Source organism: Pseudomonas sp. ICMP 460, assembly GCF_002723595.1.
Taxonomy (GTDB): domain Bacteria; phylum Pseudomonadota; class Gammaproteobacteria; order Pseudomonadales; family Pseudomonadaceae; genus Aquipseudomonas; species Aquipseudomonas kitaguniensis.
The window spans coordinates 1-57,509 of sequence record NZ_LKBR01000057.1 but is presented as its reverse complement, the minus strand read 5'-3'; the positions used below and the strand labels follow the sequence as shown (position 1 = coordinate 57,509).

Annotated in this window: 51 protein-coding genes and 2 tRNA genes (1 of these 53 running past the window's edge); 23 read left to right on the top strand and 30 right to left on the bottom strand. The window is 59.9% G+C overall.

What is annotated here, in order from left to right:
- Together AO240_RS24100 and colR are read right to left on the bottom strand one after the other, a co-directional pair.
- Positions 1-141, bottom strand: the beginning of a protein-coding gene (locus tag AO240_RS24100; RefSeq protein WP_099239843.1) for a HAMP domain-containing sensor histidine kinase. 1,140 nt of this gene lie to the left of the window's left edge; only the first 141 of its 1,281 coding nucleotides appear in the window; the start codon lies at positions 139-141; the stop codon falls past the left edge of the window.
- The gene (colR, locus tag AO240_RS24095; protein WP_058414784.1) at positions 131-814 is read right to left on the bottom strand and encodes a two-component system response regulator ColR; all 684 of its coding nucleotides are present in this window, start codon (positions 812-814) and stop codon (positions 131-133) included. The genes AO240_RS24100 and colR overlap by 11 nt, the downstream gene beginning before the upstream one ends.
- A 201-nt stretch (positions 815-1,015) precedes the next feature.
- Between colR and AO240_RS24090 the strand changes: the two genes are divergently transcribed.
- Positions 1,016-2,965, top strand: a complete 1,950-nt coding sequence (locus AO240_RS24090; RefSeq protein ID WP_099239841.1) for an LTA synthase family protein — start codon at positions 1,016-1,018, stop codon at positions 2,963-2,965.
- 78 nt (positions 2,966-3,043) lie between these two features.
- On the opposite strand, the gene groL is transcribed toward AO240_RS24090, so the two are convergent.
- From groL to AO240_RS24065, 5 genes are all read right to left on the bottom strand, one after another.
- Complete coding sequence (gene groL, locus AO240_RS24085) at positions 3,044-4,690, bottom strand: chaperonin GroEL (RefSeq protein WP_058414786.1); 1,647 nt, start codon at positions 4,688-4,690, stop codon at positions 3,044-3,046.
- Positions 4,691-4,740: 50 nt separating this feature from the next.
- A complete protein-coding gene (groES, locus tag AO240_RS24080; RefSeq protein ID WP_058414787.1) occupies positions 4,741-5,037 on the bottom strand; it encodes a co-chaperone GroES in 297 nt (98 codons plus the stop codon).
- Positions 5,038-5,284: 247 nt separating this feature from the next.
- Positions 5,285-5,761, bottom strand: coding sequence for an FxsA family protein (locus tag AO240_RS24075; protein WP_058414788.1), 477 nt, complete (start codon positions 5,759-5,761; stop codon positions 5,285-5,287).
- Positions 5,762-5,827: 66 nt separating this feature from the next.
- Entirely contained in the window at positions 5,828-6,559 is a 732-nt protein-coding gene (locus AO240_RS24070) for a HugZ family protein (RefSeq protein ID WP_099239839.1), read from the bottom strand.
- A gap of 126 nt (positions 6,560-6,685) precedes the next feature.
- On the bottom strand, positions 6,686-7,693 hold the full coding sequence (locus AO240_RS24065; RefSeq protein WP_058414790.1) for a DUF481 domain-containing protein: 1,008 nt from the start codon (positions 7,691-7,693) through the stop codon (positions 6,686-6,688).
- A 142-nt stretch (positions 7,694-7,835) separates the two neighbouring features.
- Here AO240_RS24065 and AO240_RS24060 point away from each other — a divergent pair, with 142 nt between their 5' ends.
- The 4 genes from AO240_RS24060 (at position 7,836) to AO240_RS24045 (ending at position 12,602) form a co-directional block, all read left to right on the top strand.
- Entirely contained in the window at positions 7,836-8,210 is a 375-nt protein-coding gene (locus AO240_RS24060) for an MGMT family protein (RefSeq protein ID WP_371918675.1), read from the top strand.
- Positions 8,211-8,253: 43 nt separating this feature from the next.
- Entirely contained in the window at positions 8,254-9,786 is a 1,533-nt protein-coding gene (locus tag AO240_RS24055) for an AmpG family muropeptide MFS transporter (RefSeq protein WP_099239835.1), read from the top strand.
- Positions 9,787-9,912: 126 nt separating this feature from the next.
- Entirely contained in the window at positions 9,913-11,628 is a 1,716-nt protein-coding gene (locus AO240_RS24050; RefSeq protein ID WP_099239833.1) for a proline--tRNA ligase, read from the top strand.
- A gap of 20 nt (positions 11,629-11,648) precedes the next feature.
- Positions 11,649-12,602 carry a hypothetical protein gene (locus AO240_RS24045; RefSeq protein WP_099239831.1) on the top strand — a complete coding sequence of 318 codons (954 nt, stop codon included), beginning with the start codon at positions 11,649-11,651 and terminating at the stop codon, positions 12,600-12,602.
- Between the two features lie 63 nt (positions 12,603-12,665).
- On the opposite strand, the gene dinB is transcribed toward AO240_RS24045, so the two are convergent.
- Positions 12,666-13,724 (bottom strand): DNA polymerase IV, encoded by a 1,059-nt coding sequence (dinB, locus tag AO240_RS24040; protein WP_099239829.1) that lies wholly within the window; start codon positions 13,722-13,724, stop codon positions 12,666-12,668.
- Positions 13,725-14,004: 280 nt separating this feature from the next.
- Between dinB and AO240_RS24035 the strand changes: the two genes are divergently transcribed.
- The 4 genes from AO240_RS24035 (at position 14,005) to AO240_RS24020 (ending at position 18,573) form a co-directional block, all read left to right on the top strand.
- A tRNA-Met gene (locus AO240_RS24035) sits at positions 14,005-14,081 on the top strand.
- A 207-nt stretch (positions 14,082-14,288) separates the two neighbouring features.
- Positions 14,289-14,365, top strand: a tRNA-Met gene (locus AO240_RS24030).
- Between the two features lie 279 nt (positions 14,366-14,644).
- A complete protein-coding gene (gene mprF, locus AO240_RS24025) occupies positions 14,645-17,287 on the top strand; it encodes a bifunctional lysylphosphatidylglycerol flippase/synthetase MprF (protein ID WP_099239827.1) in 2,643 nt (880 codons plus the stop codon).
- Positions 17,287-18,573: a virulence factor family protein gene (locus AO240_RS24020; RefSeq protein WP_099239825.1), complete on the top strand. Its 1,287-nt coding sequence runs from the start codon at positions 17,287-17,289 to the stop codon at positions 18,571-18,573. Before mprF ends, AO240_RS24020 begins: the two co-directional genes overlap by 1 nt.
- Positions 18,574-18,651: 78 nt before the next feature.
- On the opposite strand, the gene recJ is transcribed toward AO240_RS24020, so the two are convergent.
- On the bottom strand, positions 18,652-20,361 hold the full coding sequence (gene recJ, locus AO240_RS24015) for a single-stranded-DNA-specific exonuclease RecJ (protein ID WP_058414798.1): 1,710 nt from the start codon (positions 20,359-20,361) through the stop codon (positions 18,652-18,654).
- Positions 20,362-20,604: 243 nt separating this feature from the next.
- Complete coding sequence (locus tag AO240_RS24010; protein ID WP_099239823.1) at positions 20,605-21,147, bottom strand: YaeQ family protein; 543 nt, start codon at positions 21,145-21,147, stop codon at positions 20,605-20,607.
- 149 nt (positions 21,148-21,296) lie between these two features.
- On the opposite strand from AO240_RS24010, the gene AO240_RS24005 reads away from it, so the two are divergent.
- Positions 21,297-22,496 (top strand): CaiB/BaiF CoA-transferase family protein, encoded by a 1,200-nt coding sequence (locus AO240_RS24005; RefSeq protein ID WP_099239821.1) that lies wholly within the window; start codon positions 21,297-21,299, stop codon positions 22,494-22,496.
- Positions 22,496-23,380: a TIGR02285 family protein gene (locus tag AO240_RS24000; protein WP_099239819.1), complete on the top strand. Its 885-nt coding sequence runs from the start codon at positions 22,496-22,498 to the stop codon at positions 23,378-23,380. Before AO240_RS24005 ends, AO240_RS24000 begins: the two co-directional genes overlap by 1 nt.
- A 169-nt stretch (positions 23,381-23,549) precedes the next feature.
- On the opposite strand, the gene AO240_RS23995 is transcribed toward AO240_RS24000, so the two are convergent.
- Entirely contained in the window at positions 23,550-23,834 is a 285-nt protein-coding gene (locus AO240_RS23995) for a DUF3509 domain-containing protein (protein ID WP_099239817.1), read from the bottom strand.
- Positions 23,835-24,146: 312 nt separating this feature from the next.
- Here AO240_RS23995 and AO240_RS23990 point away from each other — a divergent pair, with 312 nt between their 5' ends.
- Positions 24,147-24,347 (top strand): hypothetical protein, encoded by a 201-nt coding sequence (locus AO240_RS23990; RefSeq protein ID WP_099239815.1) that lies wholly within the window; start codon positions 24,147-24,149, stop codon positions 24,345-24,347.
- A 98-nt stretch (positions 24,348-24,445) separates the two neighbouring features.
- On the opposite strand, the gene thrC is transcribed toward AO240_RS23990, so the two are convergent.
- The 9 genes from thrC to ffh form a co-directional block, all read right to left on the bottom strand.
- Positions 24,446-25,855 (bottom strand): threonine synthase, encoded by a 1,410-nt coding sequence (thrC, locus tag AO240_RS23985; RefSeq protein WP_058414804.1) that lies wholly within the window; start codon positions 25,853-25,855, stop codon positions 24,446-24,448.
- A gap of 103 nt (positions 25,856-25,958) precedes the next feature.
- Complete coding sequence (locus tag AO240_RS23980; RefSeq protein WP_099239813.1) at positions 25,959-27,263, bottom strand: homoserine dehydrogenase; 1,305 nt, start codon at positions 27,261-27,263, stop codon at positions 25,959-25,961.
- 130 nt (positions 27,264-27,393) lie between these two features.
- The gene (locus AO240_RS23975; protein WP_099239812.1) at positions 27,394-28,125 is read right to left on the bottom strand and encodes a thioredoxin fold domain-containing protein; all 732 of its coding nucleotides are present in this window, start codon (positions 28,123-28,125) and stop codon (positions 27,394-27,396) included.
- 165 nt (positions 28,126-28,290) lie between these two features.
- Positions 28,291-29,187: a site-specific tyrosine recombinase XerD gene (gene xerD, locus AO240_RS23970; protein ID WP_099239811.1), complete on the bottom strand. Its 897-nt coding sequence runs from the start codon at positions 29,185-29,187 to the stop codon at positions 28,291-28,293.
- A 155-nt stretch (positions 29,188-29,342) separates the two neighbouring features.
- Positions 29,343-29,693 (bottom strand): 50S ribosomal protein L19, encoded by a 351-nt coding sequence (rplS, locus tag AO240_RS23965; RefSeq protein WP_003175895.1) that lies wholly within the window; start codon positions 29,691-29,693, stop codon positions 29,343-29,345.
- Between the two features lie 45 nt (positions 29,694-29,738).
- Positions 29,739-30,512, bottom strand: coding sequence for a tRNA (guanosine(37)-N1)-methyltransferase TrmD (gene trmD, locus AO240_RS23960; RefSeq protein WP_152746780.1), 774 nt, complete (start codon positions 30,510-30,512; stop codon positions 29,739-29,741).
- Positions 30,494-31,030, bottom strand: coding sequence for a ribosome maturation factor RimM (gene rimM / locus AO240_RS23955; RefSeq protein WP_058414808.1), 537 nt, complete (start codon positions 31,028-31,030; stop codon positions 30,494-30,496). Before rimM ends, trmD begins: the two co-directional genes overlap by 19 nt.
- A 5-nt stretch (positions 31,031-31,035) precedes the next feature.
- Positions 31,036-31,287, bottom strand: coding sequence for a 30S ribosomal protein S16 (rpsP, locus tag AO240_RS23950; RefSeq protein WP_003175899.1), 252 nt, complete (start codon positions 31,285-31,287; stop codon positions 31,036-31,038).
- 251 nt (positions 31,288-31,538) lie between these two features.
- Positions 31,539-32,915, bottom strand: a complete 1,377-nt coding sequence (ffh, locus tag AO240_RS23945; protein WP_058414809.1) for a signal recognition particle protein — start codon at positions 32,913-32,915, stop codon at positions 31,539-31,541.
- Positions 32,916-33,149: 234 nt separating this feature from the next.
- Here ffh and AO240_RS23940 point away from each other — a divergent pair, with 234 nt between their 5' ends.
- The 3 genes from AO240_RS23940 to AO240_RS23930 all read left to right on the top strand — a co-directional run bounded on the left by AO240_RS23940 (position 33,150) and on the right by AO240_RS23930 (position 36,747).
- Entirely contained in the window at positions 33,150-33,962 is an 813-nt protein-coding gene (locus AO240_RS23940; protein ID WP_099239809.1) for an inner membrane protein YpjD, read from the top strand.
- Between the two features lie 12 nt (positions 33,963-33,974).
- Complete coding sequence (locus AO240_RS23935) at positions 33,975-35,213, top strand: transporter associated domain-containing protein (RefSeq protein ID WP_099239807.1); 1,239 nt, start codon at positions 33,975-33,977, stop codon at positions 35,211-35,213.
- Between the two features lie 223 nt (positions 35,214-35,436).
- Positions 35,437-36,747, top strand: a complete 1,311-nt coding sequence (locus tag AO240_RS23930; RefSeq protein WP_099239805.1) for an MFS transporter — start codon at positions 35,437-35,439, stop codon at positions 36,745-36,747.
- 97 nt (positions 36,748-36,844) lie between these two features.
- Here the strand turns inward: AO240_RS23930 and purT are convergent, their stop codons facing one another.
- The 5 genes from purT to AO240_RS23905 form a co-directional block, all read right to left on the bottom strand.
- The gene (purT, locus tag AO240_RS23925; protein WP_099239803.1) at positions 36,845-38,026 is read right to left on the bottom strand and encodes a formate-dependent phosphoribosylglycinamide formyltransferase; all 1,182 of its coding nucleotides are present in this window, start codon (positions 38,024-38,026) and stop codon (positions 36,845-36,847) included.
- A 69-nt stretch (positions 38,027-38,095) separates the two neighbouring features.
- Entirely contained in the window at positions 38,096-38,563 is a 468-nt protein-coding gene (locus tag AO240_RS23920) for a VUT family protein (RefSeq protein ID WP_099239801.1), read from the bottom strand.
- A 106-nt stretch (positions 38,564-38,669) separates the two neighbouring features.
- Positions 38,670-38,885 (bottom strand): DUF1289 domain-containing protein, encoded by a 216-nt coding sequence (locus AO240_RS23915; protein ID WP_058414815.1) that lies wholly within the window; start codon positions 38,883-38,885, stop codon positions 38,670-38,672.
- Entirely contained in the window at positions 38,882-39,406 is a 525-nt protein-coding gene (locus AO240_RS23910) for a gamma carbonic anhydrase family protein (RefSeq protein ID WP_099239799.1), read from the bottom strand. Before AO240_RS23910 ends, AO240_RS23915 begins: the two co-directional genes overlap by 4 nt.
- 35 nt (positions 39,407-39,441) lie before the next feature.
- A complete protein-coding gene (locus AO240_RS23905; RefSeq protein WP_058414817.1) occupies positions 39,442-40,044 on the bottom strand; it encodes a CoA pyrophosphatase in 603 nt (200 codons plus the stop codon).
- Between the two features lie 147 nt (positions 40,045-40,191).
- On the opposite strand from AO240_RS23905, the gene AO240_RS23900 reads away from it, so the two are divergent.
- From AO240_RS23900 to nagE, 7 genes are all read left to right on the top strand, one after another.
- Positions 40,192-40,740: an NUDIX hydrolase gene (locus tag AO240_RS23900; protein ID WP_099239797.1), complete on the top strand. Its 549-nt coding sequence runs from the start codon at positions 40,192-40,194 to the stop codon at positions 40,738-40,740.
- A gap of 39 nt (positions 40,741-40,779) precedes the next feature.
- The gene (locus AO240_RS23895; protein ID WP_099239795.1) at positions 40,780-41,283 is read left to right on the top strand and encodes a murein L,D-transpeptidase family protein; all 504 of its coding nucleotides are present in this window, start codon (positions 40,780-40,782) and stop codon (positions 41,281-41,283) included.
- A gap of 262 nt (positions 41,284-41,545) precedes the next feature.
- The gene (locus AO240_RS23890; RefSeq protein WP_058414929.1) at positions 41,546-42,277 is read left to right on the top strand and encodes a GntR family transcriptional regulator; all 732 of its coding nucleotides are present in this window, start codon (positions 41,546-41,548) and stop codon (positions 42,275-42,277) included.
- A 54-nt stretch (positions 42,278-42,331) separates the two neighbouring features.
- The gene (nagA, locus tag AO240_RS23885) at positions 42,332-43,438 is read left to right on the top strand and encodes an N-acetylglucosamine-6-phosphate deacetylase (protein ID WP_099239793.1); all 1,107 of its coding nucleotides are present in this window, start codon (positions 42,332-42,334) and stop codon (positions 43,436-43,438) included.
- Positions 43,419-44,441: an SIS domain-containing protein gene (locus tag AO240_RS23880; RefSeq protein WP_099239791.1), complete on the top strand. Its 1,023-nt coding sequence runs from the start codon at positions 43,419-43,421 to the stop codon at positions 44,439-44,441. Before nagA ends, AO240_RS23880 begins: the two co-directional genes overlap by 20 nt.
- Positions 44,442-44,477: 36 nt before the next feature.
- Positions 44,478-46,988: a phosphoenolpyruvate--protein phosphotransferase gene (ptsP, locus tag AO240_RS23875; protein ID WP_099239789.1), complete on the top strand. Its 2,511-nt coding sequence runs from the start codon at positions 44,478-44,480 to the stop codon at positions 46,986-46,988.
- Positions 46,989-47,063: 75 nt separating this feature from the next.
- Positions 47,064-48,707, top strand: coding sequence for an N-acetylglucosamine-specific PTS transporter subunit IIBC (nagE, locus tag AO240_RS23870; RefSeq protein ID WP_371918673.1), 1,644 nt, complete (start codon positions 47,064-47,066; stop codon positions 48,705-48,707).
- Positions 48,708-48,880: 173 nt separating this feature from the next.
- Here the strand turns inward: nagE and AO240_RS23865 are convergent, their stop codons facing one another.
- From AO240_RS23865 to purL, 5 genes are all read right to left on the bottom strand, one after another.
- The gene (locus AO240_RS23865) at positions 48,881-49,819 is read right to left on the bottom strand and encodes a pectate lyase (protein ID WP_099239785.1); all 939 of its coding nucleotides are present in this window, start codon (positions 49,817-49,819) and stop codon (positions 48,881-48,883) included.
- A gap of 263 nt (positions 49,820-50,082) precedes the next feature.
- A complete protein-coding gene (locus AO240_RS23860) occupies positions 50,083-50,349 on the bottom strand; it encodes a DUF6124 family protein (protein WP_099239783.1) in 267 nt (88 codons plus the stop codon).
- Positions 50,350-50,821: 472 nt separating this feature from the next.
- Positions 50,822-51,283 carry a Rid family hydrolase gene (locus AO240_RS23855; RefSeq protein WP_218244400.1) on the bottom strand — a complete coding sequence of 154 codons (462 nt, stop codon included), beginning with the start codon at positions 51,281-51,283 and terminating at the stop codon, positions 50,822-50,824.
- A 197-nt stretch (positions 51,284-51,480) separates the two neighbouring features.
- Positions 51,481-51,792 carry an NGG1p interacting factor NIF3 gene (locus tag AO240_RS23850; RefSeq protein ID WP_099239781.1) on the bottom strand — a complete coding sequence of 104 codons (312 nt, stop codon included), beginning with the start codon at positions 51,790-51,792 and terminating at the stop codon, positions 51,481-51,483.
- A 4-nt stretch (positions 51,793-51,796) separates the two neighbouring features.
- Positions 51,797-55,693 (bottom strand): phosphoribosylformylglycinamidine synthase, encoded by a 3,897-nt coding sequence (purL, locus tag AO240_RS23845; protein WP_099239779.1) that lies wholly within the window; start codon positions 55,691-55,693, stop codon positions 51,797-51,799.
- Between the two features lie 286 nt (positions 55,694-55,979).
- On the opposite strand from purL, the gene mltF reads away from it, so the two are divergent.
- A complete protein-coding gene (gene mltF, locus AO240_RS23840) occupies positions 55,980-57,440 on the top strand; it encodes a membrane-bound lytic murein transglycosylase MltF (RefSeq protein WP_058414827.1) in 1,461 nt (486 codons plus the stop codon).
- Positions 57,441-57,509: the final 69 nt, after the last annotated feature.

Here is a 57,509-nt window from a genome sequence, read left to right as displayed (position 1 = left end):
ACCGAGGCCCGCCGAGATCAGTTTTTCTTCCACCAGGTGCACGGTGGCAACGATGCCCATGGCGAACGCCCCCGCCACCAACGCACTCATCAAGGCAAAGGCGATGATGATCCGCTGGGCAAGGCTTTGCTTAAACTCCATCTCGACCCTCGGCCAGGCGATAACCCACACCGTGCACGGTTTGCAGCAGTGGTTTGGCAAAAGGCTTATCGATGACCTGGCGCAATTGGTGAACATGGCTGCGCAGGCTGTCACTGTCCGGGCAGTCATCGCCCCACAGCGCTTCCTCAAGAATTTCGCGACGCAGCACGTGCGGGCTCTTCTGCATCAACACCGCGAGCAGTTTCAGGCCCACCGGGTTGAGCTTGAGCAGGCGCCCTTCGCGGGTGACTTCGAGCGTATCAAGGTCGTAGGTCAAGTCGCCAACTTGCAGGGCACGGCGCCCGCCGCCTTGGGCACGGCGCAGCACCGCTTCGATGCGGGCGGCCAATTCCGACAAGGCAAACGGTTTCAGCAGGTAGTCATCAGCGCCGGACTTGAAGCCCTGCAGCCGGTCATCCAGTTGGTCGCGGGCGGTGAGCATGATCACCGGCGTGTCGCGGCGCGCGTCTTCACGCAGGCGTTTGCACAAGGTGTAGCCGTCAATGCCAGGCAGCATGATGTCGAGCACGATCAAGTCGTAATGCTCGGTGGCGGCCAGGTGCAGGCCCGACAAACCGTCCTGCGCACAGTCGACGGTGTAGCCTTTTAGCCCCAGGTAATCGGCCAGGTTGGCCAGAATATCGCGGTTGTCTTCAACCAATAAAATTCGCATGGGCAGTGTCTCCGTACGCGGTAGCCGCCGTGTTGGCTCGCGCAGCTTAAGGCCAAGCGGGGCTCAGGGATAGACCTCAAAGGCGCGCCGATACAGGTTTTCAACCAATCGTACAAACCAACAAGTTTTTCACTATAGCTTCACAAACTGACTACAGTGTCAGGCCGAAGATCACCGCCCATCGATATAAGGAACATGGACATGGGGTTTCTCAACACTGCGCCTATGCGCTTTCTACTGCTCGTCACCAGCACCTGGCTGGTTATTTTCCTGCTCACGCGCAGCGTGCTGCTCCTCACGCACCTGAACGAAGTAGACGGCAACCTGCTGCCGGTGTTTGGCGTCGGCTTGCTGTATGACCTGGGTTTTTTGGCCTATGCAGCGTTGCCGCTGGGCCTGTATTTGCTGCTATGCCCGCCCGCGTTGTGGCGCCGCACTGGCCATCGCTGGTTCCTGCAAGCGGTACTCACCGTCAGCCTGTTTGCGATGCTGTTTACCTCGGTGGCCGAATGGCTGTTCTGGGATGAGTTCGGCGTGCGCTTCAACTTTATTGCCGTCGACTACCTGGTGTACTCCAATGAGGTGCTGAACAACCTGCTGGAGTCGTACCCGATCGGCAAACTGCTGAGCCTGCTGGCGATGCTCGCGATTGTCTTGAGCCTGGCCTTGCGCAAGCCTTTTAATGCCGCGATGAGCGCGCCGTTGCCGCCGCTGCGTGGTCGCCTGTTGAGCGCCCTGAGCCTGCTGGTGGTCGCTGGCCTCAGCCTGCAACTGATCAGCCAGGACAGCCCGCGTGCCCAAGGCGGTAACGCCTACAAAAACGAACTGGCAAGCAACGGCCCGTATCAGTTTTTCGCGGCCTTCCGCAACAACGAGCTCGACTACACGCAGTTTTACAAAAGCCTGCCGGACGCGGTGGTCGCCAAGCAAATACGCGCTGAACTCAGCGAACCGAATGCTCGTTTCATCGGCACAGACCCGTTGGACATTCGCCGCGCCATTGATAACCCGGGCACGCTGCGCACACCCAACATCGTGCTGGTGACCATCGAAAGTTTCAGCGCCAAATACATGGGCAGCAATGGCGACGGGCGCAACCTCACGCCCAACCTAGACGCCCTGCGCAAACAGAGCCTGTACTTCAATAACTTCTATGCCACCGGCACCCGCACGGACCGAGGCCTGGAGGCGATTACGCTGGCGATTCCGCCCACGCCTGGCCGCTCAATCGTCAAGCGCATTGGCCGTGAAAGCGGTTTCGCCAGCCTCGGCCAACAACTCGGCGCCATCGGCTACGACAGCGTGTTCGTCTACGGCGGGCGCGGCTACTTCGACAACATGAACGCGTTTTTCAGCGGTAACGGTTACCGGGTCGTAGACCAGAGCAGCGTGCCTGAAGCAGAAATCTCCTTCAAAAACGCGTGGGGCATGGCCGATGAAGACCTTTACCGGCAAACCCTGAAACTGGCCGACGCTGATTACGCCAAGCAACAGCCGTTCTTGTTGCAACTGATGACCACCTCCAACCATCGCCCTTACACCTACCCGGACGGGCGCATCGATATAAAGTCCGGCAATGGCCGTGATGGCGCGGTGAAATACACCGACCACGCGATCGGCGAGTTCCTTGACGCAGCACGCCAGAAGCCGTGGTTCGATAAGACGATTTTCGTGTTTGTCGCCGACCACACCGCCGGCAGCGCGGGCAAGGAAGACCTGCCAATCGAGAACTACCAGATCCCGCTGTTCATCTACGCACCCAAGCTGATCGATGCGCGTGAAAGCGCGCAACTGGCCAGCCAGATCGACCTTGCGCCGACCTTGCTGGGCCTGATCAACCTGAGCTACGAGTCGACCTTCTTTGGCCGCAACCTGTTGCAAGACAACCCGCTGCCACCGCGCGTGGTAGTCGGCAACTACCAGCACCTGGGGTTGTTTGACGGTAACGATCTGGCGATTCTCAGCCCGCGCCAGGGCCTGCGTCGCCACGACCAAGCCTTGGGTGAAAGCCAGGAGCGACGGGTGGACAGCGATGACCCGTTGATCCAACGCGCAATTACCTACTACCAGGCCGCCAGCTATGGCTTCAAGCAACAGTTGCTGAGCTGGAAAGGCACAAAGGCCGCGGTGCCACAACTGAGCGAACGCTAAGGCCGCAGCCAGACGGCGCATAAAAAACCCCGCCTGCATCACTGCAGGCGGGGTTTTTCAGTGCTGGGTAAGGCTGGCTTACATCATGCCGCCCATGCCACCCATGCCGCCCATGTCTGGCATACCGCCGCCAGCCGAGCCTTCGGCCTTAGGCTTGTCGGCAATCGCAGCTTCGGTGGTCAGGATCAGGCCACCGATGGAGGCTGCAGCTTGCAGCGCGGAACGGGTCACCTTGGTAGGGTCCAGGATGCCCATTTCGATCATGTCGCCGTAGACGCCAGTCGCAGCGTTGTAACCGTAGTTACCTTTGCCGTTCTTGACTTCGTTGACCACAACGCTCGGCTCGTCGCCGGAGTTGGCAGCGATCTGACGCAGCGGTGCTTCAACAGCACGGCGCAGCACAGCGATACCAACGTCTTGATCGGCGTTGTCGCCTTTCAGACCGGTCAGGGCTTCCAGAGCACGGATCAGCGCAACGCCGCCGCCAGGTACCACGCCTTCTTCAACGGCTGCACGGGTTGCGTGCAGGGCGTCTTCAACGCGGGCCTTTTTCTCTTTCATTTCAACTTCAGAGCCAGCGCCAACCTTGATCACTGCAACGCCGCCGGACAGCTTGGCCAGACGCTCTTGCAGTTTTTCACGGTCGTAGTCGGACGACGTTTCGGCAACCTGGGCACGGATCTGAGTGATGCGAGCCTGGATGTCCTGCTCTACGCCAGCACCGTCAACGATGATGGTGTTTTCTTTGGAGATGGTCACGCGCTTGGCACTGCCCAGGTTTTCCAGGGTGGCGCTTTCCAGGCTCAGGCCGATCTCTTCGGAGATGACGGTACCGCCGGTCAGAACAGCGATGTCCTGCAGCATGGCCTTGCGACGGTCGCCGAAGCCTGGAGCCTTGACGGCTGCGACTTTAACGATGCCACGCATGTTGTTCACAACCAGCGTCGCCAGGGCTTCGCCTTCAACGTCTTCGGAAACGATCAGCAGTGGGCGGCCGGCTTTGGCAACGGCTTCCAGCACTGGCAGCATTTCGCGGATGTTCGAGATTTTTTTGTCGACCAGCAGGATCAGCGGGCTGTCCAGCTCGGCAACCATGGTCTCTGGCTTGTTGACGAAGTACGGGGACAGGTAGCCACGGTCGAACTGCATGCCTTCTACAACCGACAGTTCGTTTTCCAGGCCAGAGCCTTCTTCAACGGTGATCACGCCTTCTTTACCGACTTTTTCCATGGCTTCGGCAATGATGTCGCCGATGGAGCTGTCGGAGTTGGCAGAGATGGTGCCTACCTGAGCGATGGCCTTGGTGTCAGCGCATGGCTTGGACAGGTTTTTCAGCTCGGCAACAACGGCGATGGTCGCCTTGTCGATGCCGCGTTTCAGGTCCATCGGGTTCATGCCGGCAGCGACGGCTTTGTAGCCTTCGTTGACGATAGCCTGAGCCAGAACGGTAGCGGTGGTGGTGCCGTCGCCTGCGTCATCGTTGGCACGGGAGGCAACGTCTTTGACCAACTGCGCGCCCATGTTCTCGAAACGGTCTTCCAGTTCGATTTCTTTGGCTACCGAAACGCCGTCCTTGGTGATGGTCGGAGCGCCGAAGCTCTTCTCGATGATCACGTTACGGCCTTTTGGGCCCAGGGTCGCTTTTACTGCGTCAGCCAGGACGTTAACACCGGTGAGCATTTTTTTACGGGCGGAGTCGCCGAATTTAACTTCTTTAGCAGCCATGATCGATAATCCTTAAATACTTTGGAGTAACGGGAAAATGAGCGGGAAAATCAGCCTTCCAGAACAGCGAGAATCTCGTTCTCAGCCATTACCAGCAGGTCTTCGCCGTCGATTTTCACCGTGTTGCTGCCGGAGTAAGGGCCAAATACAACCTTGTCACCGACTTTAACGGCCAGTGCACGCACTTCACCGTTTTCCAGAGTCTTGCCTGGGCCTGCAGCGACGATCACACCGTGGTTGGCTTTTTCAGCAGCCGAACCTGGCAGAACGATACCGCCAGCGGTTTTCTTTTCTTCTTCGCTGCGACGGATAACGACGCGGTCGTGCAGAGGACGAAGCTTGCTCATTGTCGATCTCTCCTAATTGTGTTTTTCATCGGCCGGTATCAGTACCGGCGGGTTGTAATCCGGCGGTGCCGGTCGCGCTTCGCCAAGCGAAACGCGGAAGTCTGTCTGGTGTCGCCACCAGAAACCTTGCGGTGACCGTTACATAAGGGCGTATGCGCCTATTACAAGGGGCCGCGGCGTAAATTTTTTATGTTTTGCGGTGGTTAAAAGCAACACGACACCCGAAGGTGCCGTGCCAGTAAGCGGGTTATTTGCTGTCGCGGTGTTCGAACTCGCCTTCGATCACATCACCTTCACGCCCCAGCGGCTGGCGCGGCGCGGGGCCACCGCGCGGTTGCAGGTCGTCGGCAAACGCACGCTGGCGAATCGCAGCCTCTTCGGCGCGTTTACGCATCTTGTTCGCCAGCACTTTGCGCGTGATCGGCAGCAGCATGACCAAACCGACAACGTCGCTGACAAAGCCCGGCAGAATCAACAGGCCGCCCGCCAAAGCCATCATCAGGCCTTCAAGCATGGTCTGGGCGGGCAGTTCGCCGCGGTTCAGGCTTTCACGCGCACGCAGCGCCGTGGCCAGTCCGGCGACACGCAGCACCAGAACGCCGAGCATCGAGCCGAGAATAATCAGCAGCAGCGCCGGGAAGAAGCCGATCGCGCTGCTGACTTTGACGAATACGAACAGCTCCAACACCGGGAACAGCAGAAAGAGCAATAAAAAAGGGCGCATCAAATGGTTCCTCAACGCAAGAATGCCTTGCCAGTCCACCTTAGATGACGTCGCCATTTCGTGAATTCAAGCGTTGGCGGCCTCTTTTTTCGGCCATGCCTCGGCGTGAGCCAATGAAACCAGGGCCTCGCGTACTTGTGTCGGCGTATTGCAAGGCGCGGCAAACGGCAGCCAATGCAAGGATTGATCGATACGCAGGTGCATGCCTTCGCTGTCGATACCGGCCAATTGAGCAGGTTCGCGGGCAGGCAAGCCCGTCAGCGCGACGTAATGCGCGATGGCCTTGGCGTGGTCGCTGTTCATGTGTTCGATCATGCTGCGCTCGGCCTTGCCGGCAAACGGGTTGGCCAACGTTAGCTGGTCGACCCAGTGAATCGCGCCGAAACCGCCGATATAACGATGACGTACCGGTTTGAGCACCCAAAAGTCGAAATCGTGGGCCTTGTGATAGTTGGCCGAATCGGGGAAGTAGCGGTAATAACGCTCGGCAGCCGCTTCAATCGCGCCCGCGTCCTCGAGTTTTTCGGCTTCGGCCAGGTAGGTCAGGCGCCCCACCGCTTGCACATCATCAGCCTCGCGCTCACCCACCAGCAGCGAACATTTGGGGTCTTTTTGCAGGTTGTGGGTGTGTTGTGCGATGCGACTGATCAGGATAATCGGGCGGCCCTGATCGTCGAGGCAATACGGCACCACCGACCCGAAGGGAAACCCCGGCATGGCTTTGGACAGTGTGGAGAGAGCCCCACGGTATTCCCTGAGCAGCAGCTCTCGGGCGTTTTTGGCAACGTGCGCGCTCAACGTATGACTCCTTGGGTATTGCACCGCCCATAGCCTGGGATGTCTATGGGAATCAATCTCAACACAAGGTAATCAATAAGCGCGCAGGTTGCCAGCGGCGGCCCGCGAGGTTTTTGTCGGGTTTTATTACCAAGCCACGCCAAAGCCTGCGGTGTAGCGCGTCTTGCTCAAATTGCTTTGCGAGTCGCCACTGATAATGTCGCGTTCCGCCTTGAGGTTGAGTGACGCCCACTCGGTGACCTTGTAGCGCAGGCCCATTTCCGCATCCAGGGAGTAATCAGCCGGCCCGGCGAGTGGTTTGCCCACTTCACCGTTAGTGAAGAACTCGACCTTCTTGCCGATCAGGTAGCGGTTGTAGTTCCACTTCATGGCCAGCGAGTAGAAGTTGGTCTTGCGGTCATCGCTGTATTGGTAATCGGTGCGGTTGACCAGCGAGCCGAGGGAGAACGCGCCCAGCTCATCATCCCAGAACTGGTAGCCCGGGCCGGTACCGACGGTGCGCTGGCGAGACAGGTCTTCAACCTTGTCGCGCTTGTAGGTCAAGCGGCCTTGCCAGAACCAATGTTCGGTAAGGAAGCGGTCCAGGTCATATTCCAGTGCCCAGTTGTCAGTCGTGGTCACATCATCCTGAAACTCGCGGTTGTACTCGCCCTGGCCGGTATGCCGCCATTGGCCGTGGCGCGCGGTGGTTTTGAAGTCGACATCGTAATCATTGGTGTCTTTATCGGCGCGCTTGTAGTCCAGCGCCATGTCGACATTGCCCTTCCACACCAAATCTTCAATAACCGGCTTGGGCTTGAGGATTTGCTGGATGCTCGCCAACTCCACAGTCTTGGGCGCCTCGCCATTGGCCAGCACTACTTTGCCGTCATCTGCAGGTTTCAGCGATTTAGCCTTTTCGCCGGAATAAGCGTCCTGTCGAACCAGTAACTCCTGGTCGCTTTCGAGGGTTTTGACCTGCTTCCAATCCACCGGAATTGCCCCGGCGTAATCGGTCTGGATCAGCAGTTTGCCACCGTCGAAGACCTTGATCTTGCCGGTCAGGCGGTCACCGTTCTTCAACCAGACGGTGTCAGCCATCAAAGGCGTGGAGGCACTGAAAACAGCAAGGCACAACAGGGTTCTGGACAACATAAGCGTATTCGGGGCTCAAGTTTGACAAAAAGGGCAGCATTATCGTGTTAGATAACGTCTTAGCAACCACTGACTCAGGTATTTGTATTCGGTTCACTGCTCAGGCGCCTATTTACAGACGTTTCTTACAAATACGCAGACAATTTCAACGGACATACCCACAGTGAAGCAACCCGCAGAAACCCCGCAAAGCCCTGCCGACATCCGCCGCACCGCGCTCTACCTGACCCTGGCGCAAGTGCCCGCTGGTTGCGTGGTGAGCTACGGTGAGCTGGCGCATCTTGCGGGGCTCGGCCGCGCCGCTCGCTGGGTCGGACGTACGCTGAGCCAACTGCCCAAGGACACCCGCTTGCCCTGGCATCGGGTGCTGGGTGCCGGTGGTCGGATAAGTTTACCGGTGGGCAGTGCCTCAGGCGACGAGCAACGTGCGCGTTTACGCGGCGAAGGTGTCAGTATCCTGAACAATCGCGTTGATATTCAGCGTCATGGCTGGCGCCCGGTAGAGCACAGCGGTTAGAGTGCGCGCTTTGTTTCCGCAAACCTGAGGCAGACTCCAGCCCATGCCCCGTAAAACCTGGCGCGCCGCGCTCGCCGCCTATGCCAGCCCCTCGACGTTGGTCCTGTTGTTGCTCGGCTTCGCCGCCGGCTTGCCTTACATGTTGGTGTTCTCGACGCTTTCGGTGTGGTTGCGTGAGGCCGGTGTGGCCCGCGAGACCATCGGCTATGCGAGCCTGATCGGTTTGGCCTACGCCTTTAAATGGGTCTGGTCGCCGCTGCTCGACCAATGGCGCCTGCCGCTGCTCGGTAAACTCGGACGCCGTCGTTCCTGGCTGGTACTTGCCCAGACGCTGGTGATCCTCGGGTTGATCGGCATGGGGTTCTGCGACCCGCAAAAACACCTGTCCTGGCTGATCGCCATTGCCGTCATTGTCGCGTTCGCTTCGGCCACGCAAGACATCGCGGTGGACGCCTATCGCCTGGAAATCGCCGACGACAGCCGCCAGGCTGCACTCGCCGCCAGCTATATGTCCGGCTATCGCATTGCCGCACTGCTGGCCACGGCCGGCGCACTGTTTTTTGCCGAAGGCTTCGGCTCGACCGGTTTCAACTATAAACACTCGGCGTGGACCGGCACTTACGTGCTGTTCGGCCTGCTGATGATTCCGGCGCTGTTGACCACCCTGTTCATGCGCGAACCAAATGTGCCACTGCGCACCCAACTGCAGGCCGGTCGCTACACCTTTGTGCATCAACTGGTTTCGGTGTTTGTGCTGATCGTGCTGCTGGTATCGGTCCCGGCGATGTTCACCCAGTTGTACAACACTGATTTCGCCAGCGTGCTGTTCCATGGTGTCAGCCTGTGGGAATTGCTGATGGAAGATCGCGCCTTCCTGCGCGCCATCCTCTATATCATCCTCACCGCGCTATGCCTGTCGGCCATGGGCCGTCGGGGCTTGGCGCCGGTGTTAACGCCGGTCAACGACTTTATACTGCGCTACCGCTGGCAAGCGTTGCTGCTGCTTGGGCTGATTGCCACCTATCGCATGTCCGACACGGTGATGGGCGTGATGGCCAACGTGTTCTATATCGACCAGGGTTTTACCAAGGACCAGATTGCCGGGGTCAGCAAGATCTTCGGCCTGATCATGACCCTGCTCGGCGCCGGTATGGGCGGCCTGCTGATTGTGCGGTTCGGCATTTTGCCGATTCTGTTTATCGGCGGCATCGCCTCGGCCGGCACCAACTTGTTGTTCGTGATGCTCGCCGACATGGGCCCCGATCTGCAGATGCTGATCTTCACTATTTCCCTGGATAACTTCAGCTCGGGCCTGGCCACTTCGGCGTTTGTCGCCTACTTGTCGAGCCTGACCAACCTCAAGTTTTCCGCGACCCAATATGCACTGCTCAGCTCGATCATGCTGCTGCTGCCACGCCTGATAGGTGGGTATTCGGGCGTGATGGTAGAGAAGTTCGGTTACCACAATTTCTTCCTGATCACCTGCTTGCTCGGGCTGCCGACGTTGTTTCTGATTGCCTTGCACTGGTTTCAGGAAAACCGCCGAATTCGACTGAATCCGCCTGAGGAAGACTGACACCCCGCAGTCAATGTGGGGGCCAGCTCCCACACAGCCCTGTGCATTCTGATGCCTGTACTCCGGCAGCCAGCGCCCGTACAATCCCAAGTCATTTCAAGTTCAAGCAACCGACAACGGCCTACCATGCGTACCAGTCAATATTTGCTCGCCACACAGAAAGAAACGCCTTCCGACGCGGTCGTCATCAGCCACCAGCTGATGCTGCGCGCCGGCATGATCCGCAAACTCGCCTCCGGCCTGTACACCTGGCTGCCCATGGGCTTGAAGGTGATGCGCAAGGTCGAAGCGATCGTTCGCGAAGAGATGAACGCCGCCGGCTCTCTGGAAGTGTTGATGCCGAGCACCCAACCGGCTGAGCTGTGGCAGGAATCCGGGCGCTGGGAAGAGTACGGCCCCGAGTTGCTGCGCTTCAAGGATCGTCATGGCCGCGATTTCTGCGCCGGCCCGACCCATGAAGAAGTCATCACCGACCTGATGCGCAACGAGCTGAGCAGCTACAAACAGTTGCCGCTGAACCTGTATCAGATCCAGACCAAATTCCGTGACGAAATCCGCCCACGCTTCGGTTTGATGCGCGGCCGCGAATTCATCATGAAGGACGCCTATTCGTTCCACGCCGACCAGGCGTCCTTGCAGGTCACTTATGACCGCATGCACCAGGCCTACTGCAACGTGTTTACGCGCCTGGGCCTGAAATTCCGCCCGGTTGAAGCGGACAACGGCTCCATCGGCGGTGCCGGCTCCCACGAATTCCACGTGCTGGCAGAATCCGGCGAAGACGACATCGTGTTCAGCAACGGTTCCGACTACGCGGCCAACATCGAGAAAGCCGAAGCGGTGCCACGCGAAACGTCGCGCCCGGCGCCGTCTGAAGAACTGCGCCTGGTAGACACGCCAGAGACCAAGACCATCGCGGCCCTGGTGGAAAAATTCAATCTGCCGATTGAAAAGACCATCAAGACCCTGATCGTTCGCGCCGAGGAAGAAGGCAAGCTGATCGCCCTGGTGATCCGTGGTGACCACGAACTCAACGAAATCAAAGCCGCCCAGCAGCCAGGCGTGGCCAGCCCGCTGGTAATGGCCAGCGATGCCGAACTGCGCGACGCCATCGGCGCCGGTGCCGGTTCGCTCGGCCCGCTGAACCTGCCGTTGCCGATCATCATAGACCGCTCGGTCGAGCTGATGAGCGACTTCGGTATCGGCGCGAACATCGACGACAAGCATTACTTTGGCGTGAACTGGGAGCGCGACCTGCCGGTTCCGACCGTGGCCGACCTGCGTAACGTCGTGGCCGGTGACCCTAGCCCGGACGGCAAAGGCACCCTGGAAATCAAGCGCGGCATTGAAGTCGGGCACATCTTCCAGTTGGGCAACAAGTACAGCCAGGCGATGAATTGCAAAGTGCTGGGCGAGAACGGCAAGCCGGTCATCCTCGAAATGGGCTGCTACGGCATTGGCGTATCGCGCGTGGTTGCCGCTGCCATCGAGCAGAACAACGATGAGAACGGCATCATCTGGAGCGACACCCTGGCGCCGTTCCAAATCGCCCTGGTGCCGCTGCGCTATGAAACCGAGCAAGTGCGCGAAGCCACCGACAAGCTGTATGTCGAACTGACGGCGGCCGGTTTTGAAGTGCTGCTGGATGACCGCGACAAGAAAACCAGCCCGGGCATCAAGTTCGCCGACATGGAACTGATTGGCATCCCGCACCGGATCGTGGTCAGTGACCGTGGCCTGGCCGATGGCAACCTGGAATACAAGAGCCGGACCGAAGCCAGCGCCCAACCGTTGCCGGTGGCTGACGTGCTGTCTTTCCTTCAGGCGCGTATTCGTCGCTGAAAACCAGATCAAGAGAAGTCATGTTCAAGCGAAACACCAGAGCCCTGGGGGGCGCCGCCTTGTGCGGCGCCCTGCTCGTCAGCGGCTGCGCCAACCAGATGTCGCAACGCAGTGAGCACGAGGAGCGGGTCGAGCGTAAATTGCTCGATCACAGCCTGCAGATAGATGTAGGTGAACCCAAAGTGCTGGAGCTGCCGCAACGTCGGGTGCGTATTCACGAACAGAAGACCTTTGAGGTCACCGAATTCGACGTCACCCGCCGTTACGATCGCTACACGCCCTACCAACCGTGGCGCAAAGTCTATGAGATGCCGCTGGGCGCGGTCGCATTGGTGGCGGGCGCAGGAGCCAACGTGGCGAATATCTTCGCCCTCGGCAACCTGCCCACCAGCATGACCCACGACTGGCTGAGCTACGGCGTGGACGGCATCAACCCGTTCATGAACGTGCAATCCCACGGCCGTGCGCAACAGAACCTGGCGGGCATCGATGAAGTCCAGCGCGACAAGCGTGTGGAGTATTCGAGCCTGCCCTGGAGCGAACGCCCGGTACAGGTCACTGCCGGCAAGCAGACCCATGAGCTGACCACCGACCGTAACGGCGTTCTGCGCCTTAACCTGTTGGACAGCCCGTTCGCCGAACAAGACCTGAACCGCGTCAGCACGCTGAAAATAAGCGTGGAAGATGGCCAGGACGATGTGCACACAGACTCAACCCTGGCGATCAGCAACACCCTGCGCGGCAAGTTGCTGGAGGCCCACGGGCTGATCTACGACGACTTGGAAGACGACGAAGTCAACCAGTGGGTCCACAGGGTCAAGCGCCTGGCGGAGTTGGGTCTGGAGGAAGAAGCCAGTGAACTGGAACAAAGCCTGATCGAACTGACCCGCAATGATCCCGAGTTGCAGCAGGAATTCCTGCAAGCACTGACCAAGGATGCAGGGCGATTGGTAGCGGATCCCGGCGCACGCTGAGTTTTCAAGCCGAGTAAAAATCCAACTGTGGGAGTGGGCTCCCACATCTTTGGCTTGCGGTTTTTACCAGGAGAACTCGAGCTGCTCGTTACCGTTGCTGAGGTCCAGCAACCTGACCCCAATCCCCAACAACCGAACCGGTTTCCCGCCGCGATTGAACGCCTGGGTCAACAGCTGTTGATAACTTTCCAAGTCGCGCCCTGCCCCGGCCTGCTCCAGCGTGGTTTGGGTAAAGTCATGAAACTTCACTTTGACGAACGGTTTGCCTGCGCGATAACTGCTGTCGATGCGCGCTATGCGCCCGGCGAGGGTTTCCATCAGTTCGGGCAATTTTGCCAGGCAGCTTGAGAGGTCCGGCAGGTCCACATCGTAGGTATTTTCGACACTGATGGATTGCCGGCGGCTGTCGTTCTGCACCACGCGGTCATCAATCCCACGCGCCAGGCTCCAAAGCCGTTCGCCAAAACTGCCGAACTCGCGCACCAGCGCCAGCTTGTTCCATTCGCGCAGTTGCAGGCAGTCTTCAATGCCCAGGCGCGCAAGCTTATCGGCGGTGACCTTGCCGACGCCATGCAACTTCTTCACCGGCAACTGCGAGACGAAATCTTCGATCTGATCGGGGGTGATCACAAACAGGCCGTTGGGCTTTTTCCAGTCGCTGGCGATTTTGGCCAGAAACTTGTTCGGCGCCACACCCGCAGACACGGTGATATGCAACTGGTTGGAGACCCGACGGCGAATGTCTTGGGCAATACGCGTGGCACTGCCCCCAAAATGCGGGCTGTCAGAGACATCCAGGTACGCTTCGTCCAGCGACAACGGTTCGATCAGGTCGGTGTAGTCGCGAAAGATCGCCTGGATTTCCTTCGACGCTTCTTTATAAGCATCCATGCGCGGCTTGACGATGGTCAGGTCCGGGCACAGCTTCAAAGCGTGGCGTGAAGACATGGCCGAACGCACCCCGTAGGCTCGCGCCTCGTAGTTGCAGGTAGCGATCACGCCTCTGCGATCCGCCGAGCCGCCAACCGCCAATGGTTTTTGCGCCAGGTTGGGGTCGTCGCGCATCTCGATGGCGGCGTAGAAGCAATCACAGTCGACGTGGATGATTTTGCGCTGCGTCATATAAACGGGGGGTGTAATCCTACGGGCAGCCAGTATCGCACTCACCCCTGTATATAGCACCAGTAGTTTGAATCTTCCGTTTCAGCGGTAGGAAAACTCGCCGATGGATTTATTTTTTCAATCGAATTTAGCTTACCGATAGAGCTGAAACCCTCGGCCCGACTGGCCCTGCACCACTTCAAGGGCTACTTTTCGGCGCTAACCGATTGAACCACAAGCGCTTTTCTTCAATTCACAGGTTGACACACCTGCGTTCCTCTGTAGAATGCCGACACACAGACGCGGGATGGAGCAGTCTGGTAGCTCGTCGGGCTCATAACCCGAAGGTCGTCGGTTCAAATCCGGCTCCCGCAACCAAACATCAAAAAAGGCTACTCGAAAGAGTGGCCCTTTTTGTGCGCGTGTATTTTGTACCTGCATGAAAATTGTAAGACAAAAAAATCTTTGCGTGTCCCGCACTTACCGCGCGCAGCCGTCACCAAACGGCTAATTCACACTTATTTGACCTATTCGCCCATTAACGGTTGACACCCTGCCGTTGCGCTGTAGAATGCCGCCCACAGACGCGGGATGGAGCAGTCTGGTAGCTCGTCGGGCTCATAACCCGAAGGTCGTCGGTTCAAATCCGGCTCCCGCAACCAAACATCAAAAAAGGCTACTCGAAAGAGTGGCCTTTTTTGTATCTGATGAAAAAGTTCTTCTGAAACAATGGCATGGCATCTTTCATGAAACCGTATGCGGTTTGTAGAGTCCATGTCATTGCAAGCTATGCTCAATACTCAAGCGCTACCCTCTACGACCAATGGCCGCTGTCGCCCCACCCGGCGATAAGCGTTAATATTTGTAATTATTTTGTCCATAGGGATTGGTAACTTGGCTGGATACCTCCATCCTGTCGCGCACAATCCACGAGGTGATTGATGCGCGCCAACTCGTCTGAACCACAAGACACTGTCACAGCGACACAACCGATCACTCCCACCCGTTTGCGTTGGCTGGATCTGTTGAGCAAGTATCGTCAGCCCATCGGGCTGGGCGTTACCCTGTTGCTGTTCGCAATAGCCCTGATCGCCTGTCGACATTTGCTCCTGGAGCTGGACCTCTACGCCCTCCACGACTCGATACTGGAAGTGCCCAAGCCCGCCCTGCTGGGTGCGTTTGGCGCGGCCGTCGCAGGTTTTATCATTCTGTTGGGTTATGAATTCTCCGGCGCGCGCTACGCCGGGGTAAAACTGCCTGCCAAGACCCTGGCCCTGGGTGGCTTCACCGCCTTTGCCATCGGCAATGCCATCGGCCTGTCGATGCTCTCGGGCGGTTCGGTGCGCTACCGTTTATATGCACGCCATGGCATCGGCGCTTCGGAAGTGGCGCACATGACCGTGTTCGCCAGCCTGGCCCTTGGCACTGCCCTGCCGCCGCTGGCCGCCTTGGCCACGCTGAGCAACCTGCCGGCTGCATCGACTTACCTGCATTTATCGCAAGGTTTGCTCGGTGGCATTGCGGGTGCAGTGCTGCTGTTGTCGGCCGCGCTGTGCATCGGCATCTATCGTCGCCGCTTGCCGGAACAACCCTACCCGGACAACCTGCTGGTCAAGGCTGGGCGTCGCACCCTGCGCCTGCCCGGCCGCCGCCTGACCTTCCTGCAACTGATCATCACCGCGCTGGACGTCGCCGCTGCCGCCACCGTCCTTTATATGCTGCTGCCCGAAGCGCCGCCGTTCGGCCCGTTCCTGCTGGTGTACCTGCTGGCACTGGCCGCAGGCGTACTCAGCCATGTACCGGGCGGCGTGGGTGTGTTTGAAGCGATTCTGCTGGCGGCATTTGCCGACAAGCTCGGTGCTGCGCCGTTGGCTGCCGCCCTGCTGCTGTACCGGATGATCTACGTGGTGCTGCCGCTGCTGATCGCCTGCGTGTTCCTGCTGGTCAACGAAGCTCAGCGCCTGTTCCAGACCCAGCAAAGCCTGCGGGTTGCCTCCGGCCTGGCCGCGCCGGTGCTGGCCGTGCTGGTTTTTTTGTCAGGCGTGGTTCTGCTGTTTTCCGGGGCCACGCCAGAAATCGACTCACGCCTGGAAAACATCGGCTTCCTGATTCCCCACCGCCTGATTGATGCCTCGCACTTTGGTGCCAGCCTGATCGGCGTGTTGTCCCTGCTGCTCGCTCAAGGCCTGCGTCGACGCTTGTCGGCTGCCTGGATGCTGACCATGGTGCTGCTGCTGACCGGCGCCCTGCTGTCGTTGCTCAAAGGCTTCGACTGGGAAGAAGCCAGCTTGATGATCATGACCGCGGTGTTGCTGGCGATCTTCCGTCGCTCGTTCTACCGCGCCAGCCGCCTGACCGAGCTGCCATTTTCGCCGCTGTACCTGGTGGCCAGCGTGTGTGTGCTGGGCGCTTCAATCTGGCTGCTGCTGTTCGCCTATCAAGACGTGCCGTACAGCCACCAACTGTGGTGGCAGTTCACCCTCGACGCCAACGCCCCACGTGGCTTGCGCTCATTGCTGGGTGCGGCGGTGCTGCTGGTGATTGTGTCGCTGACCTGGCTGCTGCGCACCGCACGCCCGATCATCCACTTGCCGACACCGGATGAACTGGCCCGCGCGACTAAAATTCTGATGGCCTCGTCCCAACCCGATGGCGGCCTGGCGCTGACCGGTGACAAGGCGCTGCTGTTTCACCCCAACGACGAAGCCTTCCTGATGTACGCGCGTCGCGGTCGCAGCCTGGTGGCGTTGTACGACCCGATTGGGCCAACGCAACCGCGCGCCGAAATGATCTGGCAGTTCCGCGACCTGTGCGACATCCATCACGCCCGCCCGGTGTTCTACCAGGTGCGCGCCGAGAACCTGCCGTACTACATGGACATCGGCCTCACCGCGATCAAGCTGGGCGAAGAAGCCCGCGTCGACCTGAAACGCTTTGACCTGGAAGCCAAGGGCAAAGAGATGAAGGACCTGCGCTACACCTGGAACCGCGGCACGCGGGACGGTCTGTCGCTGGAGATATTTGAGCCGGGCCATGCGCCGATGGATGAACTCAAAGTGATCTCGGATGCCTGGCTGACCGGCAAGAACGTGCGCGAAAAGGGCTTCTCCCTGGGCCGCTTCAGCGACGACTACCTCAAGCACTTTCGCATCGCTATCATTCGCTTCGAAGGGCGCACGGTGGCCTTCGCCAACCTGCTCGAGACCTACAACCACGACCTGGCCAGCCTCGACTTGATGCGTGCGCATCCTGACGCGCCAAAGCTGACCATGGAATTCATGATGGTCGGCCTGATTCAACATTATAAAAACCACGACTACGCCCGCTTCAGCCTCGGCATGGTGCCGTTGTCGGGCCTGCAACCGCGACGTGGCGCGCCACTGACCCAGCGTTTGGGTTCGATGGTGTTCCGCCGTGGCGAGCAACTGTATAACTTCCAAGGTTTGCGCCGCTTCAAAGACAAGTTCCAGCCTGACTGGGAACCCCGTTATATGGCCGTGCCCGCAGGACTTGATCCGCTGGTGGCACTGGCTGATACCGCCGCCCTGATTGCGGGCGGCTTGACTGGATTGGTGAAACGCTGATGATTCGACGCTCCTGGCGGTATGTCTTGGCCTTTGTGGTGCTGCTTGCGCTGATCTCGGCGGGGGGCTTTTGGTACATGAAGCGCCCTGCCGCGCAACCGGCTCTGGAGCAACTGCCCCAGGCCGACGGTTCTGTGATGACCCGCGTCACCCCGGCTGGCACTGCCAAAGCCCGCGTGGCGGTGGCCGTTATGGCCGATGAAACCCTCACCGACAGCCAACTGATCGCGCTGAGCCAAGGCGGCGCGGCGCAAATTGTTCAAGTGGTCCTGCCCAAAGATGACTGTGCGTTGCAGGAACAAGCCTTGCAAAGCGCGCTGGCCCAGCTCAAAGGCCCGGCGACGCTGGTCAGCGGCATCGGCCCTGGCGCGGCACTCGCCTGGCGCTGGCTGGCCACGCAGAACGACGACAAGGCCAACGCCATCTCTGTTGGCTTCGCGCTGGTGCAGGAAGGGTGCAAAGACCCGCTGCCGAAAACTGCCGCGCATGGCAATTGGCTGGTGGCGTGGAACGATAACCCTGACGATGAAAGCGCCAGTTTCGTACGCGACACACCGCGCGCGACCACCAGCATCAGCGACTACGACATTCACTACCCGCAAGTGCTGAACAACGAACTGCGCAAGCAGTTGGTCGGCTCGGACAATGGCGGCCTGGCGATTCCTGTGGTCGAAGTGCCGGCTGGCCAGGCCAAAGACACCGTCACGCTGTTCCTCTCCGGTGACGGCGGCTGGCGTGACCTGGACCGCGACGTGGCCGGTGAAATGGCCAAGATCGGCTACCCGGTGGTCGGCATCGACACCCTGCGCTATTACTGGCAGCACAAAACCCCGGAACAGAGTGCCAAGGACCTCACCGAACTGATGCAGCATTACCGTCAGAAGTGGGGCACCAAGCGCTTCGTGCTGACCGGTTATTCGTTCGGTGCCGACGTACTGCCGGCGATCTACAACCGCTTGCCGGAAAACGAACAGCAACGCGTCGATGCCATCATTCTGCTCGCGTTCGCACGCACCGGTAGCTTTGAAATCGAAGTCGAAGGCTGGTTGGGCAATGCCGGCAAAGAAGCCGCTACCGGCCCGGAAATGGCCAAGCTGCCGGCTGACAAAGTGGTGTGCATCTACGGTGCCGAAGAAGTCGACGAGAGTGGCTGCACCGACAAGACCGCTGTCGGTGAGGCGATGAAGCTGCCGGGCGGGCATCACTTTGATGAAAACTACCCGGCGCTGGCCAAGCGCTTGGTGGACATCATCGTGAAGCATCAGGCCAAGGATAAAACCGAGTAAGCCTGAGGTTTGCATCAATCAAAAATGTGGGAGGGACCCGGGTCCCTCCCACATTTGTTTTTGGGGTGTGGCCAATAACTAGCGCGGTTCGATGTGCGCAATCATCAGTTGCACGGTTTCCTGCCCACGAAACTCGTTCACGTCCAGCTTGTAGGCCAATTCAACCCAACGCACCGTCGGGTTGGGCCAGACCTCACGGTCCACGCCAAACGCAATGCCATCAAGCTTCACAGACCCGCACTCGCTCTTGAGCACCACTTTGAGGTGCCTCTCGCCTACCACACGCTGCTCCACCAACTGAAACACACCGTGAAACAGCGGCTCGGGGAAATGCTGCCCCCACGGCCCGGCATGTCGCAGTGCGCGCGCCAGCTCCAGATGAAATTCTTCCACCGCCAGCGTGCCATCGGTCAGCAAGCGCCCGGTGAGGTCTTCTTCACGCAGTTGCCGACGCACTTCGGCATCAAAGGCTTCGGCAAACAACGGGAAATTTGCTTCGGGCAACGTCAAACCCGCCGCCATCGCGTGGCCGCCGTATTTGGCGATCAGGTTAGGGTGCTGGCTTGCCACTACCGCCAACGCATCACGGATGTGAAAACCCTGCACGGAGCGCCCAGAGCCCTTGAGCAGGCCATCACCGGCATCCGCAAAGGCGATGGTCGGGCGGAAGTAACGCTCTTTCATGCGCGAGGCCAGAATACCGATCACGCCTTGGTGCCATTCCGGGTCGAACAGGCACAAGCCGTAAGGCATCGACTCCACCGGCAGGTCCTTGAGCTGGGCGAGCGCCTCGCGCTGCATGCCTTGTTCGATGGATTTGCGGTCCTGGTTCATGCCGTCAAGCTGCGCAGCCATCTCGCGTGCGGCCGCAACGTCAGTGGTGAGCAGGCACTCAATGCCCAGGCTCATATCATCCAGGCGCCCGGCGGCGTTGAGCCGTGGCCCCAGAATAAAACCGAGGTCGGTGGAGGTAATGCGCGCGTGGTCGCGCTTGGCCACTTCGAGAATCGCCTTGATGCCGGGCCGGGCGCGACCGGCGCGAATACGCTCAAGGCCTTGATAGACCAGAATGCGGTTGTTGGCGTCCAGCGGCACCACGTCGGCGACGCTGCCCAGCGCCACCAGGTCGAGCAGTTCACCGATGTTCGGCTGGGGCTTGCTGTCATACCAGCCCAGGCTGCGCAAACGCGCGCGCAAGGCCATCAGCACGTAAAAGATCACGCCGACACCGGCCAGCGCCTTGCTGGGGAACTCACAACCGGGCTGGTTCGGGTTGACGATGGCGTCTGCCGCCGGCAATTCATCGCCCGGCAAGTGGTGGTCGGTGACCAACACCTGCAACCCCGCCGCCTTGGCCGCCGCCACACCTTCGACGCTGGAAATGCCGTTGTCCACGGTGATCAGCAACTGCGGCTCACGCTGCAGTGCTACCGCGACAATTTCCGGGGTCAGGCCATAGCCGTACTCAAAGCGGTTCGGCACCAGGTAGTCGACATGCGCCGCGCCGAGCAAACGCAGGCCCAGTGTACCGACGGCGCTGGCAGTGGCACCGTCGGCGTCGAAGTCACCGACGATCAGGATGCGCTGGCGCTGCTCCAGGGCCGTCACCAACAGGTCCACCGCCGCATCGATGCCCTTGAGCTGCTGGTAGGGAATCAACCGCGCCAGGCTCTTGTCCAGCTCGGCTTCCGACTGCACCCCGCGCGCGGCGTAGAGACGGGTCAACAGCGGCGGCAATTCACCGAGAAACGGCAGTACAGCGGGCAACGGGCGAGGATCAATACGCATGGGACGTCGGGGAATTCTCTGTAGGGGAAAGGTAGGGTTTAAGCTGCAAGCTTCAAGCTTCAAGCTTCAAGCTTCAAGCTTCAAGCCTCAAGCCTCAAGCCTCAAGCCTCAAGCCTCAAGCCTCAAGCTGCAAGCTGCAAGCCTCAAGCCTCAAGCCTCAAGCCTCAAGCTGCAAGCTGCAAGCCTCAAGCTCGTAGCTTCAAGCTTGCAGCTTGCAGCTTATTAACTTGCAGCTGCGTCTATTCAGTCTCGCTCGCCGACCAGCCATTCCAGTTGCACTTCGTGCTGGCCACGGTCATCGGTGACGAAGAGTGTGCCTTCGCTGATCATCACGTCCCACTTGATAACGCGAGGCATGTCCTTGGCCAGGGTTTCGAGGATTTCCTGCGGCACAGCGGCGATGTGCACGTTTTTCAGGTTTTTGGCCACGGGCACTACTTTGCCTTCCCACACGCGCAGGCTGCCGTACGCCAGCAAACTGGTGCGTTCGGTACGGCGCGAACACCAGGTCAGGCGATCAGCGTCGGGCTGACCGACTTCGATCCAGTGCAAAACCCGATCATCCAGGCTTTTTTCCCACAAGGCCGGTTCGTCCACATCTGACAGGCCACGACCGAACGCCAACTGCTCGTTGTAAAACAGCGCGTAGGCCAGCAGACGCACTGTCATGCGCTCTTCGGTTTCGGAAGGGTGGCGGGCGATGGTCTGTTTGACGCTCTCGTACACCGAACGGTCGAGGTCGGTGAGGTTCAGTTCGAATTTGTAGGTCGTGGACGGCTGGGCCATGAACGGGCTTCTAGAGACAGGGAAAGGCGGCCAGTCTAACCGATGGCGGGGGCATTCAACGAATACTGCGCTGCATCATCCTTATACCTGTGTCACTCGCCTATGTTAAAAGGCTTCATACCACCGCCGTTCGTTTGATGAGGAACCTCATGTCGATTAATGCCAAACCACTTGCTGGCCTGAAAGTCGTCGAGCTGGGCACCCTGATCGCTGGCCCCTTTGCCTCACGCATCTGCGCCGAATTCGGCGCGCACGTGATCAAGGTCGAATCCCCGGACGGCGGCGACCCGCTGCGTAAATGGCGCAAGTTGTATGAAGGTACGTCGCTGTGGTGGTTTGTACAGGCACGCAACAAAAAGTCGCTGACGCTTAACCTCAAGCATCCGGACGGCCTGGCGATTCTTAAACAGTTGTTGGCAGACACCGACATTCTGATCGAAAACTTTCGCCCCGGCGTGCTGGAAAAGCTCGGTTTGAGCTGGGAAACCTTGCACGCACTCAACCCGAAGCTGGTGATGGTGCGCCTCTCTGGGTTTGGCCAGACCGGGCCGATGAAAGACCAGCCGGGCTTTGGCGCGGTGGGCGAGTCCATGGGCGGCTTGCGTTACATCACAGGATTCGCCGACCGCCCGCCGGTGCGCACGGGAATTTCCATCGGTGATTCGATTGCAGCGTTGTGGGCGGTGATCGGCGCGCTGATGGCGCTGCGTCATCGTGAAGTCAACGGCGGCCTCGGCCAAGTGGTGGATGTGGCGCTGTATGAGGCTATTTTCGCGATGATGGAAAGCATGATCCCGGAGTTTGACGTATTCGGATTTATTCGCGAGCGCACCGGCAACATCATGCCGGGTATTACGCCCTCCTCCATCCACACCAGTGCTGATGGCAAGCACGTACAAATCGGTGCCAACGGTGACGCGATCTTCAAGCGTTTCATGGTTGCGATCGGCCGTGAAGACTTGGCCAACGACGCGCAACTGGCCAGCAATGACGGACGTGACGCCCGCCGCGATGAGCTTTACGGCGTGATTGATCGCTGGGTCAATTCGCTGCCCTTGGACCACGTGGTTGAGCAGCTCAACAAAGCCGAAGTACCCGCCAGCCGCATTTACAGCGCCGAAGACATGCTGGGTGACCCGCAGTTTCTGGCGCGGGAGATGTTTCTTCAGGCCAAGCTACCGGGCGGCAAGGACTTCAAGATGCCCGGGATCGTGCCCAAACTCTCGGACACACCGGGCAGTTGTGAATGGGTTGGGCCGCAACTGGGCGAGCACAACAGCGTGCTGCTCAACGCGCTGGGTTACGACGCCGCAGCCATCAAGCGTCTGCGTGAGGATGGCGCGATCTGATGGCCAGTCCGCGCAGACGACGACTCCTTCATCTGTGCCTCGCCGGCGCGCTAGGCGCAATATTGCCGCTCTCGGCCCAGGCCGAAGACACGTTGATCTGGTTGCTGCGCGACCTGCCGCCCATCACCCTCTTTGAGGGGCCACACAAGGGCCAGGGCGCGCTGGACCAACTGCTATTGATGCTCACCGCGCGCCTGCCGGAATACCGCCACCAGGTAATGCACGTCAACCGTGCCCGCAGCATTCAAATGCTGCGCGACCCCACGCTCACCTGCGATCCGTCAGTGCTGTGGACAGCGGAACGGGCCAAGTACATGGTGTTTTCCGACTTGGCTTACGTCTCGGTGGCCAACGGCGTAACAGTGCGACGCAGCCAGTTAGACAAAATGGCGCCGTTTATTGTCGAGGACCACTTTGACCTGCAGGCCTTTCTCGACTCGCCTCACGCGCGCGTTGGCGCTACCGCCGAACGAAGCTACGGCCCTTTCATCGACGACCAGCTCAAAGGCGCCGCCCCAAACACATTGGCCCTGCATTACGGCAATGATGCGCTGGGCAGCTTGTTGCAAATGCAGCGTCTGGGGCGACTGGAGGTGGTGCTGGGTTACGCGTCGGAAATCCGCTACCACGCTGCACAACAGCACATCGCCAGCCACGACCTGATGTTCTACCCCATCAAAGGCTCAGCGCCTTACCAGCTTACGCATATCGGTTGCTCAGACACGCCTCAAGGTCGCGAGGCCATGCAGCGAATCAACCAGGTGTTAAGCGACATCCCCCAGCAACCGCTGCAGCAATCCTACGCCGCGTGGTTGGACCCGGTCATGCGGGAGCGCTACTTGCTCGACAACCCGAGCTTTTTCCAGAATTCCCCGGAGCCCTGACAAATCGCAGGCAAAAGAAACCCCGAAGCGTGGGGAGACACTTCGGGGTTAAACGTGGCCTACAATGACCAGTACAACAAGCCACAAACACCGGAGCACAATGTTTGCTCTTGCTGTTATGAAATCTGACCGGCCATGCTGTAGGAAGTTTCCTCGATTAAACAATTCTTCATGCCAAGGCGCCGCCGCGGGTTTGCGCGGCATTGCGCAAGGCTGCAATGACGGAAGGCTCCAGGCGGCCTTCGGCGATTTTCAGGTCACGCAGCAAGCAGTCGACCACATCCACCAACACACGTTTATCCATCAATTGCGCCTGGTCGACTTCGCGCTCTACCACAATGGCGCCAGCAGGGCTCTTCACCGTCACCAGGCAATCGCCCTGCGTACCGCAGGTGGTCAGCGTAACCTGATAAGGGCTCAGTGCTTCTTCGAGCAATAGGCTGATACTTTCCATTTCGATCACCACTCAATAGTTCGCAAACATGCGTTTCAACGGGAGCTGCATCTCTCCTAGTGACTGGTTATGACGTAGGAAAGTTCGCTTTTTCGTCTTTGTGCGGCCTTCGGGGAGTGACGAGAACCAGCATGCGCTTGCAACATGACAATCAGAAAACGCATCCACATAACTGCTTACGCAATGGGCGGTTGTTTTGGGGTTTTTCGGGTACTGAGTCTCAAGGCGAACCTTATACTCGGTGAGCACGCGTCATTTTGCCTAGCAGGCAAACGTGCATGTCTAAGGCCCTGATTGCGAAGGATGAGTACGATGCTGGAACACGACGAAAGGCAGGCTGCGCTCGAGAAGATTCACGCGGACATATCGCGAATGTACGCAGAGCAACGGAAGTACAACGCAGAAGTCGGCAAGATAACTCGAGAAACTTTTTGGTACCCCATGGGTGTAGCAATGGCTGTAACAGCGACCATTTCCACCGTCACGGCCTTGGCCATCAAACTGCTCACGTAAGCCTGAGCGAAGCCGGGCCTGCCAACAACGAAAAACGCCGCTGACCCAAGGAAGGGAAAGCGGCGTTCTTGTCTGCGCCAAGGCGCCAGCGGTTTGCCTTACAGCGGCTTACCCCGGTTGCCGTGCTGGCTGACAAACGCCTGCACAGCCTTCAGGTCGTTCGCCAGCACGGTGCAGCGTTCTTCACGCTCGAACAGGTCAACCAAGTGCTCCGGCAATTCCAGCGCCTTGCCAACGCCAGCCTTCAACACCGCTTCCGGGAATTTGACCGGGTGGGCCGTGCCCAGAATCACCATGGGTATGTCCAGGCTACGACGGCATTCGCGTGCGGCCTTCACGCCGATAGCGGTGTGCGGGTCGAGCAGCTCGCCAGTCTGGGCGTAAACCTCGGCGATGGTTTCGCAGGTCTGCGCATCGTCCACGGCCAGTGAATCGAACAGCTTGCGGGTTTCGGTCCAGCGCTCTTGTTCGACGCTGAAACCGCCACCGCGCTTGAAGGTGTCCATCAAACCGGCAATCGCCGCACCGTTGCGACCGTGCATGTCGAACAACAGGCGTTCGAAGTTCGACGAGACCATGATGTCCATCGATGGCGACAGCGTTGCGTGCAGGGTCTCTTTGGCATACTGGTTGCCGCTCATGAAGCGGTGCAGGATGTCGTTGCGGTTGGTGGCAACGATCAACTGGTTGATCGGCAAACCCATGTTGCGCGCCAGGTAACCGGCAAAAATATCGCCGAAGTTGCCGGTCGGCACCGAGAACGACACCGAACGCGCCGGGCCGCCCAACTGCAGGGACGCGTGGAAGTAGTAGACGATCTGGGCCATGATCCGCGCCCAGTTGATCGAGTTCACTGCCACCAAACGTGTGCCTTTGAGGAAGCTCTGGTCGGCGAAGCTGTTCTTGACCATTTCCTGGCAGTCATCGAAGTTGCCTTCGATGGCGATGTTGTGGATGTTCTCACCAAAAATGCTGGTCATCTGGCGACGCTGCACCTCAGACACGCGCTTGTGCGGGTGCAGGATGAAGATGTCGACGTTCTCGCAGTGCTTGCAGCCTTCGATGGCCGCCGAGCCGGTATCACCGGAGGTCGCGCCGATGATCACCACGCGCTCGCCGCGCTTCTCCAGCACGTAATCGAGCAAGCGACCGAGCAGTTGCAGAGCAAAGTCCTTGAACGCCAGGGTCGGGCCGTGGAACAGCTCAAGCACCCATTCGTTGCCGTTCAGTTGACGCAGCGGGGCGATAGCGCTGTGGGAAAATACGCCGTAGGTCTCTTCCAGAATCTTTTTGAAATCCGCATCCGGAATGCTGCCGGTGACGAACGGGCGCATTACCCGGAACGCCAGCTCGTGGTACGGCAAGCCAGCCCAGGAAGCGATTTCTTCCTGGGTGAAGCGTGGCAGGTTTTCCGGCACATACAGGCCGCCATCAGTGGCAAGGCCTGCGAGCAAAACGTCTTCGAAATTCAGGGCCGGTGCCTGGCCGCGGGTGCTGATGTAACGCATAGGAGCAAACCTTTGGTTTGAGCTTCAAGCTTCAAGTGACACGCTTCAAGTTAACGCAGATTTGCTTGTACTTGAGGCTTGCCGCCTGGCGCTTGCAGCTGAATTAATTTAGATGTTCGACGCGAATCCGCACCACCGGGCCAACCACGCCTTGCAGGGCTTCCAGGGCGGCGATGGCGTCGTTCATGTGCTGTTCGAGCACGCGATGGGTCAGCAGGATCATCGGCACCTGGCCGTTTTGCTCCTCGACTTCCTTCTGCATGATCGACTCGATGTTGATACCGCGCTCCGACAGGATGCTGGCAACCTGCGCCAACACACCCGGATGGTCCTGCGCCTGAATGCGCAGGTAGTAAGCACTTTCGCACGCCTCGATCGGCAGGATCGGGTGGGCCGACAGCGAATCCGGCTGGAAGGCCAGGTGCGGCACGCGGTTTTCCGGGTCGCTGGTCATGGCGCGAACCACGTCCACCAGGTCGGCAATCACCGACGATGCGGTCGGCTCCATGCCGGCGCCGGCACCGTAGAACAGCGTCGAACCGGCAGCATCACCGTTGACCATTACCGCGTTCATCACACCGTTGACGTTGGCGATCAGTCGGTCAGCCGGGATCAGCGTCGGGTGTACACGCAGCTCGATACCGGCCGATGTGCTGCGCGCTACGCCCAAGTGTTTGATGCGGTAGCCCAAGGCTTCGGCGTAGTTCACGTCGGCAGTGGTCAGCTTGGTGATGCCTTCGGTGTAGGCCTTGTCGAACTGCAGCGGGATACCAAAGGCAATGGACGCCAGGATGGTCAGCTTGTGCGCCGCGTCGATGCCTTCCACGTCAAACGTCGGGTCGGCTTCGGCGTAACCCAGTGCCTGGGCTTCGGCCAACACGTCTTCGAACGTACGGCCTTTTTCACGCATTTCAGTGAGGATGAAGTTACCGGTGCCATTGATGATGCCGGCCACCCAGTTGATACGGTTGGCCGACAGGCCTTCACGGATCGCCTTGATCACCGGAATACCACCCGCCACAGCGGCCTCGAACGCAACGATCACACCCTTCTCACGCGCCTTGGCGAAGATTTCATTGCCGTGCACGGCGATCAGCGCCTTGTTGGCGGTGACCACATGCTTGCCGTTCTCGATGGCCATGAGCACCAGCTCGCGGGCGACGGTGTAGCCGCCGACCAGCTCGATGACGATGTCGATTTCAGGGTTGGTGGCAATGGCGAAAACATCGTTGGTAATCGCAATACCGGTCGTTTGGAACTGAGGCTTTGGCGAGCGTGTGGCAATTTGCGCCACTTCAATCGCGCGCCCTGCACGGCGGGAAATTTCTTCAGCATTACGCTGAAGTACGTTAAAGGTGCCGCCACCGACGGTCCCTAACCCACAGATGCCAACTTTGACCGGTTTCACTGAAGAACTCCCCATGAAACGACCGACACTGGGTCGGTCGCGGAAAAACAGCCGCATCGCTGCGGCTTTCAATTAATGGCCCGTCGATCTGTCGGCGGGCCATGATCGTCAAAGGTTCGACGATGCTGGTTTATTTAGCGCCCAGTGCCAGTTTGGCAACTTGTGGGGCTGGCTGGTAGCCCGGAATCACCTGACCATCAGCTAAAACGATGGCCGGAGTACCGTTCACACCGATTGACTGGCCCAAGGCAAACTGCTTGGAAACCGGGTTGGCGCATTTCGCCGCCTTGATTTCCTTGCCATCGACCATCTTGTCCATCGCCGCTTTTTTATCGGTCGAGCACCATACCGCCTGCAACTGCTCGTCGCCGGGCGAACCCAGGCCCTGGCGCGGGAAGGCTACGTAGCGCACTTCCACACCCAGCTTGTTCAGCGCAGGCACTTCGGCGTGCAGCTTGTGGCAATACGGGCAGGTGGTGTCGGTGAACACCGTGATGTGGGTTTTGGTTTCGCCGATCGCCGGGTAAACCACGGTTTCAGCCACCGGAATACCGTTGATCAGCTTGGACACGCCCAAGCGCTCGGCTTGCTCGGTGAGGTTGACCGGCTTGCCGTCTTTCAACTGAAACAAGTAGCCCTGGACGATGTACTGGCCATCGGCACTGGCGTACAGCACGCGGCTGCCCTTGAGCTTGACTTCATACAGGCCGGCCATCGGGCTGGTGCTGATGCTTTCGATCGGCGTGTCGAGCTGCAGCGCGGCCAGGCTCTTGCGAATGGTTTGCTCGGCGGCGTCGTCGGCGACGACTAGGGTGGAAACCAACGCAATCGCTGCGGCGGCAATAATCTGGGTCAAGCGCATGGGAACTCCTGAAGGCAGATGCAGGGACGGGTGCGCAACACCGATAAGCAAACCAGGCACTGCAAACACAAGTCAGGCCGTCCCCTTAACTAACCGGCGAAGCCTACCACAGTTGGGCCGGGGGGCAGACGGCGGCAAGCAAATTGGGCCTTTTCCGACAGACTTTTACCCGCGCGGGTGATGTTTGGCGTGCATCTCTTGCAGACGTGCCCGCGCCACATGGGTGTAAATCTGCGTGGTGGATAAGTCGCTGTGCCCGAGCAGCATTTGCACCACCCGCAGATCAGCACCGTGGTTGAGCAAATGCGTGGCGAACGCATGGCGCAACGTGTGCGGCGAAAGGCTCTTGCTGATCCCGGCGACCTTGGCCTGGTGCTTGATACGGTGCCAAAACGTCTGGCGGGTCATCTGTTCGCCGCGCAGGCTGGGAAACAGCACATCGCTGGGACGCCCGCCGAGCAATTCAGCACGAGCATCACGCATATAGCGCTCAACCCAGACGATTGCCTCCTCGCCCATCGGCACCAGCCGCTCCTTGCTGCCCTTGCCCATCACGCGCAGCACACCTTGGCGCAGGTTGATTTGCTCCAGGGTCAAGCTGATCAACTCGGTTACCCGCAGGCCACAGGCGTACAACACCTCAAGCATGGCGCGGTCGCGCTGGCCGATAGCCTCGCTCAAGTCGGGCGCGGCAAGCAAGGCATCCACGTCAGCTTCCGACAGGGATTTAGGCAATGGTCTACCGAGTTGCGGCATATCGACTTGCAGCGTCGGGTCAACGGCGATCAATTTTTCGCGCAACAGGTAGCGATAGAAACCACGCACACCGGAAAGGAATCGCGCAGTCGAACGGGGCTTGTAGTGCTGCTCCAGGCGCCAGGCCAAGTGATCAAGGATCAGCTCACGGCCGGCATTGATCAGTTCGAGGTTTTGCTCCTGCATCCAGCCGTTGAACAGGGCCAAGTCGCTGCGATAGGCCTGACGGGTGTTGTCGGACAGGCCTTTTTCCAGCCACAGGGCATCGAGGAAACGGTCAATCAGCGGGTGGTCGATGGCGGGCATAGGCGCTCAAGCGTGGAAAAAGTGTTGTCGGTGACATCCTATCGCGAGCAAGCCCGCTGCCACAGGGGGAATACTTGGATGAACGGCAAAGTGACAAATTTCAGGCACAAAAAAGCAGCCCGCAGGCTGCTTTTTTCTGCATCGGGAAGCTGGGCTTAAGCCAGTTTTTCCTTGATGCGAGCTGCTTTACCAGACAGGTCACGCAGGTAGTACAGCTTGGCTTTACGTACGTCACCGCGACGTTTAACGGCCATGCTGTCGATTTGCGGGCTGTAGGTCTGGAAAGTACGCTCTACGCCAACACCGTTGGAGATTTTACGCACGGTGAAAGCACTGTTTACGCCGCGGTTACGCTTGGCGATAACAACACCTTCGAACGCTTGCAGACGCGAACGGTCGCCTTCCTTCACTTTCACCTGAACGACAATAGTGTCGCCCGGGGCAAAGGTAGGGATTTCTTTGGTCATCTGCTCTGCTTCGAGTGCAAGGATGATTTTGTTAGTCATGCTGTGCTCCTAAGGTAAGTCAATGGACCTACCATCGATACGTTGTTAACTATCGTCCCGCGCGAGGATGTATTCCTCGAGCAGCTTCTTCTCTTCTCCAGAAAGCGAGCGGCTTTCCAGAAGATCGGCGCGTCGTTCATAGGTCCGACCAAGGGACTGCTGTAAACGCCAACGCCGGATGTGTGCGTGATTGCCACTTAGCAATACGTCGGGAACACGCTGATCCGCATACACCTCCGGTCGGGTGTAGTGCGGGCAATCCAGCAAACCATCCGTGAAGGAATCTTCCTCCGCGGAGTCCGCATGCCCTAAAGCTCCAGGCAGCAGTCGTGTAACCGCATCTATCAGGACCATCGCCGGCAGCTCGCCGCCAGACAGAACATAGTCCCCAATCGACCACTCTTCATCGACATGAGCTTCAATAAACCGCTCGTCAATGCCTTCATAGCGACCGGCAATCAGGATTAATGCTTCCTCATTCGCCATGTCGCGTACCGCAGCCTGTTTCAGCTGGCGGCCTTGAGGGGACAGGTAAATTACCTTCGCCTTCTCCCCGGCGGCGGCTTTGGCCTGAACCAATGCGTCTTCCAGGGGCTTGATCTTCATCACCATGCCCGGGCCACCGCCAAATGGGCGATCGTCCACAGTGTGATGCCGATCCGTCGTGTAGTCTCGCGGGTTCCAACAGGTAAGCTGCAACAGCCCCTGCTTCACCGCCCGACTGGTGATGCCGTACTCGCTGATGGCGGAAAACATCTCGGGAAACAAACTGATCACTTCAATGCGCAAATTAGCCACGCTTAGAAGTCCGCGTCCCATTCCACCTTCATCTCGCCTGCTGCCAGGTCGATAGCCAACACGCATTGCTCGGTATACGGCAACAGGCGTTCGCGATCATCCAGGCTGCCAGCGCAAGGCTTGACCACCATTACATCATTGGCGCCGGTTTCCAGAAGGTGATCGATTTTCCCGAACAATTGCCCGAGTTGATCAATAACCTTCAGACCTTCCAACTGGTACCAGTAGTACTCGCCGTCGGTCAATTCAGGGAACAGGTTGCGCGGCACGCAGATCTCATAACCGGCCAGAAGACGCGCTTCTTCACGATCATCAAGACCCTTGAGCTTTGCGACCAGGAACTTGTCGCTCCCGCGTCCACTGACCAGCTCGACCTGTTTCACACTACCTTCGCGCCGAAGCGTCCAGGTTTTGTACTGCAACAGGTTTTCAGTCGGATCAGTAAAGGAATACACCTTCACTTCGCCGCGAACGCCATGAACAGAGTAAATCTTGCCGATAACGATCAAATCATCAGCAACAGCTGGCGTCGCGTTCATATTGCTCAGGCTGCGGCCTTAGCCGAGTCCTTCAACAGTTTTGCAACGCGCTCGGATGGCTGTGCACCAACGCTCAGCCAGTAGGCTACGCGCTCTTGGTTTACGGACAGACGAACTTCTTGACCACGAGCAACAGGGTTGAAGAAACCAACCTGTTCCTTGTGCGAACCGTCGCGCGGGTTGCGGCTGTCGGTTACGGTCAAGTGGTAAAACGGGCGCTTTTTGGAGCCGCCAAGGGCAAGACGGATTGTTAGCATGTGAACATCGTTCCTGTAGTCGGTGCTGCAAATCTAAATGCACAGCGGGCATAGGTGCCCGAAAGGCCGCATATTCTAAGGAATATCCGGACTTTTGCAAATGTCTTTTTCTGGCGCCTATCAGCGTGCCACTCAGATCTGCTATAGAGCCGTCGGTTAAAACGGCTGGTCAGCTCCCGCTAACTGCGGGTTTGCTGGAGATCCCACATCCTTGTGGGTCGGAGCAGGAGCTGGGCTCCCGCTCGAATTCTTTACATTTTCGGCATGCCGCCGCCGGGCAACATACCGCCCATGCCGCGCATCATTTTGGCCATTCCGCCTTTTGCGGAGAATTTCTTCATCATTTTCTGCATCTGCTTGTGCTGCTTGATCAAGCGACCGATGTCCTGCACCTGAGTACCGGAGCCCATGGCGATGCGACGTTTGCGCGAACCACTGATCAGCTCAGGGTCACGGCGCTCGGCCGGTGTCATGGAGTTAATGATGGCTTCCATCTGCTTGAACTGCTTCTCTGCCGCGCCCTGGGCATTGCCCATTTGCGCCAGGTTCACACCGCCGATGTTCGGCAGCTTGTCCATCAGGCCGCCGAGGCCGCCCATGTTCTTCATTTGTTGCAGCTGGTCACGGAAGTCTTCGAGGTCGAAGCCTTTGCCCTTCTTGAGCTTTTTAGCCAGTTTGTCGGCTTTGTCCTTGTCGAGCGTGGCTTCAGCCTGCTCGATCAGGCTGAGCACGTCGCCCATGCCGAGAATACGCGAGGCGATACGCTCAGGGTGGAACGGTTCGAGCGCTTCGCTCTTCTCGCCCATACCGATGAACTTGATCGGCTTGCCAGTGATAGCCCGCACCGACAGCGCGGCACCGCCACGGGCATCGCCGTCGACCTTGGTGAGGATAACGCCGGTCAGCGGCAGTGCGTCGCCGAAGGCCTTGGCGGTGTTGGCCGCATCCTGGCCGGTCATCGCGTCGACCACAAACAGCGTCTCGACCGGGTTGATCGCGGCATGCAGCGCCTTGATCTCGCCCATCATCTCTTCGTCGATGTGCAGGCGACCGGCGGTATCGACGATAACCACGTCGATGAACTTGAGCTTGGCTTCTTTAATCGCAGCGGTGGCGATGTCGACCGGCTTTTGGCTCAGGTCGGACGGGAAGAAGGTCACGCCGACTTCGCTGGCGAGCATTTCCAACTGCTTGATCGCCGCCGGACGGTAAACGTCAGCCGACACCACCATCACGGTTTTCTTTTTGCGCTCTTTAAGGAAGCGCGCCAGTTTGCCGGCGGTGGTGGTTTTACCCGCACCTTGCAGACCGGCCATCAGCACGACGGCAGGTGGCACGGCGCTGAGGTTCAAATCTTCGTTGGCCGCGCCCATCAGGCTTTCGAGTTCGGCCTGCACGATCTTCACAAAGGCCTGGCCCGGGGTCAGGCTGCGCGACACTTCGGTGCCGACCGCACGCTCTTTGACCGAGTTGACGAAGTCCTTGACCACAGGCAACGCCACGTCGGCTTCCAGCAACGCCATGCGCACTTCACGCAGGGTGTCTTTAATATTGTCCTCGGTCAGCTTGGCCTTGCCGGTTACGTGGCGCAGCGTCTGCGAGAGACGGTCAGTCAGGTTTTCAAACATGCGCGATCCTTTCAGGCCCTATTCATCGAAGTGCATCGGTAGACCGAGGTAATGGCGGCCGAGGCTGTGGTAAATCGCTGTTAAAAACAGCGCTCGGCGAGCCTGCGGCGTGGGCAGGTCGCGGATTATAGCGAAGACTGCGCCTGTGCACACCCGCTGTCTGGCCCGGGAGTCTTTCGTGCAGCGTTGGTGTGTGCCAAACTCAGCGCCTTTCGGGCTTGTCTATCAGGATTTATGCTCCCCTTGTCACCCAGTTTGCTACCCAGCCTCGCCGCCGCCATTGTGTATGCCGCTGCGACTCTCTATCAGGGCACTCGTCTGGCCCAAGGCACCAAAGCGGATAAACGTCTGTTGGTGGGCCTTGGCGTCGCCGCCCTGCTGGCTCACGCCGCCAGCCTGTTTACCCACCTGATGACGCCGGTCGGCCTGGGCCTGGATTTTTTCAGCGCCGCCAGCCTGATCGCCGCCGCCGTGATCGCGCTGACCCTGCTGGCCTGCTACCGCATCCCCGTCGAAAACCTGCTGGTGCTGCTGTTTCCGCTGGGCATGCTGACGGTATTGCTGGCGCAATTTGCGCCGACCGGCACCGTGCAGGTGATCGATGAAGAGCCGGGCATCCTCGCGCATATATTGCTGTCGATCCTCGCCTACGGCATGTTCACCATCGCGGTATTCCAGGCGTTGCTGCTGTTGCTGCAAGACCACCAGCTTAAAAACAAGCACCCGTCCGGGCTGATCAAGAACTTCCCGCCGCTGCAAACCATGGAAAGCCTGCTGTTCGGCTTCCTCTGGGCCGGCTGGACGCTGCTGTCGCTGTCGCTGATTTCCGGCTGGCTGTTCGTCGAAAACCTGTTTGCCCAGCACCTGGTGCACAAAACCCTGCTGGCGTGCCTGGCCTGGGTAGTGTTCAGCGTGTTGCTGTGGGGCCGTAACCGCCTCGGCTGGCGTGGGCACAAGGCGATACGTTGGACCCTGGCCGGTTTCTGCCTGCTGATGCTGGCCTATTTTGGCAGCAAGCTGGTTCGCGAATACATCCTGCATATCTGACGGGCAGCAATCATGGACAACTTGCCCCTTGGGCCGATGCTCGCGGTAATCGCTTTGCTGGTTTTGTGGGCGGCGCTGTTTACCGCCATCGAGGCCGCGCAACAACACCTGCTGGCCCTGCGCCCCGGTACACGCCAGGGTGACAAAGCCGCCGCCCGCCTGAACTTCCCACGGCACAGCCTGATTCTGTGCAACAGCCTGTGTCGCGCTGCAGTGGTGATTCTGTGCACCCTGCTGGCGATTTACGCCTGGGCGCAAAATGGCCCATGGCTAGGCTGGCTGATCTCATGCGCCGTGCTGCTGGTGCTGGCCGATTACCTGCCGCGCGCTCTGGCCACTCGCCACCCACAAGCGGTGCTGGGTTTTGGCAACACGCTGTTGGGCGTGCCGTTGAAAATGCTCTACCCACTGGCCTGGTTGCTCAATGGCATCAGCCTGTTGTTGCTGCGCCCCTTTGCGCGCAAATCCGGCACGGTGAAAAAGAGCGACGAGCCGTTGCCCGAGCATGACGATGAACCGCAGCCCGACACAGACGACGACCGCACGCCTGACATGCCCGGCATCCATGCGCTGGACAACATCACGGTCAACGACATCCTGGTGCCGCGCAGCGAAGTCGACGGCATCAACCTGGACGACCCGATCGAGGACATCATCGCGCAACTGCGCACCTCGCAGCGCACCCGTCTGCCGGTGTTCCACAGCGACATCAACCAGGTGCAGGCCGTGCTGAATACGCGGCAGATTCAACACCTGCTGCCCGATGCCACGCTGAGCAAAGAAGCCCTGCTGGCCGCCTGCCACGAACCCTACTTCGTCCCGGAAAGCACGCCGCTGCAGTTGCAATTGCTGAATTTTCACAAACAGCAACGCCGCCTGGGCATGGTGGTGGACGAGTACGGCGAAGTGCTGGGCATTGTGACGCTGGAAGACATCCTTGAAGAAATCGTCGGCGAATTTGAAAGCGAACAGAGTGCGGACAACCCGCATATTGAAGCGCAGCCCGACGGCCGCTACATCATCGACGGCGCCGCCTCAATCCGCGAGCTGAATAAAAGCCTCGCCTGGCACCTGCCGAGTGACGGCCCCAAAACCCTTAACGGCCTGGTGACCGAAGCGCTGGAGACTATTCCGGACTGCGCGGTATGCCTGAAAATCGGCCGCTACCGTCTGGAAATCCTCGAGACCGAGGACAACCGCGTCAGCAAAGTGCTGATCTGGCACACCAGCCGAGTGCCGGTGGCTGCCTGACCTGCCTGGCACTGCTCAGTCCAATGTGGGAGGGGGCTTGCTCCCTCCCACGCTGCCCTTGTTGTATGCGCACACCCCTTCCTATAATCGGGGCGGCTTACCGGCCCTGCCCCACCGCGTGTTTGCTCCCATCCCGAGCCGCACCGCGCACAACCCTGACCCATGGGTGCTCGACCAATAATAATCCGCGTCCAAACGCGCAATGACCTTCAGGGATACCTCAATGAGCAGCACCTATAACGAGGCCGCGCCCGCCGCCCCGCTCAACTCGACCGCACGGGTTGCGACCGCGAGCATCGTCGGCACCGCCATCGAATTTTACGACTTCTACATCTATGCCACCGCGGCAGCGCTGGTGATCGGCCCCGTGTTCTTTCCGCAGACCTCCGGCACCGCGCAGATGCTCGCGTCGTTCCTGACCTTCGGCATCGCCTTTATCGCCCGCCCGCTGGGTTCGGCGCTGTTCGGCCACTTCGGCGACCGTATCGGGCGCAAATCCACATTGGTCGCATCCTTGCTGCTGATGGGCGTGTGCACCACGCTGATCGGCTTGCTGCCGGGTTATGACAGCATCGGCGCCTGGGCGCCGATCCTCTTGTGTGTGCTGCGCTTCGGCCAGGGCTTGGGCCTTGGCGGGGAATGGGGTGGCGCTGCGTTGCTGGCGACCGAGAACGCGCCCAAAGGCAAGCGCGCCTGGTTCGGCATGTTCCCGCAACTCGGCCCGTCGATTGGCTTTTTGGCCGCCAACGGCTTATTTCTGATATTGGCCATGAGCCTGAACGACGAGCAGTTTCGCAGCTGGGGCTGGCGTATCCCGTTCATCCTCAGCGCCGCGCTGGTGATGGTCGGCCTGTATGCACGGCTGAAGCTGCATGAAACCCCGGTGTTCACCCAGGCCGTGGCCAACGAAGCGCCGGTGAAAGTGCCGCTGGTGGAACTCTTCAGCCAACACGGGTTGCCGGTGTTACTCGGCGCCGCGTCGATGGTGGTGTGCTATGCGCTGTTCTACATCACCACCGCGTTTTCCCTGAGCTACGGCGTTTCGACGCTGGGTTACAGCCGCGAGGCCTTCCTTGGGCTGTTGTGTTTCGCCGTGTTGTTCATGGGCCTGGCGACACCGCTGGCGGCCTTGGCCAGTGACCGCTACGGGCGCAAGCCGGTGCTGATCGTCGGCGCGGTGCTGGCGATTTTGTCGGGGTTCACCATGGAGCCGCTGCTGACGCATGGCTCGACGTGGGCCGTGGCGTTGTTCCTGGCATTGGAGCTGTTCCTGATGGGCATAACCTTCGCACCGATGGGCGCAATGTTGCCGGAACTGTTCCCGACCCGTGTGCGTTATACCGGCGCGTCGGCGGCGTATAACCTGGGTGGGATTGTCGGGGCGTCGGCCGCACCGTTCTTCGCGACCAAGCTGGTGGCGATGGGTGGGCTGAGTTATGTGGGCGGGTATGTGTCGGCGGCGGCGCTGCTCAGCTTGATCGCTGTGCTGTGCCTGAAAGAGACGCGCGATAATGATTTGAACAAGGTGGCCTGATAGACCGCTATCGGGAGCAAGCCCGCTCCCACATTTGAAATGTATTCACAGTTCAAAATGTGGGAGCGGGCTTGCTCGCGATGGACTCGACGCGGCTCTAGAGCTCTACCACAACAGCCTTCGAAGCACGCGTAGCCTTGGCCCGCGCCGCTTCAATCGACTCATCCCGTGCCAACGCCACACCCATGCGGCGCTGGCCGTTCACCTCCGGCTTGCCAAACAGACGCAACGCCGTGTCCGGCTCGCTCAACGCCGCGCCGAGGTTGGCGAATGCAGTCTGAGTCGACTGCCCTTCCACCAAAATCACCGCCGACGCCGAAGGCCCGAACTGACGAATCAATGGAATCGGCAGGCCCAGAATGGCCCGGGCGTGCAAGGCAAACTGCGACAGGTCCTGCGAAATCAAGGTCACCAAACCGGTGTCATGCGGGCGCGGCGAGACTTCGCTGAACCACACTTGATCGCCCTTGATAAACAGCTCTACGCCAAACAGGCCACGGCCACCGAGTGCCTCGGTGACTGCTTTGGCAACCCGCTCGGATTCCGCCAAGGCAATCGGGCTCATGGCTTGCGGCTGCCAGGATTCCTGATAGTCGCCCTTCTCCTGACGGTGGCCGACAGGTGCGCAGAAGGTGGTGCCGCCGATGTGACGCACGGTCAGCAGGGTGATTTCGTAATCGAAGTCGATGAAGCCTTCGATGATCACGCGGCCTTTACCGGCACGGCCGCCTTCCTGAGCGTACTCCCAGGCTTTTTGCACGTGGTCAGTGCTGCGCAACAGGCTCTGGCCCTTGCCCGACGAACTCATCACCGGCTTGACCACGCACGGGAAGCCGAGGTCTTGCACGGCCTTGCTGTAGTCTTCGAAGGTGTCGGCGAAGTGGTACGGCGAGGTCGGCAAGTCCAGCTCTTCAGCGGCCAGGCGACGGATGCCTTCACGGTTCATGGTCAGCGAGGTGGCGCGCGCGGTCGGGATCACGGTGAAGCCTTCGGCTTCCAGTTCAACCAGCGTGGCGGTGGCGATGGCTTCGATTTCCGGCACGATGAAGTGCGGTTTTTCCGCTTCGATCACCGCACGCAAGGCGGCGCCGTCGAGCATGTTGATCACATGGCTGCGGTGCGCAACCTGCATGGCCGGTGCGTTGGCGTAGCGATCCACGGCAATCACTTCAACGCCCAGGCGTTGCAGTTCGATTACCACTTCCTTGCCCAGCTCACCGCAGCCACACAGCAAAACGCGGGTCGCGGTTGGCGACAATGGAGTTCCGATTCGGGTCATCTCAGGTCCTCAGGGGAGCGGATCATGGGGAGAAAGGCCGGCATTTTACATGAACTGTAAAAATTGGCCTTAGTTGGCGACAGTGCGCTGGCGGATACGCCAGGCCATGATCAGCCACACCACCGTCACGCCGGCGAACTTGGACACCAATGCAGTGCCTGCCACCGCCGGCGTCAGCGCGCCGATCAGGCCGAAAAAGATAAAGGTATCGATAGGAATGCTCAGCGCCGAACTTATCCACAGGCGGTCATGCAGCGGGCGCTTGGTGATGCTGAACACCAGCCAATCGATGCACTCCGACACCCCGAACGCGGTGGCGCTGGCCAGCGCGATGGACGGGTCGGAGGTGATGTACGACAGCGCCAGCGCGGCCAGCATGGCGATGATCGCGCCATGGCCGAAGCGCGTTTGCACCATGTCGCGCAAGATAAACACCAGGCCGCCCCACGCGGACCAGATGACATCCAGGTGCGGGGCGGTGGAAAAAGCGAAGTTGATCAGCACGACGCTGCTGATGTAAGCGATCAGGAAGAGCATGGCGAACGGGACCTGTGAACAAGCCGGCTAGGGTACTTCACATTTCTGAATATGTCGTCTTCAGGGGCCTCATCGGGAGCAAGCCCCCTCCCACAGGAGCGGTCTGTCAGGCGCCGGATTTACCCGGCATCATCCACACCAAGCCGCTCGCCAACGCCCGCTCATGGCACAACCCCAGCACCACGCGGCGCTCGGCATTGTCCATGCGGCTCCAGCGCGTAATCTCCTCCACGCTACGCTGGCAGCCCGTACAAATATCGTCATCATCCAGCGCGCAAATGCTCACGCACGGCGAGGCGACGGGGCGTTCGGTCGGGTTCATTGTTCCTGCTCAACCAGGTCACGCGCATAGCGCTGCGCGTTGTGTACATAGTGCGCAGCGCTGGCTTCGAGCATGCGTTTTTGCGCTTCGGTCAGCTCACGCACAACTTTGCCCGGCGAGCCCATCACCAAAGAACCGTCGGGAATTTCCTTGCCCTCCCCGATCAGCGAATTGGCGCCGATGATGCAGTGCTTGCCGATCTTTGCGCCATTGAGGATTACCGCGTTGATACCGATCAAGCTGTAGTCGTCGACGGTGCAGCCATGCAGCATGGCGTTATGCCCAATCGTCACGCCGGTGCCCAGCGTCAGCGGGTAGCCCATGTCGGTGTGCATCACGCTGCCATCCTGCACGTTGCTGTTTTTGCCGATCAGGATCAGTTCGTTATCGCCACGCAATACCGCGTTGAACCACACGTTGGCGCCCTCCTCAAGCTTGACCTTGCCCACCAGCGTGGCATTCGGGGCCACCCAGCTGTGTGGATGAGTCTCTACGCGGGCGTCGCCCAAGCGGTATTTCATGGTGTTTCCTCACGGCGCGCCATTCAAACGATGGCTCAGGTAGTGATGAAGCTCTTGGGCGGTTGGTGCAGGCTGATGTGAGCGTCGTCATACAGCAGGTTGATCAGCTCGACAATCATGATCGCCGTCAGGCCCCAAATTTTATATTCGCCGAAGCGATAGCTGGGCACGTACCAACTGCGGCCCTGGTAATCGATGCGGTGGGTGTGTTCACGCGGGTCCTGGCGAAAAAACTCCAGCGGCACGCTGAACACCGCGGCGATTTCGGCGTCGTTGGCCAGGTATTCGACGTAGTCCGGGATGACGCCGACAAACGGCGTGACACGAATGCCATGCAATGAAATCAGTGGGCTTAACGGGCCGATCACTTCCACCAGCCCCGGCGGCAGGCCGATTTCTTCCTGCGCCTCACGCAGCGCGGTAAAGATCAGGTCGGGGTCTTCAGGGTCGCGGCGCCCGCCAGGGAACGCCACTTCGCCGCCGTGGGTCGACAGGCCGCTGGCGCGCAGGGTCAGGATCAGCTCAGGTTCATCACTGCGGGTAATCGGCACCAACACGGCAGCCTCGGGGAAGCGCCCGTCGGTTTCGAGAGTGTGCGGGGTATGGTTGCTTACCCGGCGAAGGAGCTCGTCCAGCATGAGTCATCTCGGTCTGTTGGCTACCTTGCATCATGCACCAAAGCGTGCGGGCGCCCAACCCCAAAACCCGCTGCCTGTCGTTAAACCACAACTTGCAGTAAAGCCTGGCACCAAGCCAAGATGTGCCCACTCTTCAGGAACCCCAGCATGAACTTCTGCAGCCAGTGCGGTAAACCGGTGACCCAACGCATTCCCGAAGGCGACTCGCGCCTGCGCTTTGTGTGTGACCACTGCTCGACCATTCACTATCAGAACCCCAATATCGTTGCCGGTACGCTGCCGGTGTGGGGCGATAAAGTGCTGCTGTGCCGCCGCGCCATCGAGCCGCGCCTGGGTTATTGGACCCTGCCCGCAGGCTTCATGGAGAACGGCGAGACCGTGGAACAGGCCGCCGAACGCGAAACCCAGGAAGAAGCCTGCGCCCGCGTGCGCAACCTGAGCCTGTACACCTTGATCAATGTGCCGCACATCAGCCAGGTGCATATTTTCTACCGCGCCGAACTGGTCGACCTGGACTTTGCCGCAGGCCCCGAAAGCCTTGAAGTGCAACTGTTCGATGAAGCTTCCATCCCTTGGTCCGAGCTGGCTTTCCGCACGGTCGGGCGTACCTTAGAATGCTTTTTCGCTGACCGTCGGCAACAAGTGTTCCCGGTGCGCAGCGAGTCGGTGCCGCCGATGACGCGGTCGGCCAAATAACAACTCCAGGCCGCACCTTTTAAAAGGGAAAACGTTTTAATGCGTTGGTTGCTCGCTCTTATCTGCTTGTCGTTCGCTACCCTGTCGTCGGCCTCCTCGGTGGAAACCATCGGCGGCAAACCTGTCGAGAAAATTCTGGTGCTCAAGTCTGCCCACCAGTTGCAACTGATCAACGACGGCAAGCCGCTCAAGACCTATCGCATTTCGTTGGGCAAAAACCCCAAGGGCGCCAAGCTGTTTGAAGGCGACCGCCGCACGCCGGAAGGCTTTTACTGGATCGACTGGCGTAAAAACAGCGACCGCTACAACCTCGCCATGCACATCTCTTACCCGAACATCAGTGACGCCGCCCGCGCGCGCCGCGAGGGTGTGAAACCGGGCAGCATGATCATGATTCACGGCACCCCCGACACCGAGGAATACCCGGAGCAGTGGTTCCATACGCTGGACTGGACCGACGGCTGCATCGGCATGCGCAACGTGGACATGCGCGAAGTGTGGAACCTGGTCAAGGACGGCACGATGATCGAGATTCGGCCTTGATCGCTGACCACCGGTAATAAATTTCAAAAATATTTTCCGCCCTCACGACTGCCTGCCGGTGAATACCAGTTCACTGCGCGGGCGGCGCACTTGTGCGCGCGCCAAAGACCTCTCTAATACCACTTGCCACCACGCACCCATAAAGCGCCTATAAACCATTGCCAGCACCGTTTTGGCAGCATTGACATGGTATTTAAGTGGTATTAGTTTCCAGCCATTACCGGGCGACAACACTCTAATAACCGCGTCGGAAACCTTAATGATGAACCCCATATTGGCGCTGCGCCCCGACGACAAACAATCGACGCCGCTGTACCTGCAATTGGCGCGCAACCTCGAAGCTGCGATCCATGCTGGCCAGTGGAAATCCGAGCAGGCATTGCCGTCCGAGCGCGTCCTCAGCGAGCAGTTGAGCCTCTCGCGGGTCACCGCCCGCAAAGCGCTGGAAGTGTTGTTTGCGCAAGGCCTGATCCGCCGCAGCCAAGGCTCCGGCACGTTCATCACGCCACGCCTGGAACAACCGCTGTCACGCCTCTCGGGGTTCAGCGAAATGCTCCGGCTCAAGGGGTTTGTGCCCAGCTCACAGTGGCTGGAGCGCGACATCACCCAGCCGACCCATGAAGAGCTGATACGCCTCGCGCTGTCGCCCACCGATAAAGTCGCGCGGCTTAAACGCCTGCGTAAAGCCGACGACACGGTGATGGCGATTGAAATGACCGCGATGCCCGCCTCGGTGCTGCCGCACCCGCAGGCCATCGGCAATTCGCTTTACGAATACCTCGACGGCATCGGCAAGCCCATCGTGCGCGCCCTGCAACATATTCAGGCGATCAATGCCTCGGATGAGTTCGCCACGCTGGTGGGCATCGCCCCCGGCACCGCCATGCTGCTGATGACCCGGGTCGGCTACACCGCCGACAACACGCCGATTGAAATCACCGACACCTACTGCCGCAACGACTACTACGACTTTGTCGCAGAGCTTCGACGTTAGAACGCCGCGCCAACAGGCCGTTGCCGCCCATTGCGAGACTTAGAGAACTGCCCCATGTCTGAAGACAATATCCTCACGCCCCAAGGCTGGATTCGCGGCCGCCTAGTGCACGCACACGGCAAAGTGGTCGCCACCGAAGGCACGCCGTGCGACCCGGCTGACAATGACCTGCCGTACCTGCTGCCAGGCTTTATCGACCTGCACGTACACGGCGGTGGCGGCAAAGACATCATGGAGGGCGCTAGCGCCTTCGAAACCATCACCCGCACCCATGTGCGTTTTGGTACGACCTCGCTGCTGGCCACGACCATGACCGCGCCGGTCGACGAGATTTCCCGCGTGCTCGGCGAACTCGGCAGCTTCTGCGAGCAACGCCCGGCAGCCAGCGCCCGTGTACTCGGTGTGCACCTTGAAGGGCCGTACATCAACCCCGGAAAACTCGGCGCACAACCCAACTTCGCGCACACCGCGTTGCTCGCCGAAGTCGAAGACTACCTGCGCCTGGCGCCGATCCGGGTGATCACCATCGCCCCGGAAATCGCCGGCCACGACGCGCTGATCCGCACGCTCAGCCAACGCGGCGTGCGCATGCAAATCGGCCACACCTTGGGCAGCTACGAAGAAGGCGTCGCCGCCCTCGCCGCCGGCGCCACCAGTTTCACGCATTTGTACAACGCCATGAGCCCGCTGCACCACCGCGAACCCGGCATTGTCGGCGCCGCCCTGGCCCACGCCACGTACGCAGAACTGATCCCGGATTTACTCCACGTGCACCCCGGCGCCATGCGCGTGGCGCTGCGCTCGATCCCTTGCCTGTACTGCGTGACCGACTCCACCGCCGCCGCCGGCATGCCCGATGGCGAATACAAGCTGGGCAGCCACACGGTGACCAAATGCCTGGGCGGCGTGCGCCTGGCCGACGGTACTTTGGCCGGCAGCACCCTGACCATGGACCAGGCGCTGCGCAACCTGGTGAAAATCGGCCTGCCGATCAGCGAAGCCTCACAACGCCTGTCGCAATTCCCTGCGGACTACCTGGGCCTGCCAGAACGCGGGCGCCTGCAACCCGGCAGCTTTGCCGACTGCGTGCGCATGGACCGCTCCCTGCACCTCACCGACGTAATGGTCGAAGGAGAAACCATTGACTTCAAAAATGCTTGAGGAGGCACTGGCCTCCGGTGACGCCGTGGCCGCGCAACTGCAAAGCCTCGACCCGCTGCTGGAAGCCGTGGCCGCTCGCCTGCGCCACCAGCCGCCGCAGGTGGCCGTGACCATCGCGCGCGGCAGCTCCGACCATGCCGCCAGCTACTTCGCCTACTTGGCCATGCAACACGTGGGCATTCCGGTGGCATCGTTGCCGATGTCGGTAGTGACCCTGTTGCAAGCGCCGTTGAAGGTCAGCGGCCAGGTGGCGTTCGGATTCTCCCAGTCAGGGCAAAGCCCGGACCTGGTCGACAGCTTGCGCCTGCTGCGCAAACGCGGCGCCTTGAGTATTTCACTGGTCAACGCCGAAGACTCGCCACTGCAAGCCGCCTGCGAATACCACGTGCCGCTGTGCGCCGGGCCGGAACTCAGCGTGGCCGCGACCAAAAGTTTTATCGCCACCCTCAGCGCCAGCGCGCAGTTGATCGGCCACTGGAACCAGGAAGCGGATGTGTTGCAGGCCTGCCGCGCCCTGCCCGATGAGTTGCGCGCAGCCGCCAAGCAAGACTGGAGCAAGGCCATTGAGGCACTGCGCGGCTGCCAGCAATTGATGGTGATCGGCCGTGGCGCCGGTTTTGCCATCGCCCAGGAAGCGGCGCTCAAGCTCAAGGAAACCTCGGCGATCCAGGCCGAAGCCTTCAGCAGCGCCGAGGTACGCCACGGGCCAATGGCGCTGATCGACGAAAACTACCCGCTGCTGGTGTTCGCTCCACGCGGCGCCGAACAAGCTGGCCTGTTGAGCCTGGCCGCCGACATGCGCCTGCGCGGCGCCCGCGTGTTGCTGGCGGCGCCAGACGACATTGCCGAGCGCGACCTGACCCTGAGCCGCGCCCAACACCCAAGCCTGGACCCGATCCTGGCGATCCAGAGTTTTTACGTGATGGCCGCAGGCCTGGCGGTCGCACGGGGCATGGACCCGGACCAGCCGCGTCACTTAAGCAAAGTTACCCGCACTCACTGAGTGGTTTGCAGCGTTTTCCTGATGAGTACCGTGCCCATGTCCAACAACAATAATCAACTGACCCTCTGCGCCCCCTTAAACGGGCCGGTGCTGAGCCTGCGCAATGTTCCCGATGAAGTGTTCGCCAGCGGCACGCTGGGCGACGGCATCGGCATCGACCCGCTGAATGGCTGCCTGCACGCGCCGTGTGACGGGTTGATCATGCAGGTTGCGCGCACCGCGCATGCGCTGAGCATTCGCGCCGAAAACGGCGCCGAAGTGTTGCTGCATGTGGGCATCGACACGGTGGAACTGAATGGCGAAGGGTTTACCCTGCTGGTGCAGGAAGGTGCGCGGGTGCGCACCGGGCAGGCGCTGGTGCAGTTTGATCTGGACCGCGTTGCGCGCCAGTGCAAAAGCCTGGTCAGCCTGATCATTCTGACCAATGGCGATGACTTTGAACTGCGCCCGATTGCCGGCAAAACCGTGAAGGTTGGCGAGCCGTTGTTGCAGATTGTGGCGCGCTCAGCCAGCACAACGCAGACGGCTGTGGATAACTCGGTCGCGGAAGTCAGCGCGAGCGTGCGCATTACTCACCGTGGCGGCCTGCATGCGCGCCCCGCCGCGTTAATCCGCAAGACCGCGCAAGGTTTCAGCAGCCAGGCGCAGCTGCATTTCGCCGGTAAGTCGGCGGCGTGCGAGAGTTTGATCGGCCTGATGGGGCTGGGCATTGGCGAAGGCGATGAGGTGCGCGTCAGCTGTCGCGGCCAGGACGCCGAAGCCGCATTGCAGGCGTTGGTCGCCGCGCTGTCGGTGGTTATCAAAGAAGAACACCACGCACCGGTTGTGGTCGCCGTACGTCGGGTCAATACCGAAGTCGGTGTATTGCAGGGTGTGTGTGCGGCGCCGGGGCTGGTCTGCGGGCCGCTGTTTCGCCTTACCGGCATCGAGTTGGCGCAAGACACTGGCAACCACGCCGCCGCTGAGCAATTGCAACAACTGCACACTGCGCTTGAGCAAGTGCGCGACGAAATCCGCACCACGCTGAACCATGCCCGGCAGCGCAAGCAGGTCGAGGAGGAGGAGATATTCGCGGCGCACCTGGCCCTGCTCGAAGACCCAGCGTTACTGCAAGCAGCCACCGCCGCCATCGAACACGGCAGCGCCGCCACCCACGCCTGGCGCGATGCGATACAGGCGCAGTGCGCGGTGTTGCTGGCATTGGGCAAGCCGCTGTTTGCCGAACGTGCCAATGACCTGCGCGACCTGCAACAGCGTGTATTACGTGCGCTGCTGGGTGAAGCCTGGCACGTCGAACTGCCTGCCGGCGCAATCGTCAGCGCGCATGAACTGACCCCCTCGGACCTGCTGCAACTGAGTGCGCAAAACGCAGCCGGCATCTGCATGGCCGAAGGCGGCGCGACGTCCCACGTCGCCATCCTCGCGCGCGGCAAAGGCTTGCCCTGCGTGGTCGCGCTGGGCGCCGAACTGCTGGATGTGCCACACGGCCAACGCGTGGTGCTGGATGCTGCCAACGGGCGCCTGGAACTTGCGCCCAGCGAGGCGCGCCACGCCGAAGTCCACCAGCTTCGCGAGGCGCAAACGCTGCGTCGCCAACAGCAACAGGCCCACGCCCAACAACCGGCGCAAACCCGCGATGGGGTGCGCATCGAAGTCGCCGCCAATGTCGCCTCCAGTGCCGAAGCCGAGGCGGCGTTTGAAAACGGCGCGGATGGCGTCGGCCTGTTGCGCACCGAGTTTCTTTTTGTCGACCGCCGCACCGCGCCGGATGAACAGGAGCAGCGCCAAGCCTATCAAGCCGTGCTGGATGCGATGGGCGAGAGGTCGGTGATCATCCGCACCATTGATGTGGGCGGCGACAAACAACTCGACTACCTGCCGCTGCCGGTCGAAGCCAACCCGGTACTGGGCCTGCGCGGCATTCGCCTGGCCCAAGTGCGCCCGGATGTGCTCGACCAACAACTGCGCGCGCTGCTGCAGGTGCGCCCGCTTGAACGCTGCCGCATCCTGTTGCCGATGGTCAGCGAAGTCGACGAACTGCTGCAGATCCGCCAGCGTCTGGATGAATTGTGCGCAGAGCTGGAACTGACCCAACGCCCGCAACTGGGCGTGATGATCGAAGTGCCCGCCGCGGCGCTGATGGCCGAGCAATTGGCTGAGCACGCAGACTTTTTGTCGATCGGCACCAATGACCTGTCCCAGTACACCCTGGCCATGGACCGCGACCACGCAGGCCTGGCCGCGCGGGTCGATGCCTTGCACCCGGCGCTGTTGCGACTGATCGCGCAAACCTGCCTGGGCGCAGCCAAACATGGCCGTTGGGTGGGTGTCTGCGGCGCCCTCGCCTCCGACCCGCTGGCCACCCCGGTGCTGGTTGGCCTGGGCGTGCGCGAGCTGTCGGTCAGCCCGCCGCAAATCGGCGAAATCAAACACCGCGTCCGCCACCTGGACGCGGCGCAATGCCGGCAATTGAGCCACGGCCTGCTCGACCTGAGCAGCGCCAAAGCCGTTCGCCAAGCCTGTCACCACCACTGGCCGCTGAGCTGACAACAACAAGAAAAAGGGAGACACGCCATATACGAACATTTTATCGAAGGCTTGCAACGCCTCGGCCGCGCGCTGATGCTGCCGATCGCAATCTTGCCCATCGCCGGCCTCTTGCTGCGCCTGGGCGACACCGACCTGTTGAACATCGCCGTGATGCACGACGCCGGGCAGGCTATCTTCGCCAACCTGGCGCTGATCTTCGCCATCGGCATCGCCGTGGGTTTTGCCCGCGACAATAACGGCACGGCGGGCCTGGCCGGTGCCATCGGTTACCTGGTGATGGTCTCCACGCTCAAGGTGATGGACACCAGCATCAACATGGGCATGCTCGCCGGTATCGCCAGCGGTTTGATGGCGGGCGGGCTGTACAACCGCTTCAAGGACATCAAGCTGCCGGAGTACCTCGCCTTCTTTGGCGGGCGGCGGTTTGTGCCGATTGTCACCGGCTTCAGTGCGGTGGGCTTAGGGGTGATATTCGGCCTGATCTGGCCGCCGATTCAGCAAGGTATCAACAGCTTCGGCGTGTTGCTGATGGAAAGCGGCAGCTTCGGCGCGTTCGTTTTCGGCGTGTTCAACCGCCTGCTGATCGTCACCGGCCTGCACCATATCCTCAACAACATGGCGTGGTTTGTGTTCGGCAGCTTCACCGACCCGGTGACCGGCGCCGTCGTCACCGGCGACCTGACCCGCTACTTCGCTGGCGACCCTAAGGGCGGCCAGTTCATGACCGGCATGTTCCCGGTGATGCTGTTCGGCCTGCCTGCCGCGTGCCTGGCGATGTACCGCAACGCATTGCCGGAGCGGCGCAAAGTGATGGGCGGGATTTTCCTGTCGATGGCGCTGACCTCGTTTTTGACCGGCGTGACCGAGCCGATTGAATTTGCGTTCATGTTCCTCGCACCGTTTTTATATCTGGTCCACGCGCTGCTCACCGGCCTGTCGATGGCGGTGACCAACCTGCTGAATATCCACTTGGGCTTTACCTTCTCCGGCGGGTTTATCGACATGGTGTTGGGCTGGGGCAAGTCCACCAATGGTTGGCTGGTGTTCCCGGTCGGGCTGGCTTACGCGGTGATCTACTACAGCGTGTTCAACTACTGCATTCGCCGCTTCAACCTGAAGACGCCAGGCCGTGAAGATATTCCGGTGGTGCAGGCCGAAGCGATGAGCGACAACCAACGCGCCAGCGCGTACATCCGTGCGCTGGGCGGCGCGGACAACCTGCTGAGTGTGGGCGCATGTACCACGCGCTTGCGCTTGGACATGCGCGACCGCAACAAGGTGGTCGACTCCGAACTGAAAGCACTCGGCGCCATGGCGGTGGTTCGGCCGGGCAATGGCGGGAGCTTGCAGGTAGTGGTCGGGCCAATGGCGGACAGCATCGCCGATGAGATTCGCTTGGCGATGCCAGCCTTTGTGGCGACGGTGCCTGTAGCGGTCGCAGCGGTGGATACGCCGATTGCGGTGAATGAGCAGGAGGCCGAAGAATGGCTGAGTGCCTTGGGCGGTCGAGCCAATGTGCGCCAGTTGCAAGCGGTGGCGATGACCCGGTTGCGCGTAGAGTTGGGGGATGAATCGGTGGTGTCGCACGATCAGCTCACTGCGCTTGGTTGCCAAGGCGTCAGTCGACTGGACAGCGGTGTTTTACACCTGCTGGTGGGTGACAATGCTTCTGGGTTGGGTGAGGCGTTGGCGCGGTTGGTGGGTGGCAGGGTTTAGAGGTGTAGTGGCTGTTATGGCCCAATCGCGAGCAAGTCGAATCGTCGCACCGCCGCTCCCACATTTTGATTTGTGAATACATTCAAATGTGGGAGCGGCGGTGCGACGATTCGACTTGCTCGCGATGGGTTCAACAGACGCCCAATAACTCAGGCGCCTGGCTCCACCTCGCTTTACCCGCCAAACACCAGGTTCGCCGACTGCGCCCCCGCATTTTTCACCGTAAAGTCCTTCGCTTGTGCGGCGGTTTTCAAGGCGTAAGTGTAGTTGGAAGAAGCCGTCCACTGCGCTTTTGGCGACTTCTGATTAGTGATCGCAGGCACACTGCCAATGTCGGTAAATGTGCCGTTGCCTTTGTCATCCAACATGCCTTTATTTTCACTGCCCTCACCGAAGTGATTGCTCTCGGAAAGAATGTTGGCGTTTTGCGCCAGCGTAAAACCGAGGTGGAACTTGTTGATGTAGTTGTTATAGACATGGAAGTAGCCATAACGCATCAACCCCGGTGCACGCACTTCCATATTTTCAAAGCGGTTATGGCAAATCGTCAGACGTGGGAAACCATTAAAAGCGGTGTTGTTGTCATCGGTCGGGTGACCAAGGATCAAACCGTACTTGTGGCTGCCAAAGAAGCAGTTGCTGATGGTCGTATAGTCAGCCTTGTCGCCGATGTACAGCAGCTTGTCGAGGCTGCCATCGTTGGCGGACCAGCTATGGCCTACAAAGGAGCAATGGTCGATCCAGTACTTGCTGCCGTAGTTGAGGTACAGCTGGATGTCATCGTTGTCTTTGATGCTCGCGGAATGCTGGAAGATGATGTTTTGAAAAATAATGTTTTGCGAAGCGGAGGTCGCACGAAAATGAATGTTGTTGAGCGTGCGGTTCTGAAAAGAACCGACCAGGGTTTTGTTCGAGCCCAGGGAAACTTTGGTCAGGCTGGAGGTTGAGATATTGCTGTTGATCACCAACACGCGCGGTGTGGCATCACCGATATTGGCTTTGAGTTGATCAAGGGTGGTGATACTGACAACCGGGCCGGACCAGCCGCCGGTAACTTTAGCGGCTTTGGCAAAGCCGGTGAGGCCAGTGAGTTTGCTTTCTGGATAAGACATGAGTTCCCTCTCTTAATCATAAGACCCGGTTATTCGGGTCAAGAATGAAACATGGCCGTCCTGGCCATGTGCACATTAACTGTACATTCATACAGTAGTTTATAAAAACATCATCGTCAACCCGATTAACTTCACATGATCGTTACTTGATCGTTCCCACGCTCTGCGTGGGAATGCCGCCCTGGACGCTCTGCGTTCAGCGGTGACGCGGAGCGTCACGGGATGTATGCCCACGCGGAGCATGGGAACGATCATTACGATCATTACTTGGCGGTGGGAAGTTCGTGAGTGTCCAGCACACGATCTACCATCAGCTGGGTGCCTTCCAGCATGCGGCAAATACCCAAGGCCACATCACGTTGTGGTGTGTCGACTTCAAATGCGAGATGGGCTGCAAGCGCCGACGCTGACGCTATGTCTTGAGAGGCATTGGCCAGTAAGGTTTCGTTGTCGAGATCGGGTAGTAAGCTGAAGAGCTGGTCAGTGGGTTGGGGGGAATCGGACGGGGGATTTGGACTGTCTTTGATCATGGTAAAACTCCTAGCCAAAATGGGAGCTACCGGCATCACTTGCAGTTGATGGGTGGCAGCTGTGCACGGGCCTGCAAGACCGAGTTGCCAGGACCCCGGTAGACCCTAAGGTCTCCCGCGCACAGCCACCATAATTCAATAACCGCTTTATTAAAGCGGCTCGATTATAGGTGTGCTGTTGAGCACTAACAAACTATCGGCGGGCTTGCAGTCCCGATCGCTGCGTTGGCAGCGACTGGCGAAGAATAGTGACGCCAGTTCCGAGGGACAACCTGAAAGGCTTGTAAGAAATATCCGAGACCTCATCGGGAGCAAGCCCCCTCCCACAGTTGACCGGGTTGTCTGTACTACATCACGCCAATGTGGGAGGGGGCTTGCTCCCGATGAGGCCCTGACAGCCAACAAAAAACCCGCTGACCACATTGGCCCAGCGGGTTTCCGGTTTCACAACCAGCGAATCAATCCGAACGCATCACTTGGCCGCAATGCACTCAATTTCCATCTTGGCGCTCCAGGCCAACTGGGTGCCGCCAAACGCACTACGCGCCGGGTAAGGCTTTTTGAAATACTCTTTGTAGACTTCGTTGAAGGCTGGCCAGTCCTTGATATCTTCCATGAAAACCGTGCACTTGACGACATCGGTCAGCGCATAGCCGTTGGCCTTGAGCGTGGTTTTAATGTTTTCCAACGCCTGGCGCGATTCCGGCACGATACCGCCTGGCACTACTTTGTCGGAACCGTGAGCGTCGCCGATTTCCCCGGCGGTGTAGAACACGTTGCCTACACGTACGCCATCCGAAAATGGCAGGTCAAAACGCCCGGAATCGTAAAACTGGACGTTGCCCTTGGCCTCGGGCTTAACCGCCCAAGCGGCTCCGGCACCCATCAACATAGCCGCCAGAGCACTGCCTGCGATCCACTGGTTCTTCTTCATGTAGGAACACCTTCTAGACTGGGTCCAAGCCCGAGACATCCACGCGGCCACTGATGCGGATACGTTGTCTCGAAGCACCCGAGCGGCACACTACCGTCGCTGGCGACAAAGCCTCTGTAGGAGGTTTCTGTTTTTCAGGCACAAAAAACCCGCTGTCCGTGATGGCCCAGCGGGTTTCTCGTTTCACAGCCGTCGGATCAAAAATCCGCCAGTTGCCACACCTCATACGCCGGTGTCTCGTAGGGATGGCTTAGCTTGAGCGCAGCCACGACGGCCACAATCAACTCATCCGCCACCACCAGTTCCACCTTCCATTCTTCAACCACTTCAACCTGGCCGACGTGCCCGATAAACGGCTGGCTGCCGTCCAAAGCGCGAAACTGGCCTTGGCCCAGCACTTGCCAGGCGCAGCTGTCGTAGTCGCCGATGCGCCCGCCACCCGCTGCGAAGACGGCGGTTTTCACCGTCTCCACATGGCTTGTGGGCACAAAGAAGGCAAGCTTGTACACCGCCTTAGTTCACCCACACGCGAGCGTTGCGGAACATGCGCATCCAGGCGCCGTCTTCGTCCCACTCTTCCGGGCGCCACGAGTTTTGCACGGCGCGGAATACACGCTCCGGGTGCGGCATCATGATGGTCACACGACCGTCGCGGCTGGTGAGGCCGGTGATACCGCGCGGCGAGCCGTTCGGGTTGGCCGGGTAGGTTTCGGTGACCTTGCCGTGGTTGTCGACGAAACGCATGGCCACGCAGCCGGACAGGTCGGCTTCGAGCAAGGCTTCTTCGTTTTCGAACTCGGCATGGCCTTCACCGTGGGCGATGGCGATTGGCATGCGCGAACCGGCCATGCCTTGCAGGAAGATCGAGTTGGACTCCTGCACTTGCACCATGGCGACACGGGCTTCGAACTGCTCGGAACGGTTACGCACAAAGTGCGGCCAGAACTCGCTGCCCGGGATCAGTTCGCTGAGGTTGGACATCATCTGGCAACCGTTGCACACGCCCAGGGTGAAGCTGTCGTTACGCTCGAAGAAGCCCTGGAACGCATCGCGGGCGCGGCTGTTGAACAGGGCCGACTTGGCCCAGCCTTCACCGGCACCCAACACGTCGCCGTAGGAGAAACCACCGCAGGCGACAAGGCCTTTGAATTCGTTGAGGTCAACGCGACCGGCGAGGATGTCGCTCATGTGCACGTCAATCGCATTGAAGCCGGCGCGGTCGAACGCGGCCGCCATTTCCACCTGGCCGTTAACGCCCTGCTCACGCAGTACGGCCACTTGTGGGCGAATGCCTTTTTTGATGTAAGGCGCGGCGATGTCCTGGTTGACGTCGAAGCTGAGCGTGGTGCTCAGGCCCGGGTTGTCTTCTTCCAGGATCGCGTCGAATTCCTGCTCGGCGCACTCAACGTTGTCGCGCAGACGCTGGATCTGGTAGCTGGTTTCAGCCCATTGGCGTTGCAGCAAACGGCGCTGGCCGGCGAACACGGTATCGCCATTGAAGGAGATATTAATTTCGCCGTTGTTGATCGGCTGGCCGATCACCGCCACGCAGTCATCCAGGCCAGCGGCGCTGAATTGCGCGAGCACGTCCGGGGTTGCGTCCTGGCGCACCTGAATCACTGCGCCCAACTCTTCGTTGAACAGGATGCCGTTAATTTCAAACGCATCCTCGGCAACGCTGTCGAGCACGATGTTCAGGCCGCAGTGGCCAGCGAAGGCCATCTCTACCACGCTGGTCAGCAAACCACCGTCGGAGCGGTCGTGGTAAGCCAGCAGGTGGCCGTCGGCATTCAGGCCCTGGATCACGGCGAAGAAGGCTTTGAGGTCTTCGGCGTCATCCACGTCCGGCGCGTGTTTGCCGAGCTTGCCGTGGGTTTGCGCGAGGATCGAGGCGCCCATGCGGTTCTGGCCACGGCCGAGGTCGATCAGGATCAGGTCGGTGGTGCCCTTGTCCATGCGCAATTGCGGGGTCAGGGTCTGGCGGATGTCGGTGACCGGTGCAAAACCGGTGACGATCAGCGACAGCGGCGAAGTAACGCTCTTGTCGGTGCCGTCTTCGTTCCAACGGGTGGCCATGGACATCGAGTCCTTGCCCACCGGAATGGTGATACCCAGCTCCGGGCACAGCTCCATGCCGACTGCTTTCACAGTGTCATACAGGCGCGCGTCTTCACCGGGGTGGCCGGCAGCGGACATCCAGTTGGCCGACAGTTTAATGTCGGACAGCTTGCCGATACGCGAGGCTGCGATGTTGGTGAGGGTTTCACCAATCGCCATACGGCCCGACGCCGGGGCGTCCAGCAGCGCCAGCGGTGTGCGCTCGCCCATGGCCATGGCTTCACCGGTGTACACGTCGAAGCTGGTGGCGGTGACGGCAACGTCAGCCACCGGCACCTGCCACGGGCCAACCATTTGGTCACGCGCAACCAGGCCGGTGATGGTGCGGTCGCCGATGGTGATCAGGAAGCTTTTGCTCGCCACGGCGGGGTGGTGCAGAACGCGTTCGATGCTGTCGGCCAGTTCCAGCGAACTTGGGTCGAAGTCATCGCCCAACTCGGCTTCACGCACGGCTGAACGGTGCATGCGCGGGGCTTTGCCCAGCAGCACTTCAAGCGGCATGTCGACCGGGTTGTTGCCGAAGTGGCTGTCGGTAACCGTCAGTTGCGGCTCGGCAGTGGCTTCGCCGACCACGGCAAACGGGCAGCGCTCGCGTTCGCAGATGGCCTGGAAGCGCGCGAAGTCTTCAGGGCCAACGGCCAGCACGTAACGTTCCTGGGATTCGTTGCTCCAGATTTCGTGCGGGGCCATGCCCGGCTCGTCGTTTGGAATATTGCGCAGTTCGAAACGGCCACCGCGCTCGCCATCGTTGACCAGCTCCGGGAAGGCGTTGGACAAACCGCCGGCGCCGACGTCGTGGATGAAGCTGATCGGGTTCTTGTCACCCAACTGCCAGCAACGGTCGATGACTTCCTGGCAGCGGCGTTCCATTTCCGGGTTTTCGCGTTGTACGGAAGCAAAGTCCAGGTCAGCCGAGCTGGTGCCGGTGGCCATGGAGGACGCTGCGCCGCCGCCGAGGCCGATCAACATCGCCGGGCCACCGAGCACGATCAGCTTGGAGCCGACCAGAATCTCGGCTTTCTGTACGTGTTCTTCACGGATGTTGCCCATGCCGCCGGCCAACATGATCGGCTTGTGGTAGCCGCGCACTTCATCGCCACGCGGTGTAGTGATGGACTGCTCGAAGGTACGGAAGTAACCGGTCAGCGCCGGGCGCCCGAATTCGTTGTTGAACGCGGCGCCGCCCAGTGGGCCTTCGATCATGATGTCGAGCGCGGTAACGATGCGCTCGGGCTTGCCGTAAGGCACTTCCCACGGCTGTTCGAAGCCCGGAATCTGCAGGTTGGACACGGTAAAACCGGTGAGGCCCGCCTTTGGCTTGGCGCCACGCCCGGTTGCACCTTCGTCGCGAATTTCGCCGCCGGAACCGGTGGCTGCGCCAGGGAACGGGGCAATCGCGGTCGGGTGGTTGTGGGTTTCAACCTTCATCAGGATGTGCACCGGTTCCTGCACCGCGCCGTACTGGCGGGTTTCAGGGTCCGGGAAGAAACGCCCGGCAACACTGCCGACGATCACCGAGGCGTTGTCTTTATAAGCCGACAGAACACCTTCGCTGTGCATCACGTAGGTGTTCTTGATCATGCCGAACAGGCTTTTTTCCTGGCTCTGACCGTCGATGTCCCAACTGGCGTTGAAGATCTTGTGGCGGCAGTGCTCGGAGTTGGCCTGCGCGAACATCATCAGTTCAATGTCGTGCGGGTTGCGTTTCAAACCGTTGAAGGCGTCGACCAGGTAGTCGATTTCGTCTTCGGCCAGGGCCAGGCCCAGCTCGGTGTTGGCCTTCTCGAGGGCGGCGCGGCCACCGCCGAGCACGTCAATCGCGGTCAGCGGCTTGGGCGCGGCGTGGCTGAACAGGCCAGCAGCCTGTTCCAGCTGGCTGACGATGATCTGGGTCATGCGGTCGTGCAGGCTGCTGGCGATCAGCTCGGCCTCGGCATCGCTGAACTGCCCTGCTACATAGAAGGCAATACCGCGTTCCAGGCGCTGGATTTTTTCCAGGCCGCAGTTGCGGGCGATGTCGCTGGCCTTGCTCGACCAGGGCGAGATGGTGCCGAACCGTGGCAGCACCAGGAACAAGCGGCCATCAGGCTCTTGAACAGGAACGCTGGGACCGTACTTCAGAAGGCGTGCGAGCACTTGCTGTTCGTCGGCGGTCAACACGCCGGTAACGTCGGCGAAGTGAGCAAATTCAGCATACAGGCCTGTAACCGCTGGAACCTTTTGGCTCAGTTGTTCAAGGAGTTTGCTGTGGCGAAAGGCAGAAAGGGCAGGAGCGCCGCGCAGGATCAACATCTTCGGGACAGCCTCGGGAAGGGGTGTGCTTTGAGGCCGTGCATTCTAGCGTAAACCTGCGCCAACGGCACCCGAAACGGCACCGCTGGCCGTTGCCGAACGTCAGTTGGCAAGGTTTGCACGGTATCAGGGCAGTATCGCGGGCGTTGCGTGCAGTTATTTTAACCGTCACAAACCTTCGCCAGCCCACGTTTCTGCGGGCTTCAGCCCGGTTTTACGGGTGCTAGCAGACAAGTCCCGTGCTGTCGAGATATGGCGCCGTGGGTCGTTTGCGTATACTGCGCAGATGTTCTCCCCTACTGCTTTGCGCCCGCGATGCGCTAAATGGCTCATCGCAACCGGACTCTTCCTGATGCTCAGCGCCTGTGTTGATAAACCCAGCACGCTCGAGCGAATCAAGGAGGATGGCGTATTGCGGGTGATTACCCGGAACAGCCCGGCGACTTATTTCCAGGACCGCAACGGTGAAACCGGTTTCGAATACGAACTGGTCAAGCGTTTTGCCGACGACCTGGGGGTGAAGCTGGAGATCGAGACCGCCGACAACCTCGATGACCTGTTCGGCCAGTTGGGCAAGCCCAAGGGCCCGGTACTCGCCGCCGCCGGCCTGGTCAGCAGCGAGCAACGCGAACAACAGGTGCGTTTCTCGCATCCTTACCTCGAAGTGACCCCGCAGATCATCTACCGCAATGGCCAGTCCCGCCCCACCAGTGCGGCGGACTTGGTGGGCAAGAAGATCATGGTGCTTAAAGGCAGCACCCACGCCGAGCAATTGGCCGCGCTGAAAAAGCAGAACCCTGCGATTGAATACGAAGAGTCCGACGCCGTTGAGGTGGTCGACTTGCTGCGCATGGTCGACGAGGGGCAAATCGACCTGACGCTGGTGGACTCCAATGAAGTCGCGATGAACCAGGTGTACTTCCCCAACGTGCGCGTGGCGTTCGACCTCGGCAATGCCAGCAACCAGAGCTGGGCCGTGGCGGCAGGCGATGACAACAGCTTGCTCAACGAGATCAACAGCTACCTCGACAAGGTCGAAAAAAACGGCACCTTGCAACGCCTTAAAGACCGCTATTACGGGCATGTCGACGTACTTGGCTACGTCGGCGCCTACACCTTCGCGCAGCACTTGCAGCAGCGCCTGCCCAAGTACGAAAAGCACTTTCGCGCGTATGCCAAGGAAGAAAAGGTCGATTGGCGCTTGCTCGCAGCCATCGGCTATCAGGAATCGCTGTGGCAACCGGCCGTCACCTCCAAGACCGGCGTGCGCGGCCTGATGATGCTGACCCAGAACACGGCCCAGGCAATGGGCGTGTCCAACCGCCTGGATGCCAGGCAAAGCATCATGGGCGGCGCCAAGTACCTGGCCAAGATCAAGGATGAGCTGGACGACAAGATCGCCGAGCCGGACCGCACCTGGTTCGCCCTCGCCGCCTATAACGTCGGCACCGGCCACCTGGACGACGCGCGAATCCTGGCGAAAAAGGAAGGCCTGAACCCGAACAAGTGGCTGGACGTGAAAAAGATGCTCCCGCGCCTGTCGCAGAAGCAGTGGTACAGCAAGACCCGCTACGGCTATGCGCGTGGCGGTGAGCCGGTGCATTTTGTGGCTAACATCCGGCGTTACTACGACATCCTCACGTGGGTGACGCAACCGCAGTTGGAAGGTAACCAAGTGGTTGACGGTAACTTGCACGTGCCGGGTGTGGACAAAACCAAGCCGCCGGAAGATAACCCGCAGTTGTGAATCCTGGCCGGCAGTTTGGTTGAGACTGATTTTTTCAACAGAGAATGCAGTCAACTGTGGGAGCGGGGC

Bases quoted from the DNA above. Each gene is read 5' to 3' on its own strand.
- dinB (WP_099239829.1), bottom strand. From the start codon at position 13,724: ATGACGCAGCGCAAAATCATCCACGTCGACTGTGATTGCTTCTACGCC.
- groES (WP_058414787.1), bottom strand. From the start codon at position 5,037: ATGAGCAAGCTTCGTCCTCTGCACGACCGCGTCGTTATCCGTCGCAGC.
- AO240_RS24090 (WP_099239841.1), top strand. From the start codon at position 1,016: ATGGGGTTTCTCAACACTGCGCCTATGCGCTTTCTACTGCTCGTCACC.
- rimM (WP_058414808.1), bottom strand. From the start codon at position 31,030: ATGAACGCGACGCCAGCTGTTGCTGATGATTTGATCGTTATCGGCAAG.
- trmD (WP_152746780.1), bottom strand. From the start codon at position 30,512: ATGGGACGCGGACTTCTAAGCGTGGCTAATTTGCGCATTGAAGTGATC.
- AO240_RS23990 (WP_099239815.1), top strand. From the start codon at position 24,147: ATGCTGGAACACGACGAAAGGCAGGCTGCGCTCGAGAAGATTCACGCG.
- purT (WP_099239803.1), bottom strand. From the start codon at position 38,026: ATGACCCGAATCGGAACTCCATTGTCGCCAACCGCGACCCGCGTTTTG.
- AO240_RS23915 (WP_058414815.1), bottom strand. From the start codon at position 38,885: ATGAACCCGACCGAACGCCCCGTCGCCTCGCCGTGCGTGAGCATTTGC.
- recJ (WP_058414798.1), bottom strand. From the start codon at position 20,361: ATGCGTATTGATCCTCGCCCGTTGCCCGCTGTACTGCCGTTTCTCGGT.
- AO240_RS23895 (WP_099239795.1), top strand. From the start codon at position 40,780: ATGCGTTGGTTGCTCGCTCTTATCTGCTTGTCGTTCGCTACCCTGTCG.
- AO240_RS24055 (WP_099239835.1), top strand. From the start codon at position 8,254: ATGCCCCGTAAAACCTGGCGCGCCGCGCTCGCCGCCTATGCCAGCCCC.
- mltF (WP_058414827.1), top strand. From the start codon at position 55,980: ATGTTCTCCCCTACTGCTTTGCGCCCGCGATGCGCTAAATGGCTCATC.
- AO240_RS23865 (WP_099239785.1), bottom strand. From the start codon at position 49,819: ATGTCTTATCCAGAAAGCAAACTCACTGGCCTCACCGGCTTTGCCAAA.
- nagE (WP_371918673.1), top strand. From the start codon at position 47,064: ATGCTGCCGATCGCAATCTTGCCCATCGCCGGCCTCTTGCTGCGCCTG.
- nagA (WP_099239793.1), top strand. From the start codon at position 42,332: ATGTCTGAAGACAATATCCTCACGCCCCAAGGCTGGATTCGCGGCCGC.
- AO240_RS23905 (WP_058414817.1), bottom strand. From the start codon at position 40,044: ATGCTGGACGAGCTCCTTCGCCGGGTAAGCAACCATACCCCGCACACT.
- AO240_RS24050 (WP_099239833.1), top strand. From the start codon at position 9,913: ATGCGTACCAGTCAATATTTGCTCGCCACACAGAAAGAAACGCCTTCC.
- ffh (WP_058414809.1), bottom strand. From the start codon at position 32,915: ATGTTTGAAAACCTGACTGACCGTCTCTCGCAGACGCTGCGCCACGTA.
- xerD (WP_099239811.1), bottom strand. From the start codon at position 29,187: ATGCCCGCCATCGACCACCCGCTGATTGACCGTTTCCTCGATGCCCTG.
- AO240_RS23890 (WP_058414929.1), top strand. From the start codon at position 41,546: ATGAACCCCATATTGGCGCTGCGCCCCGACGACAAACAATCGACGCCG.
- AO240_RS24020 (WP_099239825.1), top strand. From the start codon at position 17,287: ATGATTCGACGCTCCTGGCGGTATGTCTTGGCCTTTGTGGTGCTGCTT.
- AO240_RS24010 (WP_099239823.1), bottom strand. From the start codon at position 21,147: ATGGCCCAGCCGTCCACGACCTACAAATTCGAACTGAACCTCACCGAC.
- AO240_RS23940 (WP_099239809.1), top strand. From the start codon at position 33,150: ATGCTCCCCTTGTCACCCAGTTTGCTACCCAGCCTCGCCGCCGCCATT.
- thrC (WP_058414804.1), bottom strand. From the start codon at position 25,855: ATGCGTTACATCAGCACCCGCGGCCAGGCACCGGCCCTGAATTTCGAA.
- purL (WP_099239779.1), bottom strand. From the start codon at position 55,693: ATGTTGATCCTGCGCGGCGCTCCTGCCCTTTCTGCCTTTCGCCACAGC.
- rpsP (WP_003175899.1), bottom strand. From the start codon at position 31,287: ATGCTAACAATCCGTCTTGCCCTTGGCGGCTCCAAAAAGCGCCCGTTT.
- ptsP (WP_099239789.1), top strand. From the start codon at position 44,478: ATGTCCAACAACAATAATCAACTGACCCTCTGCGCCCCCTTAAACGGG.
- AO240_RS23855 (WP_218244400.1), bottom strand. From the start codon at position 51,283: ATGAAGAAGAACCAGTGGATCGCAGGCAGTGCTCTGGCGGCTATGTTG.
- AO240_RS23995 (WP_099239817.1), bottom strand. From the start codon at position 23,834: ATGGAAAGTATCAGCCTATTGCTCGAAGAAGCACTGAGCCCTTATCAG.
- AO240_RS23900 (WP_099239797.1), top strand. From the start codon at position 40,192: ATGAACTTCTGCAGCCAGTGCGGTAAACCGGTGACCCAACGCATTCCC.
- mprF (WP_099239827.1), top strand. From the start codon at position 14,645: ATGCGCGCCAACTCGTCTGAACCACAAGACACTGTCACAGCGACACAA.
- AO240_RS23860 (WP_099239783.1), bottom strand. From the start codon at position 50,349: ATGATCAAAGACAGTCCAAATCCCCCGTCCGATTCCCCCCAACCCACT.
- AO240_RS23935 (WP_099239807.1), top strand. From the start codon at position 33,975: ATGGACAACTTGCCCCTTGGGCCGATGCTCGCGGTAATCGCTTTGCTG.
- AO240_RS23920 (WP_099239801.1), bottom strand. From the start codon at position 38,563: ATGCTCTTCCTGATCGCTTACATCAGCAGCGTCGTGCTGATCAACTTC.
- colR (WP_058414784.1), bottom strand. From the start codon at position 814: ATGCGAATTTTATTGGTTGAAGACAACCGCGATATTCTGGCCAACCTG.
- AO240_RS23910 (WP_099239799.1), bottom strand. From the start codon at position 39,406: ATGAAATACCGCTTGGGCGACGCCCGCGTAGAGACTCATCCACACAGC.
- AO240_RS24005 (WP_099239821.1), top strand. From the start codon at position 21,297: ATGTCGATTAATGCCAAACCACTTGCTGGCCTGAAAGTCGTCGAGCTG.
- AO240_RS24075 (WP_058414788.1), bottom strand. From the start codon at position 5,761: ATGCGCCCTTTTTTATTGCTCTTTCTGCTGTTCCCGGTGTTGGAGCTG.
- AO240_RS23975 (WP_099239812.1), bottom strand. From the start codon at position 28,125: ATGCGCTTGACCCAGATTATTGCCGCCGCAGCGATTGCGTTGGTTTCC.
- rplS (WP_003175895.1), bottom strand. From the start codon at position 29,693: ATGACTAACAAAATCATCCTTGCACTCGAAGCAGAGCAGATGACCAAA.
- groL (WP_058414786.1), bottom strand. From the start codon at position 4,690: ATGGCTGCTAAAGAAGTTAAATTCGGCGACTCCGCCCGTAAAAAAATG.
- AO240_RS24065 (WP_058414790.1), bottom strand. From the start codon at position 7,693: ATGTTGTCCAGAACCCTGTTGTGCCTTGCTGTTTTCAGTGCCTCCACG.
- AO240_RS24000 (WP_099239819.1), top strand. From the start codon at position 22,496: ATGGCCAGTCCGCGCAGACGACGACTCCTTCATCTGTGCCTCGCCGGC.
- AO240_RS24045 (WP_099239831.1), top strand. From the start codon at position 11,649: ATGTTCAAGCGAAACACCAGAGCCCTGGGGGGCGCCGCCTTGTGCGGC.
- AO240_RS23930 (WP_099239805.1), top strand. From the start codon at position 35,437: ATGAGCAGCACCTATAACGAGGCCGCGCCCGCCGCCCCGCTCAACTCG.